Raw genomic sequence first — 53,894 nt, 5'->3', positions numbered from 1 at the left:
CTCGGATGCGTCGCCCTCGGTCCCGTCCGGCTTCGGCGGCAGCACGGCCGTCGTACCGCCGTCCTGCACCGGAGCTGCGGCGGCCGCACCGGCCGCCGTGCCCGCACCGTGCCTCCCGGAGGCCACCGGCTCCAGCAGCGCCCGTGCGCCCGCCACGTCGAGCCGCTTGTCCGGATCCTTCATCAGCAGCCCGAAGATGACCTCTTCGAGCTCACCGGCCTGCTCCGGCGGCGGCACGTCCTCCGTCATCACCGCCGTCAGAGTCGATATGGCCGAGCCCTTGTCGTACGGGGGGTGGCCCTCGACCGACGCGTACAGCAGGGCGCCGAGCGACCACAGGTCTGCGGGCGGCCCCGGCGGCTTCCCGCGGGCCCGCTCGGGAGAGATGTACGAGGGTGCGCCCACGAGCATGCCGGTCGACGTCACCGACGGGTCGCCCTCGACCTTCGCGATGCCGAAGTCGGTGAGGACCACGCGCCCCGTGACGTCCTCCAACAGCACGTTGGACGGCTTCACATCGCGGTGTAGGACGCCTTCACGGTGCGCGGCGCGCAGCACATCGAGCACGGCGAGCCCGACCTCCGCGGCGCGCTGCGGGGTGAGCGGGCCTTCCTTGCGGATGTGGTCGGCGAGCGAACCGCCCTCGACGAGCTCCATCACGATCCACGGACGGTCGTCCTCGTCGACCACGTCGAAGACCGTCACGGCGCTGCCGCTGCGGATGCGCGCGATCGCCTTCGCCTCGCGCAGAGTACGGGTGATGAGCCGCTGCTTCTCGTCCTCCTCGACGCTGGAGGGGAACCGGAGCTCCTTCACGGCGACCGAACGGCCCAGGACCTCGTCCTCGCCCCGCCACACGGTGCCCATGCCACCACGGCCGAGGACTTCCCCGAGCCGATACCGACCTCCTACCAGCCGACCCTCGTGCTCGCTCATGAATCCCCTTGTGTCCCCTCAGCGATGGCCCACCCCAGCCCGGTTCTCATTGTGAACCATCGCGCCGTCACATCGCGTACGGGGGCGCCGCAGCCGGGCACCGCGACGCCGCCCTCGCACACGGCGCCTCACCCATCGTCACGGAACGCGCCGGGCGGACGCACCACGCACGCGCACCGGCGCTCGTGAACCGGGCATCCCACCCGAACCGACCCCTCCCTGCCCGTAATTCGGACTTCACCTCTCCGTCGGGTACCTCACACGGGGTGCCTCACACTGCGTGTCACACGGGCGCGATGTCCGGCGCGCCCAACCGCGCCGCGTCCGCCGTCAGATCGTCCGGCTGGAGCTGCGACTCGCGCTCGGCCTCGACGCGCTTCTCGTAGTACTCCACCTCGCGGTCGATCTGGTCGGCGTCCCAGCCCAGGACCGTGGCCATCAGATCCGCGACCTCGCGCGCGCTGCGCACACCGCGGTCGAACGTCTCGATCGAGATCCGGGTGCGGCGCGTGAGGACGTCGCCGATGTGCCGTGCGCTCTCGTGCGTGCACGCGTAGACGATCTCCGCCTTGAGGTAGTCGTCAGCAGCGGGCAGCGGCTCGCCCAGCTTCGGGTCCTCGGCGACGAGTTCGAGCAACTCCTCCGTCAACGTGCCGTAGCGGTTGAGGAGATGCTCCACCCGCGCCACGTGCAGGCCGGTACGGGCGGCCAGTTGGGCCCGGCTGTTCCACAGCGCGTGGTAGCCCTCGGCGCCGACGAGCGGCACCTCCTCGGTGACGCAGTCCGCGACCCGTCGGTCCAGGCCGTGCACCGCCTCGTCCACCGCGTCCTTCGCCATCACGCGGTATGTCGTGTACTTGCCGCCCGCGACGACGACCATCCCCGGCACCGGATGCGCGACGGTGTGCTCACGCGACAGCTTGCTCGTCGCCTCCGACTCGCCGGCCAGCAGCGGACGCAACCCCGCGTACACGCCCTCCACGTCGTTGCGCGTGAGCGGCACCGCGAGCACCGAGTTGACGTGGTCCAGCAGATAGTCGATGTCGGCGCTCGACGCGGCCGGATGCCGCTTGTCCAGATCCCAGCTGGTGTCGGTCGTGCCGATGATCCAGTGCCGGCCCCACGGGATGACGAACAGCACGCTCTTCTCGGTGCGCAGGATCAGCCCGGTCGTCGAGTTGATCCGGTCCTTCGGCACGACCAGGTGGATGCCCTTCGAGGCCTTCACGTGGAACTGCCCGCGCTCAGCGATCAGCCCCTGTGTGTCGTCCGTCCACACGCCGGTGGAGTTGACGACCTGCCGGGCGCGCACCTCGTACTCGCCGCCCAGCTCCAGGTCCTTCACTCGCGCCCCGACGACGCGCTCGCCCTCACGGAGGAAGCCCACGACCCGCGCCCGGTTCGCGGCGTGCGCCCCGTAGGCGGCGGCGGTGCGGACCACGGTGGCCACATAGCGCGCGTCGTCCATCTGCGCGTCGTAGTACTGCAGCGCGCCGACCAGCGCGTCCTTCCTCAACGCGGGTGCCACGCGCAGGGCGTGACGCCGGGTGAGATGCCGGTGCCTGGGAAGGCCGCGCCCGTGCCCTGACGAGATCGACATGATGTCGTACATGGCCACGCCCGAACCGGCGTAGAGCCGCTCCCACGCCTTGTGCTGCAGTGGGTAGAGGAACGGCACCGGCTTCACCAGGTGCGGCGCGATCCGCTGGAGCAGCAGCCCGCGCTCCTTGAGCGCCTCTCTCACGAGGGCGAAGTCCAGCATCTCCAGATAGCGCAGCCCACCGTGGATCAGCTTGCTGGAGCGGCTGGAGGTGCCGGACGCCCAGTCGTTCGCCTCGACGATTCCGGTGGACAGGCCGCGCGTCGCGGCGTCCAGCGCGGTACCGGCGCCGACGATGCCACCACCGACGACCAGCACGTCGAGTTCGTGCTCGGACATCTGCGCCAGCGCCCTGACACGCTGCTCCGGTCCCAGTGTCGCCGTCCTCACCGCTGCCTCCCGTGGGTCGTGCGTCCGTCGGTGGTGCTTGTGGTGTTCGAAAGAACGTAGGCAGTGTTCCCCTGCCGATGGTCCTCCAATTCCCTGACTTCGTCCGCGTTGCGGGCGCCGCAGAGCGGGTAATCCCAGATATCCGTCATATTGCCGATTAACTTGCTATAGCGCCGCGCAGCACGGGACCGGGCAGTTCGACGCGATCTTCCGGGGCCCTCCCCCGGAACGGCACGCACGGGGCCTCGCCACCCCAGCGAGGGAAGCAAGGGGAAGGATGTCCGCAGCAATGTCCGCAGATCTCGCCGTTCTCGGACTCGGCCATTCGGGTCTTCCGGTCGCACAGGCCGCCGTCGCCGCGGGGATCGAGACCATCGGCTACGACGCGGACGAGGAGACCGTCGCCGGCCTCAACGCGGGCAGGCCGCCCGCCGACGGAACCATCACCGCGGCCGGCCTCCGCCGCATGATCTCCCGCGGCTTCCGCGCCACCACCGATCCCGAGGTACTGAGCCACGTCCGTACGGCCCTGATCTGCGCTCCGACCTCGCTGGGGCCCGACCGCGCACTCAACCTGGACGCGGTGCGCGCCACCGCTCACACTCTCGCCTCTCAGCTGCGCCCCCGCACGACCGTCGTGCTCGAGTCCGCGGTGTACCCGGGCGGTACGGAAGAAATCCTCAAGCCGCTGCTCGAGGAGGGCTCCGGCCTGCGCGCCGGCCGTGACTTCCATCTCGCCTACTCCCCCGCCCGCCTCGACCCGGGCAGCCGGCGCTACGGATACGCCAACACCCCCAAGGTCATCGGCGGTCTGACCCCGGCCTGCACGGAGCGGGCCGCCGCCTTCTACGGGCAGCTGGCCGCCAAGGTCGTACGGGCACGCGGGCCGCGCGAGGCGGAGACGGTGAAGCTGCTGGAGACCAACTTCCGCCAGGTCAACATCGCCCTCGTGAACGAGATGGCGGTCTTCTGCCACGACATCGGCGTCGACCTTTGGGACGTCATCCGCTGCGCCGAGACCAAGCCGTTCGGCTTCCAGGCCTTCCGGCCGGGGCCCGGCGTCGGCGGCCACAGCGTCTCCATCGACCCCAACTACCTTGCGTACCGCAGCCGTTCGCTGGGCTATCCGCTGCGCATGGTGGAACTCGCGCAGGAGGTCAACGGGCGCATGCCGCGGTACGTGTGCCAGCGGGCCGCCGAACTCCTCAACGAGCACGGCAAGTCGGCCCGCGGGGCCCGCGTACTGCTGCTCGGCGTCACCTACAAGCCCGATCTGCCCGACCAGGAGGGCGCCCCCGCACGGGAAGTGGCGCTCAAGCTCAAGCAACTCGGTGCGCAGCTGAGCTTCCACGACCCGTACGTCATGGAGTGGCAGGTCGCGGACCAGCCGGTGCCGCGTGCCGACTCCCTCTACGAGGCCGCCGCCGACGCCGACCTCACAGTGCTGCTCCAGCACCACCGCAGATACGACCTGCAGGGGCTGGCCGCGAAGGCCCAACTGCTCTTCGACACAAGGGGAGCCAGCCCCACGGGCGCCGCCCACCGCCTGTGACGACCGGCGGCCTCCGCCGCCGCACGCGCCGAACCGCCCAACGCGTCAGTGCCCACGGGAGAACGTGAGTCTCACCAGTAGACGCCGACGAGCCGGCGGCATCGCGAGGGAAGGGCGAAGGGGCACGAAAGCCGTGGACGCGAGACGGGCGGGAGGGGCGGGACGCGCAGGGAGCCATGTCCGGACACTCATCGGGGTCTCCCCGGCGAAACGAGGGGAAGTGACTTGTGGCCGACACGGAGCGCACGAACCCGTTCCGTGAAGTCGGCCGCAAATCATGCCGTCCGGACTGACCCCGGAGCGGCACGCCCCCGCCACGACCCACGCACCCGAGGCGAACCCCGTCGGCTGCGCCCCGCGAGGTCTAGCAGGTGACCGTGACCTCGACGCGCTGGAACTCCTTCAGCTCCGAGTAGCCGGTCGTCGCCATCGCACGGCGCAGCGCCCCGAAGAAGTTCATCGAGCCGTCCGGGGTGTGCGAGGGGCCGAGCAGGATCTCCTCCGTCGTACCGACCGCACCCAGGTCCATGCGCTTGCCGCGCGGCACGTCCTCGTGCACGGCTTCCATGCCCCAGTGGTGGCCGCGGCCGGGCGCGTCCGTGGCCCGGGCCAGCGGCGAGCCCACCATGACGGCGTCCGAGCCGCAGGCGACGGCCTTGGGCAGGTCGCCGGACCAGCCGACGCCCCCGTCCGCGATGACGTGGACGTACCGGCCGCCCGACTCGTCGAGGTAGTCGCGGCGCGCGGCGGCGACATCGGCCACGGCGGTCGCCATCGGCACCTGGATGCCCAGCACGTTCCGCGTGGTGTGCGCGGCGCCGCCGCCGAAGCCGACCAGCACACCGGCCGCGCCCGTACGCATCAGATGCAGCGCCGCCGTGTACGTGGCACAACCGCCCACGATGACGGGCACGTCCAACTCGTAGATGAACTGCTTGAGGTTGAGCGGCTCGGCAGCGCCGGAGACGTGCTCCGCGGAGACGGTGGTGCCGCGGATGACGAACAGGTCGACGCCCGCGTCCACAACTGCCTTCGAGAACTGCGCCGTACGCTGCGGCGAGAGCGCGGCGGCCGTCACCACGCCCGCGTCGCGCACCTCCTTGATCCGCTCACCGATCAGGTCCTCCTTGACCGGCTCCGAGTAGATCTCCTGCATGCGGCGGTTCGCCGTGCGCTCGTCCAGCTCCGCGATCTCGGCGAGCAGCGGCTCGGGGTCCTCGTAACGCGTCCAGAGCCCTTCGAGGTTGAGCACACCGAGCCCGCCCAGCTCACCGATGCGGATCGCGGTGGCCGGCGAGACGACGGAGTCCATCGGCGCGGCCATGAAAGGCAGTTCGAAGCGGTAGGCGTCGATCTGCCAGGCGATCGACACTTCTTTGGGGTCGCGCGTGCGGCGACTGGGCACCACAGCGATGTCGTCGAAGGCGTACGCCCGGCGTCCGCGCTTGCCGCGTCCGATCTCGATCTCAGTCACCTGTGGAGCCCTTCTCGCCGTGCTGTGCTGTGCCGCTCCAGTATCACCGACACGCCGCGCCCGGAAGCCCGGTGGGTGGCGGGCGCTCAGCGGCGTGAATAGTTGGGTGCCTCGGTCGTCATCTGCACATCGTGCGGGTGGCTCTCCTTGAGCCCCGCCGAGGTGATGCGCACGAACCGGCCGCGCTCCTTCATCTCCGGAACGCTGCGCCCGCCGACGTAGAACATCGACTGCTTGAGCCCACCGACCAGTTGGTGCACCACGGCGCCCAACGGACCCCGGTAGGGCACCTGTCCCTCGACGCCCTCCGGGATGAGCTTGTCGTCGCCGCCGACGTCCTCCTGGAAGTACCGGTCCTTCGAATACGACTTCTGCTCGCCGCGCGACTGCATCGCGCCCAGCGAGCCCATACCCCGGTAGGACTTGAACTGCTTGCCGTTGATGAACAGCAGCTCACCCGGCGACTCCTCGCAGCCCGCGAGAAGCGAGCCGAGCATCACCGTGTCGGCACCCGCGACCAGGGCCTTGGCGATGTCGCCGCTGTACTGCAGGCCGCCGTCGCCGATGACGGGAACTCCCGCCTCCTGCGCGGCGAGCGACGCCTCGTGGATCGCGGTGACCTGCGGGACCCCGATGCCCGCTACGACGCGCGTCGTACAGATGGAGCCCGGCCCGACACCGACCTTGATGCCGTCGGCGCCGGCGTCGATGAGCGTCTGCGCACCGTCGCGCGTGGCGACGTTGCCGCCGACCACGTCGACCGGCGAATTCGACTTGATCTTGGCGACCATGTCGCCGACGAGCCGCGAGTGACCGTGCGCCGTGTCCACAACGACGAAGTCCACGCCCGCCTCGATGAGGGCCTGCGACCGCTCGTACGCGTCTCCCGCGACGCCCACGGCCGCACCCACGACGAGCCGGCCCTCGGGGTCCTTCGCGGCCAGCGGGTACTGCTCCGCCTTCACGAAGTCCTTGACGGTGATGAGCCCCTTGATCACGCCCGCGTCGTCGACCAGCGGCAGCTTCTCGATCTTGTGACGGCGCAGCAGCTCCATCGCGTCGTTCCGCGAGATCCCGACCTTGCCGGTGACCAGCGGCATCGGCGTCATCAGCTCACGCACGGGCCGGTCACGGTCGGACTCGAAGGCCATGTCGCGGTTGGTGACGATGCCGAGCAGCTTGCCCGCGTCGTCGGTGACGGGCACGCCGCTGATGCGGAAGCGGCCGCACAGCACGTCGGCGTCGCCGAGCGTTGCGTCGGGGCGGATCGTGATCGGGTCGGTGACCATGCCCGACTCGGAGCGCTTGACCCTGTCGACCTGGGCGGCCTGGTCCTCGATCGAGAGATTGCGGTGGAGCACGCCGACGCCGCCCTGACGGGCCATGGCGATGGCCATCCGGGACTCGGTGACCTTGTCCATCGCGGCCGACAGCAGCGGTACGTTCACGCGCACGTTGCGGGAGATCCGCGAGCCGGTGTCGATGTCTCCGGGAGCCATGTCCGACTCTCCGGGCAGCAGCAGCACGTCGTCGAACGTCAGGCCGAGCATGGCGAATTTCGCGGGCACTCCGGCCTCGGTTCCGACTCCGTCGTTCGCTGTCATGACACCTTCCAATGCTTGCCCAGGGTGAAAGTCCATGCTAAACGGCTCGGACCTACTGCTCGGCCAGTGCCCTCAGCCGGCTCAGCGCCCTGTGCTGTGCGACACGCACCGCGCCCGGTGACATCCCGAGCATCTCCCCGGTCTCCTCGGCGGTGAGCCCGACCGCGACGCGCAGCAGCACGAGTTCGCGCAGATGCTGCGGCAGATTCGCGAGCAGCTTCTTGGCCCACGCGGCGTCGCTGCTGAGCAGCGCGCGCTCCTCCGGGCCGAGCGAGTCGTCGGGCTGCTCGGGCATCTCGTCGGAGGGCACCGCCGTCTGACCGGGGCCGCGCATGGCGGCCCGCTGCAGATCGGCGACCTTGTGCTGGGCGATGGCCACGACGAAGGCTTCGAAGGGCTTCCCGGTGTCGCGGTAACGCGGCAGCGCGCAGAGCACCGCGATGCAGACCTCCTGTGCGAGGTCGTCCACGAAGTGCCGTGCGTCGCCCGGCAGTCGGGACAGCCGCCTACGGCAGTACCGCAGGGCCAGGGGATGCACGTGGGCGAGGAGATCGTGCGTCGCCTGCTTGTCGCCTTCCCTGGCGCGTCGTACGAGTGCGCTCACGACCGCGTTGTCGTCAGACCCCTCGTTGCGCATCGGTCCATGGTGCACCTGAGCGCCACGATCCGTCGCACCGCGTCCATGGTTGTGCACCGAAGCGTTATGAGCAGGGGTGCTGACCTTCATCTCCCACGCCCTCCCCTCACGCCTGACCGACCGGTCCCCGAGGAACTCCATACAACAAGCATGCGGCACGCGCGGGATTCCTGGGCCTCATACGCCGCCCCGCCCTTCCCCCCGGGCCGGCCCCGCGCATCGCGCGTGGCGCAACTTCGCAGGCGGGGACGGGCGGGCAATGGGCGAACGTGAGCTATCTATCGGACGAGACCCCAGCGGAATCCGAGGGCGACGGCGTGCGCCCGGTCCGAAGCACCGAGCTTCTTGAACAGACGTCGTGCGTGGGTCTTCACCGTGTCCTCGGAGAGGAACAGTTCGCGGCCGATCTCGGCGTTCGACCTGCCGTGGCTCATGCCCTCCAGCACCTGGATCTCGCGGGCAGTGAGGGTCGGAGCGGCACCCATCTCGGCCGAACGCAGCCTGCGCGGCGCGAGCCTCCACGTCGGGTCCGCGAGCGCCTGCGTGACCGTGGCGCGCAGCTCGGCGCGCGAGGCATCCTTGTGCAGATAGCCGCGAGCGCCGGCGGCCACGGCAAGCGCCACGCCGTCGAGGTCCTCGGCCACCGTCAGCATGATGATGCGGGCGCCGGGGTCGGCCGACAGAAGCCGCCGCACGGTCTCAACACCACCGAGGCCGGGCATGCGGACATCCATGAGGATGAGGTCGGACCGGTCGGCACCCCAGCGGCGGAGGACTTCCTCGCCGTTGGCTGCCGTCGTCACGCGCTCGACGCCGGGCACGGTCGCGACCGCGCGGCGGAGCGCCTCTCGGGCGAGCGGGGAATCGTCACAGACGAGGACGGATGTCATGACCGCCCTCCGCAGCTGATGCGCGTCACCTTGAGCCTCCAGGCTGTTACGAATCGTCACCTGTGCGGTTGACGCCCCTCGGACAACAGTGCCCAAGATCGTTCCGCCAACCGCCTCCGCACACTCAACGACGGTCACCCAAAAGAGTTACGGGTTTCGGCCACCGCCATCAGCACTCTACGTGATCGCGTGTACACAGTTCAGCCGCGTCGCGCTGAAGGGTTTCCCCGAGTGGCGTCTTTTGCCTTTTGCCCTATTTAGCAGACTCAGTTCTACTTATCGCTTTCTTTCGGCTAGGTTCGCAATGAGTCATATTTGTCTATAAATGGATGGAGCGAGAGCGAGCCCCACGTACGCCGACGAGAGGACACGCAATGGCCGACTTCTCCCGCCTGCCGGGCCCCAACGCCGATCTGTGGGACTGGCAGCTGCTCGCCGCCTGCCGCGGGGTCGACAGCTCTCTCTTCTTCCATCCCGAGGGCGAGCGCGGCGCCGCCCGCAGTGCACGTGAGGCGTCCGCCAAGGAGGTCTGCATGCGCTGCCCCGTCCGCTCGGAGTGCGCGGCTCATGCACTGGCCGTACGTGAGCCGTACGGGGTGTGGGGCGGCCTGACCGAGGACGAGCGCGAGGAGTTGATGGGCCGTGCCCGCAGCAGGCTCGTCGCCGTGCCGGACGCCCAGAATTGAGAAGAAACGTTTCTACTTGAGCCCGCACTCCGGGCCTCGGACCTTCCTCGCAGTGGCCACCGTCCCCTCCCGTTCCTCGCCCCGCCGCACAAGTTCACGGCCGGCACGGAAACCGCTCGTCCGCGGAGATTCACCCGCTTAGCCTGACGCTCATGAACTTGCTGTCCGTCAATCTCGCCAGGCCGCTGCACGCTCCCTCGTACACCGACGCACCGGGGAATCTGACGGGCATCGACAAGCGCCCCGTCTCCGGCCCCGTCGAAGTGGCCGCGCCCGGCCCGAAGGGCACCGGCGGCAGCGGCCTCGCGCAGGACACCATCGGCGACATGCGCCACCACGGCGGCGACGATCAGGCCGTGTACGCCTTCGCGCGCGAAGACCTCGACGACTGGGCCCACGAACTCGGCCGGGACCTCGACAACGGGTCGTTCGGCGAGAATCTGACCACCCTGGGGCTGGATGTGAACGGTGCCCGCATAGGCGAGCGCTGGCTCGTCGGGAGCCGGGTCGTGCTGGAGGTCAGCTCGGTGCGCATCCCCTGCCGTACGTTCGCGAGCTGGCTCGACGAACGCGGCTGGGTCAAGCGCTTCACGGACAGGGCGTTGCCCGGTGCCTATCTGCGGGTGGTCGAGCCGGGGCCGGTGAGCGGCGGGGACGGGATCCAGATCGTTCACCGTCCCGACCACGAGGTGACCGTGAGCTTCCTCTTCCGCGCGCTGACGCGGGAGCCGGACCTCCTGCCGCGCGTTCTGTCCGCGGGCGACGCGCTCCACCCGGAGGCCCGCCGCAAAGCCCTGCGGCGCAGGGCCGGTTGACACGCGGATAACGTGCCCCCATGACGACTGCGCTGATCACGGGAGCGACCTCCGGCCTCGGAGCTGCCTTCGCCCGACGGCTCGCACGGGACGGGCACCACCTCGTACTGGTCGCCCGCAACAAGGAACGTCTGTCGCAGGAGGCGACGCACCTCCACGACCTGCACGGCGTCGAAGCGTCCGTCCTCGCCGCGGACCTCTCCACCGACGAGGGGATCTCGGCCGTCGAGGACCGGCTGCGGGACCGGGACCACCCCGTGGATCTGCTGATCAACAACGCGGGCTTCGGCAACAAGGGCACGTTCCTGAACGTCCCCCTCGAGGACGAGCTCACGATGCTCAAGGTCCACTGCGAGGCGGTGCTGCGGCTCACCTCGGCGGGGGTGGAGCGCATGCGGGAACGGGGGCGCGGAGGCGTGGTCAACGTCGCGTCGGTCGCCGCGTTCGTGCCGCGCGGGACGTACGGGGCGAGCAAGGCGTGGGTCGTGCAGTTCTCCCAGGGCGCGGCGAAGGACCTGGCGGGCTCGGGTGTGCGGCTGATGGCGCTGTGCCCGGGGTTCGTGCGGACGGAGTTCCACGAGCGGGCCGGCATGGACGCCGGGAGCGTGCCGGGCTGGATGTGGCTGGAGGCTGATGCCGTGGTCGACGCGGCGATGAAGGACCTGGCCCGCGGCAGGAGCCTCTCCATCCCCGACGTCCGCTACAAGGCGCTCATGGGCGCGGCCCGGCTCCTGCCCAGGGAGCTGCTGTCGAAGGCGTCGACGACGACGGGCCGCAAGTTCGGGCCCCGCTGACTCGCGCGGGCAGGACGGCAGGACGCACGAAGGCCCGGCACCCCGCGACGGGGTACCGGGCTTCTGCGTGTGACCGGGTCAGTGGGCGTGGCCGTGACCGTGGCCCGCCGCTGCCGGCTCTTCCTCTTCCGGCTTCTCGACGACCAGCGTCTCGGTCGTGAGCATCAGCGACGCGATCGACGCCGCGTTCTCCAGCGCGGAGCGCGTGACCTTGACCGGGTCGATGACGCCGGCCTTGATCAGGTCGCCGTAGTCGCCGGTGGCCGCGTTGAAGCCCTGGTTGCGGTCGAGCTCGGAGACCTTCGAGGTGATGACGTAGCCCTCGAGGCCCGCGTTCTCGGCGATCCAGCGCAGCGGCTCCACCACGGCGCGGCGCACGACGGCGACACCGGTGGCCTCGTCGTCCGTCTTGCCGAGCGAGCCCTCCAGGACCTTCGCGGAGTGGACGAGGCTGGCGCCGCCGCCAGCGACGATGCCTTCCTCGACCGCCGCACGGGTCGCGGAGATCGCGTCCTCCAGGCGGTGCTTCTTCTCCTTGAGCTCGACCTCGGTCGCGGCACCGACGCGGATGACGCAGACGCCGCCGGCCAGCTTGGCCAGACGCTCCTGCAGCTTCTCGCGGTCCCAGTCGGAGTCCGTGGCCTCGATCTCGGCCTTGATCTGGCCGACGCGGGCCTGCACGTCCTCGCTCTTGCCGGCACCGTCGACGATCGTCGTGTCGTCCTTGGTGACGGTGACGCGGCGGGCGCTGCCCAGGACGTCCAGCCCGGCCTGGTCGAGCTTGAGGCCGACCTCCTCGGCGATGACGGTGGCGCCGGTGAGCGTCGCCATGTCGCCGAGCATCGCCTTGCGGCGGTCACCGAAGCCGGGCGCCTTGACGGCGACGGCGTTGAAGGTGCCGCGGATCTTGTTCACGACGAGGGTGGAGAGGGCCTCGCCCTCGACGTCCTCGGCGATGATCAGCAGCGGGCGGGAGCCGCCGGCCTGCATGATCTTCTCAAGCAGCGGCAGCAGGTCCTGGATGGACGCGATCTTGCCCTGGTGGATCAGGATGTACGGGTCGTCGAGGACGGCTTCCATACGCTCCTGGTCGGTGACCATGTACGGCGAGAGGTAGCCCTTGTCGAAGGCCATGCCCTCGGTGAAGTCGAGCTCCAGGCCGAAGGTCTGGGACTCCTCGACGGTGATGACGCCGTCCTTGCCGACCTTGTCCATCGCCTCGGCGATCAGCTCACCGACCTGCTTGTCCTGGGCGGACAGACCGGCGACGGAGGCGATGTCCTCCTTGGAGTCGATCGGGCGTGCGTTGGCGATCAGGTCGTCGGAGACGGCCTTGACCGCGGCGTCGATGCCCTTCTTCAGGGCGGCGGGCGAGGCGCCGGCGGCCACGTTGCGCAGGCCCTCGCGGACCAGGGCCTGCGCGAGCACGGTGGCGGTGGTGGTGCCGTCACCAGCGATGTCGTTGGTCTTGGTCGCCACCTCCTTCACCAGCTGGGCGCCGAGGTTCTCGTACGGGTCCTCGACCTCGACCTCACGGGCGATGGTGACGCCGTCGTTGGTGATGGTGGGCGCGCCGAACTTCTTGTCGATGACGACGTTGCGGCCCTTGGGGCCGATGGTCACCTTCACGGTGTCGGCCAGCTTGTCGACGCCGCGCTCGAGGGCGCGGCGCGCGTCCTCGTCGAACTTCAGGATCTTGGCCATGGGAGCTGTTGAGTCCTCTCAGACGAACCGCGCCCCGGCCCCGGTACATCTCGTATGCGATGCGGGAGGGACCGGGGCGCGGATCAGAAATGTCTTCCGGCTGCGGTGACTTACTTCTCGACGATCGCGAGAACGTCGCGAGCCGAGAGGACGAGGTACTCCTCGCCGCTGTACTTCACCTCGGTGCCGCCGTACTTGCTGTACAGAACGATGTCGCCGACGCTCACGTCGAGCGGCAGGCGGTTGCCGTCCTCGAAGCGTCCCGGGCCGACGGCCAGGACAGTGCCCTCCTGGGGCTTCTCCTTGGCGGTGTCCGGAATGACCAGGCCCGAGGCCGTGGTCTCTTCAGCGTCGAGCGGCTGGACCACGATGCGGTCCTCGAGCGGCTTGATGGCAACCTTGCTGGCGGTCGTCACGATCCGACCTCCCCCTTCGGAGATCTCATAACGGGGTCTTATGTCTGGGGTGGCGACCTGGCAGATCCGTCGTCGCGGGTGCCGGATCTTCCTGTCGCTGTGTCTGGCACTCGCCTTGGGAGAGTGCCAGGGCCGACATTATGCTGCGGTTAGCACTCCGTCAACCAGAGTGCCAGTCGCGCCGGTGCCGAACGCCCGCCCCCGGGGCGGACCCGTCACGGCCGAACGGGAGAATGCCGTGGTGGACCGTGAGGCGTTCGCCGCGTTGCTCGGCGATGAAGGACAGGCGCTGCTCGGCTCGTTGGAGCTCTACGAGCCCGACCGCGAGCTGAGCGTGGCGACGCGGCTGCGGCGCACGTACGCGCCGGAACTGGTGTCCGCGGCCCTCGGCCAGGCGCGGCTGCGGCAGCGGGCGGCGGCGAAGTTCGGCGCCGAGGACGCCGCACGCATGTACTTCACGCCCAACGGCCTGGAGCAGTCGACGCGGGCGAACGTCGCCACGCACCGGGCGGAGCGCTTCCTGCGGTCGGGCGTCGAGCGTCCGGCGGATCTGTGCTGCGGGATCGGCGGTGACGCGATCGCCCTGGCGCGCGCCGGTATGCACGTACTGGCCGTGGACCGCGACCCGTTGACGTGCGACGTCGTACGGGCGAACGCCGCGGCGCTCGGGCTCGGCGACCGCATCGAGGTCCGCTGCCAGGACGTCGCGGACGCCGACCTCTCGGGCCGCGACGCCGTGTTCGTGGATCCCGCGCGCCGGGGCGGAAAGGGCCGGATCTTCGACCCCGAGGCGTACTCCCCACCGCTGTCGTGGGCCGTCGAAGTGGCCCGGCGCTTCCGGCACTCGGCGCTGAAGGTGGCGCCGGGCATTCCGCACGAGATGGTTCCCGACGAAGCCGAGGCGGAGTGGATCTCGGACTCCGGGGACGTGAAGGAGGCCGTGCTCTGGTTCGGCATCTCGGACCCGGCGGAAAGTTCCCCCGTACGGGCGACGCTGCTGCCCGGCGGGCATTCACTCTCGTCGCGCGGTCTGCCCGATCCGCCGGTCGGCACCGTGGGCCGCTTCCTGTACGAGCCGGACGGCGCGGTCGTACGCGCGCATCTGGTGGCCGAAGTGGCGGCGGATCTCGGCGGGAGGCTCATCGACCCGACGATCGCCTATGTGACGTGCGACGAGGCACGCGCCACCCCGTACGCGACCGGCTACGGGATCACCGACGTGCTGCCCTTCCAGCTGAAGCGGCTGCGGGCGCTGCTGCGCGAGCGCGGGATCGGGGTGGCCACGATCAAGAAACGCGGCTCGGCCGTGGAACCGGCGGAGCTGCGCAAGAAGCTCAAGCTCGCAGGACCACGCGAATGCACGGTGTTCCTCACCCGGGTCGCGGGCGCACCGACGGTTCTGCTCGGGCAGCCACTCGGATCACCGGCCGCGGCATAGTCCCCGCGGCCGGGTCGCGAGAAGTCGTCGCGGCCCATGGGCCGTTGGCGGACGGCACCTCGAAGTGCGGGATGTCCAGGTGCTCTTGGGCTCGGTGCGCACCTTCAGGTGACCCGGCGGGTGACCGGTTCCGGAGGGCCGTGGGGCCGGCCGTCAGACCTGTTCGAACCGCCAGCGGTGCACGGGACGGGCCGTCAACTGCTCGGGAGGGTCCGGGAGTTCGGGGAGCTTCGCGGACAACTCGGCGGACCACCAGGTGATGACCAGGACGCGGTCCCCGGGTGCCCGGAAGGTCTCCCGGCGCTGCGGGGAGGCGTCCAGCTCCTGGGCACGGGCCCAGGAAAGCAGTTCACCGCCGCGGCCCTCGGGCGCCTTCGCCTCCCACATCAGGGCGACGGTCATGAGTAGAGGTTCTCCCGGCTCAACTCGTGCACGTGGTCGTGGGCGTGCGTGTGTCCCTGGCCCGGCACGTGCGGTTCGGTGACGGGCAGCGAGGAGTCCGCGGGAAGGTCCCAGTCGGAGGCGGCACGGCGGCGCGCGACCATCTCGGCGCCGAGAGCGGCGACCATGGCCCCGTTGTCCGTGCACAGCTTGGGACGGGGCACGCGCAGCTCGATGCCCGCGTCGGCGCAGCGCTCCTCGGCCATGGCGCGCAGCCGCGAGTTGGCCGCGACGCCGCCGCCGATCATCAGATGGGAGACGCCCTCGTCCTTGCAGGCACGGATGGCCTTTCGCGTCAGGACATCGGTGACCGCCTCCTGGAACGACGCGCTCACATCGCGTACGGGGACTTCCTCACCCGCGTTGCGCTTGGCCTCGATCCACCGGGCGACGGCCGTCTTGAGTCCCGAGAAGGAGAAGTCGTAGGGGGCGTCGCGGGGACCCGTCAGACCGCGCGGGAAGGCGATCGCCTCGGGGTTCCCCTCACGGGCGTACCGGTCGATGACAGGGCCGCCCGGGAAGCCGAGGTTGAGCACCCGCGCCACCTTGTCGAAGGCCTCTCCCGCCGCGTCGTCGATGGTCGAGCCGAGGGGGCGCACGTCTGCCGTGATGTCTGGGGCGAGCAGCAGCGAGGAGTGACCGCCGGAGACGAGCAGGGCCATGGTCGGCTCGGGAAGCGCGCCGTGTTCGAGCTGGTCGACGCAGATGTGGGACGCGAGGTGGTTGACCCCGTAGAGCGGCTTGCCCAGCGCGTACGCGTAGGCCTTCGCGGCGCTGACACCGACGAGGAGCGCGCCCGCGAGCCCAGGGCCGGCGGTGACCGCGACGGCGTCGAGGTCGGAGGCCGCGACGCCCGCGTCGCGCAGGGCGCGTTCGATGGTGGGGACCATCGCCTCCAGATGGGCGCGGCTGGCGACCTCGGGCACGACGCCGCCGAAGCGTGCGTGCTCGTCGACGCTGGAGGCGATGGCGTCGGCGAGCAGCGTGTGGCCGCGGACGATGCCGACGCCGGTCTCGTCGCAGGAGGTCTCGATGCCGAGGACGAGGGGTTCGTCAGCCATGAGTCTTCGTTCCTTGGGAGTTCGTCGAGGGGGCGGGGGTCTCCAGGCGCATGACGAGGGCGTCCACGTTGCCGGGCTGGTAGTAGCCGCGACGGAGCCCGATCCGGGTGAAGCCGAAGCGCTCGTAGAGACGTTGTGCGGGTGCGTTGTCCACGCGGACCTCCAGCAGCACCTCGTGGCAGGAGAACCCGGCGGCCGCGGCGAGGAGTTCGCCCAGCAGGCGGGCACCGAGGCCGGTGCCGCGGTGGGAGGGGAGCACTCCGATCGTCTGGATGTCGCCGGTGCCGCCGACGGCGGCGAGGCCGCCGTAGCCGACGAGCGTGCGGCCGGTGCCGATACCCAGGTCGCCCGCGCCCGGGGCACCGGTCGCCGCATGCCCGGCGTCCTGTTCCTCGGCCACGAGATAGCGGCGGGTGGCTGCGGAGCCGCGGGCGTGCGCGAGCTCCGACCAGAACAGGCCGGCCGACCATGCGTCTTCGGGAAAGAGGATCCGTTCGAGTTCCAGCACGCGATCGATGTCCCACCAGCGCATCTCGCGGAGGACCACATCGGCGCTGCCCCCGCTGCGGTGCTCGGCGGCGGTCCGGGTCACTTCGGCGTGACCACCTTGTAGTTGGCGGGAACGCGGGCGTCGGGGCGGCGCAGGTACAGCGGCCGCGGCGGCGGGAACTCCTCGCCCTTGGAGAGCTTCTCAGCAGCGAGGCAGGCGATTGCCGCCGCCGACTGGTCGAGGGGAAGGTCCGTGCGCAGACCTGTGAAGATCTCCTCGTAGAGCCGCGCCCCGGCACCGACGGCGGGCATCGCGGTGACCTCGGAGGGCAGCTCGCCCGGACGGTCCACGGCCGGGTCGCCGATGCGGGTGCGGGCATCGGAGTACCGCGCCCAGTAGACCTCCTTGCGGCGGGCGTCCGTCGCCACGACGAAGGGGACCTCCAGCCCGGAGGCGTACGCGATGCCGTCGAGAGTGCACATTCCGAGCACCGGAACGCCGAGTGCGGCGCCGAAGGACTCGGCAGTCGCCAGCCCGACCCGCAGCCCGGTGTACGGGCCAGGACCCGTACCGACGACGACGCGGTCGACGTCCTGCAGTGGGCGGCCGGCCTCGCGCAGCACCCGGTCGACCGAGGGCAGCAGCAGCTCGCCGTGGCGGCGGGCGTCGGTCTGGTCGGAAGCCGCGAGGAGGCGGTCACCGTCGGTGTCGTACAGCGCGACAGTGACGGCCGGCGTGGCGGTGTCAAGAGCTAGCAGCAGCACGGTAGCCAGCCTACGGCGAACGGGGAGCGGCCGGTCCCGGGGTCCCGTACGGGACGCTTTCGGGTGACTCACCACACGCGAGGCGCCCCGACGGATGTCTCAGCGTTGCCCGCCGGGACCCTGACGCGCCTTCTCCACTCCGCCGAAGGGCATGTCCGAGCCCGTCAGCTGCGCGCGTATCCCGTCCTTCTCCACGGAGATCCCGCGCAGCCGCACATCGCCCGGCACCTCCGGCAGCCGCACCGACAGCGACAGCTTCTCCGCGAGCTTCGGCTCCTCGATCTTCCTCAGGCTCCCGACGAGGCCCGGGTCGATGCCGATCCGCTGCAGGAGGGAGGGGTGCTCGACGAGGACGTCCAGCATGTTGACCTTCATCAGCCTGTCGACGAAGCGCGGAGCACCGGTCGTGCGGCGCAGCTCCGTCTCGCTCTGCCGTACCTGTGCCGCGCGCTGCGGGGTCAGCCCGAACCGTTCGGCGACCGAGCCCACACGGAAGAGTGCCTTCGCCTCCGCCGCGTTTCGCTTGATGCGCTCGGCGACGGGACGGGCGAGCCGCAGGCCGCCGTCCTTGCCCGGCGTGTACGAGAACAGTCCGGGGACCTTCAGCCGCATGCGGTCGACGGTCGTGCCCACCCCGTGGTCACCGGTGCGCCGCAGATGGGCGCGGGCCCCCACCTCGACCCGTTTGCCCGCCACCGGCAGCTCGCCGTGCGCGAGTACGGTGTCGCGGGAGCCGGCGGTGAAGTCCACCTGGGAGGTGCCCAGTTCGCGGTCCAGGTCGTCGAAGTCGAGCAGTACGTCGCCCTTCATCCGGCCCAGCACGGCGCCCTTGATGGAGGACGGGGCGCCGCCCACGATCCGTACGTCGTCGACGGAACCCTTCACCTGCGCGACGGATATCCGCCCGGCGGGCATGTCCGGGACGGCGATGTCGACGTGGTCGAGCCGCTCCTCGGAGAGCTGCGTCAGGAAGGGGAAGCCGCGGATGTGCACCTCCGGTTCCGCATGCAGCTTGAGCGCGCTCTGCACCTTCGCGGCGGCCTGGTTCTCGGCGTAGAGCGCCGCCCAGCGGTCGCCGACGACGAGGAAGGCGAGCAGGACGACGACGGCGACGGTCGTCCTGACCGCCCTGCCCATGAGCGAGCGGCGGCGTCTGCGCACCGCCCGCAGATAGGGCATCCGGTCCTCGGGGCCCTCGTACCCGGAGCGCAGCGAGAATCCGCCGAGGATGCCCTGAGGCTCCGAGAACTGCCGGCCGGGCCTCTCCTCGTACGCGTCACCCACGTCGCCGCGGAAGTCGTCGTACGGGCTGCCGTAGAGGCCGGAGCCGGCCGGGGCCTGTCCGTCGGGACCCGGAGCGGGATCTGCCGCAAGCGCGTCGTACGGGCTGGGTCCGTACGGAGCCCCGGGAGGCGCGTCAGGCGACGCCAGCTGCTCGTAAGGATTCGGTGCCGTCCTTGTCCACGGCGTGGAACTTGTCGGGGATCCGTGCGCGCTCATCGGATCATGCGACCACAGGGCCTTCGCGATCTCCAACTCGCCCCCGTGGAAGCAGATACGGCTCCCGTGCGCCCGGCGCCCAGGTCGGGGGCGTGCCCTCTGCTGCTACCGTCGTCGCTGCGAATGCGGACTGAGAGGTGGCGGCACACGGTGGCACGTGGCAGCAGCGCGGGAGCGGTCGTGGCCGCGCTTACGGCGGCGGCCCTCGCCGTCATCGGCTTCTTCACATATCAGGCGAGCGCCGCTCAGGACCGCGACAAGGCCGGCTCCTCCGACTCCCGCGGCGGTTCCGGGGGCCTGTCGGAGCGCGAGCAGAAGGAGCGGGAGACCAACCTTCCCGCCTTCTCCGGCGCGGGCGAGCGGGTCGTGTACGACCTGGACCGCAACCGGGTCTGGCTGATGGGCCGGAACCAGGAGGTGAAGCGCACCTTCCGCGTGGCGCCCAGCTCAGTCGACCCGAAGCCGGGAACGTACAAGGTCGAATCCCGCGCCCCGCACGTGACCGGCTCGGACGGAGTGCCGGTGGAGAACGTGGTGCGCTTCGCGACCAGCCAGGGCACGACCATAGGGTTCAGCGCGGCGCTCGACGGGTCGCTGCCGGACGCCGACCCTGTGGAGCCGACCGGAGGGATCCGGGAGCGCCGGGCGGACGGTGAGGCCATGTGGCTGTTCGCCACCATCGGCACGAAGGTCGTGGTGGTCCGCTAGCCAGGCGCTCTCACGGGAGCGTCACCGGCGGGGCGCGCGAGCCCTGACCGGACGGACGGCCGCACTGTCTTTGGAGCCTGTGCCGGCTGTCAGGCGGCGTCCTGGCCGGGGTGCGACCTGGGGGACCTGGGGCTCCCCGCCACCGCGGCGGATCCCTCGTCGCCGTCCGACGTCGGCCGCTTCCCGCGCTCCGCCTGCTCGTCCGCGTCCGACGGGGGTGTCGAGACCGCGTCCGCGGCCGCGCAGGACGCGAGCAGCGCACTCATCGAAACGCCTGTCTCCTCCGGAGCCGACGGCAGCGCGCCGGGCTTCCGCGCTCGGTCTTCGGCGGGCATGGGGTCCTCCCGTGGCTCCTGGGCGGGCGGGTCAAGTGAGGCAGACCTAACCCCGCTCTCCCGACCATCTGACCATGCCCGACACCGCGGGTGCAACATCTTGCCGACAACCTGTCGGCACATGCACCCGCACGGTCTGCCTGCCGGAACGTCACCCGAGAACGGACAGATCCACCCCTCGCCAGCGCTCGCCGACACCGGTGACGGTCACGGTCCGCTCGTCGTCCGCCGCGTTCTCGGCGACGGACTCCTCCGCGCCGCTGTTGGCCGTGGCGTCCGTGTGTGCGCCGGTCCTGCGCCCGATCAGCACGTGCAGCCGATCCTCGGAGAGCTCCTCGACCCGTCCCTCGCCCCACTCCACGATCACGACCGATTCGGGCAGCGAGACATCCAGGTCGAGGTCGTCCATCCCCTCCAGGCCGTGCCCGCCCAGCCGGTACGCGTCCACGTGCACGAGCGGCGGCCCGTCGCCGAGCGGAGGATGCACGCGCGCGATGACGAAGGTGGGCGACGTGACGGAGCCTCGCACTCCGAGCGCGGCACCGAGACCGCGCGCGAGCGTCGTCTTGCCCGCGCCCAGCTCGCCCGTGAGCAGTACGAGGTCACCGGGGCCGAGCAGCCCTGCGATGCGCCGCCCCACCTCCTGCATCCGCTCGGGCGTCGGTACGAGGGCGGTGTGCTGGACGGCGAGCGGCTCGGCCGCCGCCGGGGACTGTGGTGCTTCCATGCGTCCGGATGGTACGCGCGGCGGGCGGTGCCCTGTGCCGCGCTTCCTCCGGGATCCCGTGCGCGACGCCGCGCTCAGCTGCCGGTCACGGCGCGGGTGATCAGCTGTGCCAGGGCCTCGTTGACCTCGTGCGGGCGCTCCAGCATCGACAGATGGCCGGTCTTCTCGAGGATCTGCAGCCGGGCCGAGGGCAGCGCCGCCGCGATGGCTTCGCTGTGCGCGTACGGCGTGAGGAGGTCACGCTCCCCCGCGAGGACGAGCGCGGAACACCCGTCGAACGCCGCGAGCGCCTCCGTCTTCTCGTGCGCCTCGAACGCCGGGTAGAACTCCGCGACGACATCGATCGGCACCGACTCGATCAGGCGCTCCGCGAAGCGTGCCACCCCCGGGTCGACGTTCCGCACGTCCCCGAACGAGTAGCGCTTGACCAGCCCCGCGAAGAGGTCCGCGGTCGCCCGCCGGCCGCGCTCGACCAGCGCGCTCTGCGCGACCATCGCCTTGAGCACTCCCGGCACCACCCGCCGGACCGCCTTCACGCCCACGGTCGGGAGCGGTAGTCCGTACGTCACCTCGCCGAGGCCGCCCGCGCTGGTGTCGATCAGGGCGACGCCGGTGACGCGCTCGGCGACGAACTCCGGGTACTGGTCGGCGAGCGCCATCACCGTCATGCCGCCCATCGAGTGGCCGACGAGGACGATCGGCCCCTCCGGGACGGCCTCGTCGAGCACCGCTTTGAGGTCGCGGCCCAGCTTGTCGATCGTCACGGGCTCGCCGGCGGGTGCACGGCCGGAACGGCCGTGGCTGCGCTGGTCCCAGTAGACGGTGCGCACGGCGCCGCGCAGGGCGGCCCGCTGGAAGTGCCAGACGTCCTGGCTGAGGCAGTAGCCATGGGTGAAGACGACGGTCGGCGGTGCGGGCGGAGTCTTCCGTGACGGCCCACCTGCCGCGTCCGCCGGCTCCGAGCGCCGTCTGAGCATTCGCATCAGGCGGCTCCGGTGAGGGGTCGGCGGGCCCCCGGGGCGCACGTCGCCGTTGCCTGCCCCCGCCTCGATGCGCACCGGGTCCACCGTCGGGCCACCGACACCGTCGCCGGCGGCCGCGGCAGCAGCGGTACGGGCGGCCGCGGGCTCCGGGGCGGCCGCCGCGCGCCGGCTGTCCGTACGGGCTCCACGGGAACCGCGACCGGAGCCCGCGTCGAGCTCCGGATCGGAGGCGTCCTCGTACAACTCGGGCTCGTCGGTCTCGAAGTACAGCTCCGTGCCGTCTTCCGCGCGGGCCGTGCCCGGGGTGCCGCGCAGCGAGCCGTACGGACCTGCCGCGTCCAGCGCGAGGCGGGCCGTGCGCCGCACCCCGCGGTTGACCGTCAGGCGCTCCACGGCGACACCCGCCGCCACCAGCCCCAGCGTCGCCCCGGCGAACCCGGCCCGCCGGCCCCACGCCCCCCGGCCGCCGCGCGGGACCGCTTGGGCGCCGCGGCCCGCGGCGTCCGCGATCCCCTCGGCCTCCAACACGGTCGTCATCCCGTTCAACCCCCCGTATTCGCCCGTTCGTTCGTATGGATCCGTGATACCCGGGCACTGATACGCGTAACGATCTCGTAGGAGATGGTGCCCGCGGCCCGCGCCCAGTCCTCCGCGGTCGGTTCCCCGTGGTCCCCGGGGCCGAAGAGCACGACGTCGTCGCCCGCGGAGGCCGCGTCGCCGCCGAGGTCGACGACGAACTGGTCCATCGCCACGCGCCCCGCCACCGTCCGCCACTTGCCCGCGGCCAGCACCGGCGCCGTACCGGAGGCGTGCCGAGGCACCCCGTCCGCGTAGCCCAGCGGCACCAGACCGAGGGTGGTCGGACCGGCGGTGCGGTAGGCGTGCCCGTAGCTGACGCCGTGCCCGGCGGGCACGTCCTTGACCAGCGCGAGCGAGGCGCTCAGCGTCATGGCCGGACGCAGCCCCAGCTCCGCCGCCACTCCGACCTCGGGCGACGGCGAGAGCCCGTAGACCGAGACGCCCGGCCGCACGAGGTCGAAGTGGGACTCCGGAAGGGTCAGCGTCGCGGGCGAGTTGGCGTGGTGCCGCACCTCAGGGTCGAGACCCGCGCGTTCTGCCACCGTCAGCGCCGCGCGGAAGGCGTCGAGCTGTGCGGCGTTGGCCGGGTGCCCCGGCTCGTCCGCACAGGCGAAGTGGGACCAGATGCCGGTGACCTTGACGGCGCCCTCGGCCTCGGCGGCACGTACGGCCGCAACGAGGCCCGGCCAATCGGCGGGCTGGCAGCCGCCGCGCCCCAGGCCGGTGTCGGCCTTGAGCTGGACCCGCGCGGTGCGGCCGCTCCTGCGGGCCGCCGCCACGATCTCCTCCAGCGCCCACAGCGCGCTCGCCGAGACGTCGATGTCCGCCTCGATGGCCTCCTGCCACGGCCCGCCCGGCGTCCACAGCCAGCTCATCAGCCGTCCGGTGTCTCCGGCGGCGCGCAGGGCCAGCGCCTCCTGCGGCGTGGCGGTCCCCAGCCAGGACGCGCCCGCCTCGCGCGCCGCGCGGGCGCACGGCACGGCTCCGTGCCCGTACCCGTCCGCCTTCACCACGGCCATCAGTTCCGCGCGCGGTGCGCAGGCGCGCAGCGTACGGACGTTCGCGCGCACGGCGTCGAGGTCGATCTCGGCGCGGGCGCGGCCGAATCCCGCTGCGGGCGGCGCGGGGAAAGTGGTGAGGCTGGAGCGGTCGTTCACGGTGTCAGTGTCTCAGGTGAACGGGTACGGCCTTTCTCCGTACCGTCCGGGTTCCGCACCGCGCCGCCGTACATGCGCGGGAAAACCGCTTGCGGCTGGCGCACAGGTGCGGCGCGAGAGCTGACCGCGCACGTCTGTCTAGCCGGCCGTCGGCCGGCCGTCCCGCAGCAGGTCGCGCCAGGCGGCCGTCAGCGCATCCGCGACGTCGGACGCACCCGCCGGCCGCGGTGCGAACCGGCCCGCCAGCCCGTGCACATACGCCCCGGCGGAGGCCGCGTCCAGTGCGTCCAGGCCCCCGGCCAGCAGCGAACCGATCAGCCCCGAGAGCACATCGCCCGTGCCCGCGGTCGCCAGCCAGCCGCTGCCCGTCGGGTTGACGCGCACGCCGCCGGGGCCGGCGACGACCGTCGTCGACCCCTTCAGCAGCACCGTCGCGCCAGTGCGCTCCGTCAGCTCCCGTACGGCCGCGAGGCGGCGCGCCTCGACCTCGCCGCGCTCCCAGCCGAGCAGCGCGGCGGCCTCACCGGCGTGCGGTGTCAGTACGGTCGGCGCCGTGCGGGCGCGCAGCGCCGACTCGTCCGCGAGCCGCAGCCCGTCGGCGTCGATGAGCACCGGCACCTCGGCGGACAGCACGTCCTCGAGCCGCTCCCGGTCCTCCCCCAGACCCGATCCGACCGCCCACGCCTGCACGCGGCCCGCCTTGCTCGGCGGGCCCGCGGACACCAGCGTCTCCGGGTGCCGTGCGATCACGGCGTCCCCTGCGGGCCCGACGTAGCGCACGGCTCCCGCGCCGCCGCGCAGCGCCCCCGACACGGCCAGCACGGCCGCCCCCGGGTATCGCGCCGACCCGGCGACGATGCCGACCACACCGCGCCGGTACTTGTCGCTCTGGGCCCCGGGGCGGGGCAGCAGCCCGTTCACGTCCGCGTGCTGCAGGGCCTCCGCCGTCGGCCGCCCCTCGAGGAGCGGCCCGAGCCCGATGTCGACCAGTCGCAGCGCCCCCGCGTACTCCCGCGCGGGATCGAGCAGCAGCCCCGGCTTGTACGCGCCGAAGGTCACCGTCGCGTCGGCCCGTACGGCCACGCCCGTCACCTCGCCCGTGTCAGCGTCGACGCCGCTGGGCAGGTCCACGCTCACGACCGGCGAGCGCACCAGTTCCATCAGCTCGACGGCCGCGGGACGCAGCCCGCCCTTGCCTCCGATCCCGACGATGCCGTCCACGACGAGGTCCGCACGTGCGATGACCGGTTCCACCGGCACGGCGGCGCCCTCGACGACGGCTCCCGGGGCGACCTGCACACGCCCGCCGGCCGCGCGCAAGGCCGCGAGGCCGCCCTCGTGCACCCGCTCCGGCGACAGCAGGACGGCGCTCACCCCGGCTCCGCGCCGGGCGAGCCGCGCTCCGGCGAACAGCGCGTCGCCGCCGTTGTCCCCGCTGCCGACGAGGAGCACCACACGGCTGCCGTACGTCCGTCCCAGCATTCCCGTGCACGCCGCCGCGAGCCCGGCCGCGGCGCGCTGCATCAGCACGCCGTCGGGGAGGCGCTCCATCAGCTCCCGCTCGGCCGCCCGTACGGTCTCCACGCTGTAAGCAGTCCTCATGCCACCAGTCTGACGGCGCACCAGCGGTGCGGACCACACGGGATGACGGGCGCGAACCGGGTTCACTGCCGGGGGCGGTCACGCCGCGGAGGTCACCCCTCGGCGATCACCACGGCGGACGCGATGCCCGCGTCGTGCGACAGCGACAGGTGCCATCCCCGCACGCCCAGCGCCTCGGCGCGTGCCGCCACGGTCCCCCGTACCCTCAGCGACGGCTGGCCGGAGTCGGCCTGGACGACCTCGGCGTCGGTCCAGCTCAGACCGCCCGGCGCACCCAGCGCCTTGGCCAGTGCCTCCTTCGCGGCGAAACGGGCGGCGAGTGACGCCACGCCTCGCCTGCCGCCGCCGGGAAGCCACAACTCCGCGTCCACGAAGAGCCGTTCGGCCAGGGTCGGAGTACGTTCCAGAGCCTCGCCGAACCGGTCGACGGCAGCCACGTCGATGCCGACCCCGACGATCACCTGGTACCCCCGACGGTCTCGTCCTCGTCCAGCTGGCCGCGCACGTCCGGCTCGCCTGCGGCAGCCGTGCGCACGTCGTACGGGAGCGGATCCACGGGCACCCCGTCCAGGTCGGTGATCCACGCGCCGTCGGGCCGCACCGTCACCACCCGGCCGTCCCCGACGTCGACCGCTTCCCCTGTGTGCGGCGCGAACGCCGCGGCGTGGGAGGCCAGGAACGTCTCCCCGTCGCCGATGCCCACCGTGAGCGGCAGCCCGCGGCACCCGCCCGTGATCACCTCGGGCTCGTCGGCGTGGACGGCGACCAGCGCGAAGGTTCCGGTGAGCTGCCGGCAGACCTGGCGCATGGCCTCGGCCGGGTCGCCGCTGGAGGAGTAGTACTCGGCGAGGAGGTGGGCCACGGCCTCGGTGTCCGTCTCCGAGACCAACTCGTGGCCGCGGGCGGCGAGTTCGGCCCGCAGCTGCTCGTGACCCGCGATGTCCCCGTTCTGGACGACGGCGACGCGCCCCGAATCGTCCATGTGCGGGTGCGCGTTGACGTCGGTGGGCGGCCCGAGCGTTGCGCGGCGGATGTGCCCGACCCCCGTCGTGGCGGCGGGCAGCGGACGCACCCTCAGCTCTTCGCGCACGTCGCCGAACGTCCCCGCCTTCTTCGCCGCGGCCAGTCCGCCGTCGACGAGCAGAGCGACCCCGGCCGAGTCGTAGTCGGGACGCTCGAGCCGGCGCAGCCCTTCGAGGAGGACGGCAAGGGCGGAACGCCCTCCGGTGTACGCAACGATTCCGCACATGCGAGCACCCTAGAGCGTGGACGCGGCCGGGCGCCGACGGGCGCTCAGTGGCCCCGTGCGATGCGCTCTATGGCGTCCTCGACCAGCTCCAGGTACTCCGCTTCCTCGCACCGCGGCTTGCTGCCGAGGACGTACATGTCGAGGCTCTCGGTCAGATCCTCGGCCAGGTCCTCGTCCGGCAGGTAGTCCAGTGCCAGATCGCCCTGTATGCGGGCCGCGAAGTCCCGGTCCGGATGCGCCTGGGCCAGGGCTGGTCTTCTTCGTATGCGGTGCTTCAGGCTCATGTGGCCGATGCGGAGGGACATGACGGGAAACGTAGCGGCATAAACCCCCGGACGTACACCGTCTGCACATCCTATTTTCACGGAGGGTTCGTGCCGACCCCTCCGACGTCTCCGCTCCGCCCCCCAATCGCTCCCAGGGGGCAGATCCGCCGGGCAGTACACCGGTTTCCGGCCATGAATACGGCGCAGAATGGTCCCCGTGCCGACGAAGCCCTACGTGGATCTCTCACGTACCGAATGGAGCGCGCTGCGCGAACGGACGCCGCTCCCCCTGAACGCCGACGAGGTGGAGGAGCTGCGCGGCCTCGGTGACGTCGTGGACCTCGACGAGGTGCGCGAGGTCTTCCTGCCGCTCTCCCGGCTGCTCAACCTGTACGTGGCCGCCACGCACGGCCTCCGCTCCGCGGTGAACACCTTCCTCGGCGACGCGGACGCGCACCGCGGCACGCCCTTCGTGATCGGCGTCGCGGGCAGCGTCGCCGTCGGCAAGTCCACGGTCTCCCGGCTGCTGCGCGCGCTGCTCGCCCGGTGGCCCGAGCACCCGCATGTCGAACTCGTCACCACCGACGGATTCCTGCTGCCCACCGCCGAGTTGGAGGAGCGCGGCCTGATGTCGCGCAAGGGCTTCCCCGAGTCCTACGACCGCCGGGCACTCACCCGCTTCGTCGCCGACGTCAAGGCCGGCAAGTCCGAGGTGTCGGCGCCCGTCTACTCGCACCTCATCTACGACCGGGTCCCCGGGGAGCGGCTGACCGTACGGAGGCCCGACATACTCATCGTCGAGGGACTGAACGTGCTGCAGCCCCCGCTGCCCGACCGTGACGGCCGCCCCCGGCTCGCCCTCTCCGACCACTTCGACTTCTCGGTCTACGTCGACGCCCGCACGAGCGACATCGAGGAGTGGTACCTGACCCGCTTCCGCGCGCTGCGGGAGACCGCCTTCCAGAACCCCCGCTCCTACTTCCACCGCTACACGCAGGTGACGGAGGAGGAGGCGCTGGCATACGCGCGCGGGACCTGGCGCACCATCAACGAGGTCAATCTGCGGCAGAACATCGCACCCACGCGCGGGCGGGCGACGCTGCAACTCCACAAGGGCGCGGACCACAAGGTCGAGCGGCTCTCACTGCGGAAGCTCTGAGCGGGCCGGCACCGGGGCGGACCTGACCGACCGCCCCCGGGCGCCGTGCCGTATGAGCCGTATGCGCCCTCGCGGTTACCGTCCACGGAGGAAAGGGCAGCCGGCCGCTCAGGCGCCCTGACGTCTAGCCGAGCGAGCTCTTCACGACGTCGGCCAGGCGGCCCGCGACGGACTCGGCCTGCTCGCTGTCGGCGGCCTCCACCATCACCCGGACGAGCGGTTCGGTGCCGGACGAACGCAGCAGCACCCTGCCGGTCGCGCCCAGCTCGCGCTCGGCGTCCGTGACGGCGGCGGCCAGCTCGCCGGAGGTCTTGACCCGGCTCCTGTCCACGTCACGCACGTTGATCAGCACCTGCGGCAGGCGCTCCATGACGCTCGCCAGCTCGGCGATGGACTTGCCCGTCGCGGCGACGCGTGCGGCGAGCATCAGCCCCGTCAGCGTGCCGTCGCCGGTGGTGGCGTGGTCGAGCGCGATCACGTGCCCTGACTGCTCGCCGCCCAGTGCGTATCCGCCGCGCTTCATCTCCTCCAGCACGTAGCGGTCGCCGACCGCTGTCTGCAGCACCTCGATCCCCTCACGGCCCATCGCGAGCCTGAAGCCGAGGTTGGACATGACCGTGGCCACCACGGTGTCCTTGCGCAGGTGCCCGGAGTCCCGCAGGGCCACGGCGAGCACGGCGAGGATCTGGTCGCCGTCGATCACCTCGCCCTCCGCGTCGACGGCAAGGCAGCGGTCCGCGTCGCCGTCGTGTGCGACGCCCAGGTCGGCGCCGTGCTCCACTACGGCCGCGCGCAGCCCGTCCAGATGGGTCGAGCCGCAGTTCTCGTTGATGTTGAGCCCGTCGGGGTCGGTGCCGATGGTGACCACCTCGGCACCGGCGCGCGCGAACGCCTCCGGGGAGACGCGGGATGCCGCGCCGTTCGCCCCGTCGATGACCACCTTCAGCCCGTCGAGCCGGTTCGGCAGCACGCCGACGAGGTGGGCCACGTAGTTGTCGAAACCCTCGTCGTAGTCGCGGACGCGTCCGACCGCGGCGCCCGTCGGCCGGTCCCAGGGCTGGCCCGTGCCGTGCTCGTGGTACAGGGCCTCGATGCGGTCCTCCAGCTCGTCCGCGAGCTTGTGGCCGCCCTGCGCGAAGAACTTGATGCCGTTGTCGGGCATGGGGTTGTGGCTCGCGGAGAGCATCACGCCGAGGTCCGCGCCGAGGGAACCGGTCAGATAGGCGACGGCCGGGGTGGGCAGCACACCCACGCGCAGCACGTCGACCCCCGCACCCGCGAGGCCCGCGACGACGGCGGCCTCCAGGAACTCCCCGGACGCTCGTGGGTCCCGTCCGACCACGGCCACCGGCCGGTGGCCCTCGAACGAGCCCACTTCAGCGAGCACATGTGCCGCCGAGACCGACAGGCCGAGCGCCAGCTCGGCGGTCAGCCCCTCGTTGGCGACACCGCGCACACCGTCCGTTCCGAAGAGTCGTCCCACTTGTGGTTCCTCCGAGTCGAGTCGAGTCGTACCGGGCCGAGGGCGGCTCCCGACCGGATACGAGCTGTATACGAGCCGCCTATGAGGCGAACACGAACCGGACACCACCCGGTCCGTACGCGAGATCCGAGCCCGGCCCCATCCGTGCAAGGTATCCGCCGCGCCCCGGTCTGCCGCGCTCCCCCGCGTCCGGCACGCTCACGCGCCGCCCGCACTCACCAAAGGTGTCCGTCGCCACGCGTTGTATACCGAGTGCACGCGGGAGCGGGAGGCATGCCGTCCCGGCCGGCACCTGTGCACCGGCCGCGTGACTCGCCCCGCGTCCGTCCTCCTCATAGACGAACGCCCCGGGGGCACGGTTTCGTACCCCCGGGGCGGTTCGCATCGCTGCTGTGAACAGCGCAGCCAGTGCGGCGCGTCAGCGCTTGCTGTACTGCGTGCCCTTACGGGCCTTCTTCAGACCGGCCTTCTTGCGCTCGACGGCACGAGCGTCACGCGTGAGGAAGCCGGCCTTCTTCAGCGGACCGCGGTTGTTGTCCGTGTCCGCCTCGTTCAGCGCACGGGCCACACCGAGGCGCAGCGCGCCTGCCTGGCCCGAGATGCCGCCGCCGTTGATGCGGGCGACGACGTCGTAGCGGTCGTCAAGCTCGAGCACCTTGAAGGGCTCGTTGACTTCCTGCTGGTGCACCTTGTTGGGGAAGTAGCCCTCAAGGGTGCGACCGTTGATCTTCCACTTGCCGCTGCCCGGGATGATACGGACGCGGGCGACGGCGTTCTTGCGGCGCCCGGTGCCGGCGGCCGGCTGCGGGTCGCCGAAGCGGGACGCGAGCGACTCGGAGGTGAACTCCTCCGGCGCCTCGGGGGTCTCGGTCGTGTACTCCTCGACGCCCTCTACGGGGGTCTCAGCAGTGGTCTCGGCCACGGTTCTCCTCAACTTCTCTCTGTATCGGGTTGGTGGCCGGACTTACTGCGCGACCTGGCTGATCTCGAACGGCACGGGCTGCTGGGCGCCGTGCGGGTGCTGGTCACCCGCGTACACCTTCAGCTTCGAGAGCATCTGGCGGCCCAGAGTGTTCTTCGGGAGCATGCCCTTGACGGCCTTCTCCACGGCCTTCTCGGGGTTCTTCTCCAGCAGCTCGTCGTAGCGGACGGACCGCAGACCACCCGGGTAACCGGAGTGGCGGTAGGCCATCTTTTGAGTCCGCTTGTTGCCGGACAGGTGCACCTTGTCGGCGTTGATGATGACGACGAAGTCACCGGTGTCGACGTGAGGCGCGTACACCGGCTTGTGCTTGCCCCGGAGAAGGGTGGCGGCCTGGGTGGCCAGACGGCCCAGGACAACGTCCTGCGCGTCGATGACGTGCCACTGGCGCTTTACATCGCCGGGCTTGGGGCTGTACGTACGCACTGTCGTAGCCTTCGCTTCTTCTAGGTGGGGTATCCCCGGGCCCGCAGGGCCAGGGGACGGCCTCCCAATGCCCCGGAGGGCCACGGGAAGAGTCCTGACAAGGCCACCTGGCAGATCACGACAGCCTTGACCGCACTGCGGTGACGCGAGCCGCCTGTGCTGATCGCTGGTCATCGGCCGGTGGGCCGGGTGTAAGGCCCTCCCACGTGAGAATGAGCAAGCCAATACACACAACGAACCGGCAGCTTACCGGGGCGCACCCGTACGGGTCAAAGCGGGCCGTACACGCGCTGTGATCGGCCCCGACTCCCTTTCTCGGGCTCCGCCAGCCACCTCGCCGCGCTTCCCGTTCCGGCCCAGTGTCGCCGCCCCGCCGGTGCGCCCCACGGCCGCTCAGCGGGCGCGCTCCACCCTCCCCTCGTCCCACACCGCCTCCGGCGTCTCACGTACGACACCGTCCGCGCCGAAGACCAGGAACCGGTCGAAGGACCGCGTGAACCAGCGGTCGTGCGTCACCGCCAGCACCGTGCCCTCGTATGCCTCCAGTCCGGCCTGCAGCGCCTCCGCGGACTCCAGGTCGAGGTTGTCGGTCGGCTCGTCCAGCAGCAGCGCCGTCGTACCCTCCAGTTCCAGCAGCAGGATCTGGAAGCGTGCCTGCTGGCCGCCCGACAGCCGGTCGAAGGTCTGCTCGGCCTGCCCGGTCATCTCGTAGCGGCGCAGCGCGGACATTGCCGCGCCCCTGTCCTTGGCGTGCTCCGTCCACAGGACGTCCAGCAGCGTGCGCCCGACGAGTTCGGGGTGCGCGTGCGTCTGGGCGAAGTGCCCGGGCACGACTCGGGCGCCCAGCTTCCACCTGCCCGTGTGCGCCACCGATTCGCCGTCCGGTCCCCCAGCAAGCAGCCGCAGGAAGTGGGACTTGCCCGACCCGTTCGAGCCCAGCACCGCGACCCTGTCCCCGTAGAAGACCTCCAGGCTGAAGGGCTTCATCAGCCCGGTCAGCTCCAGCTGCTCGCACGTCACTGCGCGCACGCCGGTACGGCTGCCGCGCAGCCGCATCGCGATGCGCTGCTCGCGCGGTGGCTCGGGCGGCGGTCCGGCCTCTTCGAACTTCCGCAGCCGCGTCTTCGCCGCCTGGTAACGGGAGGCCATCTCGCTGCTGCGCGCCGCGTACTGCTGGAGGTCCAGCACCAGCCTCTTCAACTGGGCGCGTTTCTCGTCCCATCGGCGGCGCAGCTCCTCGAAGCGGGCGAACCGCTCCCGGCGTGCCTCGTGGTAGCTGCCGAACCCCCCGCCGTGCACCCATACTTCGGAACCCGCCGGACTCGGTTCCACGCTGACGATCTTCTGCGCGGCACGGGCGAGCAGTTCACGGTCGTGGGAGATGAACACCACAGTCTTGCGTGTCTCCTTGAGGCGCTGCTCCAGCCAGCGCTTGCCGGGGACGTCGAGGTAGTTGTCGGGCTCGTCCAGGAGCAGCACCTCGTCGTTGCCGCGCAGCAGTGCCTCCAGCACCAGGCGCTTCTGCTCGCCGCCGGAGAGAGTGCTCAGCGTGCGCCACCGCGCCTTCTCGTAGGGCGTACCGAGCGCGGCAGTTGTGCACTTGTCCCACAGCGTCTCGGCCTCGTAGCCCTGCACCTCGGCCCAGTCGGCGAGGGCCTGCGCGTACCGCAGTTGCGTGTCCTCGTCGTCCGAGTGCGCCTCCATGACGGCCAGCTCGGCGGCGTCCACCTCGTCGGCGGCGCGGCGGACCGTGGGCGGGGACACGGACACCAGCAGGTCCCGCACGGTCCGTTCACCGTTCGTCCCCGTGTCCGCGCCGATGAACTGCGGCATGATGCCCAGTCCGCCGCTGGACGTCACCGTGCCGCCGTCCGCCCGCAGTTCGCCCGAGATCAGGCGCAGCAGCGTCGTCTTCCCGGCCCCGTTCGGACCCACAAGCGCAACGGCGGCACCGTCTCCGACCCGGAACGAGACATCGGACAGCAACGCCCGCCCGTCGGGGAGGAAGTAGTCGAGATGCGCGACTTCGAGATGGCCCATGGGCTCATACTCGCCCTGGCAATCACCCGCAACCAACCGAATATGATGCGCCCATGAGCTTTGGGCAGGGTGGACCCGGCGAGGGTCCGGGCGGTTCTTCCACTCCCGACTGGGCGGCGCTCGCGGACGAGACGGAACGGGACCGCACGCGCAGGCGCCGCTGGATGATCGCCGGTGCGGGTGCGCTCGCCACGGTCGTCGTGGCCGGCATAGTCGCTGTCGCGGTCATGAACGAGGGGGGTGGCGGCGGCAGTGCTTCCGACAAGCCGTCGGAGACCCTCCCGACCCCCGAGGATCTGCCGTCGAGCACCGCGGGCCAGCCGGACCCGACGTTCAAGGACGAGCCGCCACCGCCGCCCCCGCCCCGGGACTTCATCTCCGACGCCAAGCGCGACAAGGCCGCGCTCACCGTCGGCACGCTCTTCCCGTCCAAGCGCGTGAGCATCAACGGCCGTCCGTACAAGCGTGCTTCGACCGATGAGAGCAAGGGCTGCACCGACGCGGCTCACGCAGGTCTCGGCTCGGTGCTCAGCAAGAACGACTGCGAGAGCCTCTTCCGGGCCACCTACACCCGCGGCGGGCTCGGCGTCACGGTCGGGATCGCGGTCTTCGACGACGCCAGGACCGCGGCCAAGGTGAAGAAGCAGTACAAGCCGAACCTCGTCGCCCTGAAGGGCGGCGGCGTCCCCGACTTCTGCCGCACTGTCACCTGCCGTACGACAGCCAACTCCTTCGGCCGGTACGCCTACTTCACGATCTCGGGACGCACCAACGGCAAGCCCTCCACCGCGGCCGACACCAAGGCGGAAGAGGCGGGCCGCGACGGTTCCACGTACGCCTACGCCCGCATCCTCAAGCGCGGCAAGGAGCAGGCGGCGGCCGCCGTCGGTGCCTCGCCCGAGCAGTAACTGACGGCCGAAGTGGCAGCCCGCGGGCGGCCGTTCAGCAGCAGTCCGCAGCGGCGGCCGCGCCTCCCCCGGCAGCCGCTGGGGGGGTGCCCGGCAGTGAACGCCTGTTGCGGGCCGCGAGGTTGCGCGCCGCCAGCTCCTCGTCCGGTGGATAGCCGACCTCTTCCAGGGTCAGCCCGTGCGGCCGCACGACGTGGACCGCGGAGTCCCGTACCTGCGCGGCCAGCACATCCCCCGGCCACTTCGGGGGCCTGTGCCCGTCACCGACGAAGAGCATCGCGCCCACCAGCGAGCGCACCATGTTGTGGCAGAAGGCGTCTGCCTTGACCGTCGCCTCCAGCACGCCGTCGTCGTGCCGCTCCCAGTGCAGCTGCTGCAGCGTACGGATGGTGGTCGCACCGTCGCGCCGCTTGCAGTACGCGGCGAAGTCGTGTTCGCCGAGCAGATGTCCGGCCGCGGCATTCATGGCGTCGACGTCCAGCGGCCAGTTGTGCCAGAGGATGTGCGAGCGCAGCAGCGGGTCGACGCCGCCGGGATGGTCGCTCACCCGGTACGAGTAGCGCCGCCAGATCGCCGAGAAACGGGCGTTGAAGTGCGGGGGCGCCGCTGCGACCCGCCACACGCGCACATCCATCGGCAGGCGCCCGGCGAGGCGGCGCAGCAACTGCCCGCTGTGCTCGGCCCATACCTCCTCCGGCAGGTCGACGTGTGCGACCTGACCCCGCGCGTGCACACCGGCGTCCGTACGGCCGGCGACGGTCAGATCCACCGGCGTGGCCTCGTCCTGCTGCCCGAGGCGCAGCACCACGCGGATCGCGTCCTCCAGCTCCTGCTGCACGGTCCGCCGGCTCCGCTGACGGGCCCAGCCGGAGAAGTCCTTGCCGTCGTAGCTCAGGTCGAGCCGCACCCTCACCCTGCCGGGCTCCACCGCGTCCGTCCCGTACGTGCCGTCCGTCACGCAGCCGACCCTCCCGTTCCTCTCCCGGTGAAGAACGAACAGGCCCGCTCCCCGGAGGGAACGGGCCTGCTCAGAGCTCCACGAGTGTCAGGCGTCCTTCGACTCCCCGGCCGCGGACTCGCCGCCGTCGGCCTCGGACTTGGCATCGGTCTTGGCCGTTGCCTCGGACCCCTTCTTCGCGGTGGCCTTCTTGGCGGCGGTCTTCTTGGCAGGTGCCTTCTTGGCCGGAGCCTTCTTGGCGGTTGCCTTCTTCTCGCCGTCAGCGGCCTCGTCGTCCTCGGCCTTCTTGGCAGGCGCCTTCTTGGCCGTGGCCTTCTTCTCGCCGTCAGCCGAGTCGTCGCCCTCGGCCTTCTTCGCCGGAGCCTTCTTGGCCGTCCGCTTGGTCGCGGCCTCGGCCTCGCCGACAGCCTGCTGCTGCACGGTGAGGGCCTCCACCAGCTCGATCACTGCCATGGGCGCGTTGTCGCCACGGCGGTTACCGATCTTGGTGATGCGGGTGTAGCCACCCGGCCGGTTCTCGTAGCGGGGACCGATCTCCGTGAAGAGAGTGTGGACCACGCTCTTGTCCGCCACCGTGCGCATGACCTGGCGACGGTTGTGCAGGTCGCCCTTCTTCGCCTTGGTGATCAGACGCTCCGCGACGGGACGCAGCCGACGCGCCCGCGCCTCGGTGGTGGTGATGCGCCCGTACTCGAAAAGGTTCGTGGCGAGGTTCGCCAGCATCGCCTTCTGGTGCGCGGCGCTGCCGCCCATGCGGGCACCCTTGGTGGGCTTCGGCATCGTGCTTCTCCTTCTGTGTTCCTGCACCGGCCGTATCAGGTACCGGTGACAGTTCCGGCCGTATGAGGTACCGGGATGTGGTTCCCCCAGGCCCGCCAGGGCCGAGGGGGAGCCCGGCCGGGCGGATTCCCGGCCGGGGCAACGGGGCCGCAGTGGGACCCCGTGGATCAGAACCGCTCGGCGAGGCTCAGTACTGCTCGGTCTCGACGAAGCCGGCGTCCGTGTCGTCCTCCGCGCCGAAGGCGTCGGCGGCGGCCGTCGGGTCGAATCCGGGCGGGCTGTCCTTCAGGGCGAGGCCCATTCCGGCAAGCTTCGCCTTCACCTCGTCGATCGACTTCGCGCCGAAGTTACGGATGTCGAGCAGGTCCGCCTCGGAACGCGCCACGAGCTCACCCACGGAGTGGATGCCCTCGCGCTTGAGGCAGTTGTAGGAGCGGACCGTGAGCTCCAGCTCCTCGATCGGCAGCGCCAGATCGGCGGCGAGCGCGGCGTCCGTCGGGGACGGACCCATGTCGATGCCCTCGGCGTCGACGTTCAGCTCGCGGGCCAGGCCGAAGAGCTCGACCAGGGTCTTGCCGGCCGATGCCATGGCGTCGCGCGGCCGCATGGCCTGCTTGGTCTCGACGTCGACGATCAGCTTGTCGAAGTCGGTGCGCTGCTCGACACGGGTCGCCTCGACCTTGTACGTGACCTTGAGCACCGGCGAGTAGATGGAGTCGACCGGGATGCGCCCGATCTCCTGGCCCATCTGCTTGTTCTGCACGGCGGAGACGTAGCCGCGGCCGCGCTCGACCGTCAGCTCCATCTCCAGCTTGCCCTTGCCGTTGAGCGTGGCCAGGACCAGGTCGGGGTTGTGCACCTCGACTCCGGCCGGCGGCGCGATGTCCGCCGCGGTGACCAGGCCGGGGCCCTGCTTGCGCAGGTACATCACGACCGGCTCGTCGTGCTCCGAGGAGACGACCAGGGACTTGATGTTGAGGATGAGGTCGGTGACGTCCTCCTTGACGCCCGGCACGGTCGTGAACTCGTGCAGGACACCGTCGATCCGGATGCTGGTGACAGCAGCGCCGGGGATCGAGGAGAGGAGCGTGCGACGCAGGGAGTTACCGAGGGTGTATCCGAAACCCGGCTCCAGCGGCTCGATCACGAACCGTGAGCGGAATTCGTCGACGACCTCTTCGGTCAGGGACGGGCGCTGAGCGATCAGCATGTGGTGATGCCTCCAGTCTTCGGCAACCGCTATTTGATGCCGTACTGACAGGGTACGGGCGGCACGGCACATCCGAGTGCCGTACCACCCACCCCACTTGAACCGCTGCCCCGAACGGAGTTCGGGATCAGCAGCCGGACCGCACTCGAATCACTTGGAGTACAGCTCGACGATCAACTGCTCCTGCACCTGGGTGTCGATCACCTGGCGCTCGGGCAGCGAGTGGACGAGGATCCGCATCTTCGACGGGATGGACTCCAGCCAGGCCGGAACCGTCTTCTCGCCGGCCTCCGCAGCCGCCACCTGGAAAGGCGTCAGGTTACGGGAGGGCTCGCGGACCTCGACGATGTCACTCACGGACACGCGGGCCGACGGGATGTCGGTCTTGCGCCCGTTGACATTGATGTGCCCGTGCCGGACCAGCTGACGGGCGTGGTCGCGGGACTTGGCGAAGCCTGCCCGGTAGACCACGTTGTCCAGACGGGTCTCGAGGATCCGCAGCAGGTTGTCGCCAGTCTTGCCCTGCAGGCGGTTGGCCTCGTTGTAGTACCCGCGGAACTGCTTCTCCAGGACGCCGTAGATACGCGCTGCCTTCTGCTTCTCGCGCTTCTGCAGCAGGTACTCGGAGTCCTTGGTGCGCCCGCGACCGTGCTCACCCGGGGGGTAAGGACGGATCTCGATCGGGCACTTCGCGCTCTCGCACTTAGCTCCCTTGAGGAAGAGCTTCTGCTTCTCCCGACGGCAACGCTTGCAGTCGGCCCCGGTGTAACGCGCCATGTCTCAGTTCTCCTGTTTCAGCTGGTCAGACTCGGCGACGCTTCGGCGGGCGGCAGCCGTTGTGCGGGGTCGGGGTGACGTCCTGGATGGAGCCGACCTCGAGGCCCGTGGCCTGGAGGGAACGGATCGCGGTCTCACGACCGGAGCCGGGGCCCTTCACGAAGACGTCGACCTTGCGCATGCCGTGCTCCTGAGCGCGGCGGGCCGCGTTCTCGGCGGCCATCTGGGCGGCGAACGGCGTCGACTTCCGGGAGCCCTTGAAGCCGACGTGGCCGGCGGAGGCCCAGGAGATCACGTTGCCGGTCGGGTCGGTGATCGAAACGATGGTGTTGTTGAACGTGCTCTTGATGTGCGCGTGCCCGGCGGGGACGTTCTTCTTGTCCTTGCGGCGCACCTTCTTGGCGCCGGCCGTACGGCCCTTCGGAGGCATATGGATTTACTCCTGTGGAGGTCGTCGGTCCTGCAACACGGACCGCTTGCAGCGTGTCCGGTGCGGACTACTTCTTGCCCGGCTTCTTCTTGCCGGCGATCGCGCGACGCGGGCCCTTGCGGGTGCGGGCGTTGGTCTTGGTGCGCTGGCCGTGGACGGGGAGGCCGCGGCGGTGCCGCAGTCCCTCGTAGCAGCCGATCTCGACCTTGCGGCGGATGTCGGCCTGGATCTCACGGCGGAGGTCACCCTCGACCTGGAGGTTGTTGTCCACGTATTCGCGGATCTTGACGAGGTCCTCCTCGGCCAGATCCCGCACGCGGGTGTCGGGGTTGATGCCGGTCTCACCCAGCGTCCGCTGGGCAAGGGTTCGACCGATGCCGAAGACGTAGGTGAGGGCGACCTCGACGCGCTTCTCGCGCGGGAGGTCGACGCCTGCGAGGCGTGCCATTCCTTGGGCTCCTGATTGCTTTGCGGAGGTCTGCCACAGCGCCGTCCCCTGCTGTGTGCCGTACGGATCGTGCCGTACACGCACCTATGAGCAGGGTCCCCGGCCTCCGACCGAGGGTGTCGTCCCCACCGACAAGAATCTCCAGGCGGGGGGTCGGGCGTCTGCGTATGTACTTTTCACTTGCGTCGCGCGAAGAATGCGATCTGTGCGAAGGTTCGCGGTCCTGTTTGCGTCAGCCCTGGCGCTGCTTGTGGCGCAGGTTGTCGCAGATGACCATGACCCGTCCGTGACGGCGGATCACCTTGCACTTGTCGCAGATCTTCTTGACGCTCGGCTTGACCTTCATGGATGAGGTTCTCCGGGTCAGGCCGCCGCCCCACTGACATGGGACAACGGCTCGATCTGTCGAGCTACTTGTAGCGGTAGACGATCCGCCCGCGGGTCAGGTCGTACGGAGAAAGCTCCACCACGACCCGGTCGTCGGGAAGGATACGGATGTAGTGCATCCGCATCTTGCCGCTGATGTGCGCGAGAACCTGGTGCCCGTTCTGAAGCTCCACCTTGAACATCGCATTCGGCAGAGATTCGACGACCGTGCCCTCGATCTCGATGGCCCCTTGTTTTTTGGCCATGCTCTAGCGCTTCACCTTCCGGGATCGGCTACCTGGGGTGACCCCGGGCATAGGAATACCCCGGGACCGACGAGCCAGTCTACGGTACGCGTCCCGCAAAGACGAATTCGGGTAGCCTCCCCGGCTATCAAGATCGTTATGCTCGCGCGGGCCAAGTCGGCGCGAGCACGCCGCCCGCGGGCGGGCGAACACCGGGACCGGGCGCAGTGGACGCGTCAGGCGAGCGGATCGGGAGCGGCGGTGATTCCCAGCTCCGCGAGCTTCGCCTTGCCGCCGTCCGGCGCGGTCAGCACGAGCGGACCCTCCTCGGTGAGGGCCACCGAGTGCTCCCAGTGGCTCGACCAGGTGCCGTCGTTCGTCTTGACCGTCCAGTCGTCCGAGAGCACGTGCGTCTTGGGCGTACCCATCGTCACCATCGGCTCGATGGCCAGGCACAGCCCCGGCACCAGCTTCGGCCCGCGGCCGCGCCGGCGGTCGACGTAGTTCAGCAGGTGGGGATCCATGTGCATCTGGGAGCCGATGCCGTGCCCGCCGTAGTCCTCGACGATGCCGTACGAACCCGAGGCGGGACGCGGCTGGCGCCGGATGTAGCCCTCGATCGACCGGGAGACGTCCACGAGCCGGTTGCCCTTGCGCACGGCGGCGATGCCCGCCCACATGGACTCCTCGGTGACGCGGCTCAGCTCGTGCAGCTCGGCCGAGTGCCCTTCGCCCACGAAGACGGTGATCGCGGCGTCGCCGTGCCAGCCGTCGATGATCGCGCCGGCGTCGATCGAGAGGAGATCGCCGTCCTTCAGGACGGTCTCCCTGTCGGGGATGCCGTGCACGACGATCTCGTTCACGGACGTGCAGATGTTGCCGGGGAAGCCGCCGTATCCCAGGAAATTGGGCTTGGCGCCATGGTCGGCGAGGACCTTCGCGGCGACCTCGTCCAGGTCCTTCGTGCTGGCGCCCGGCAGCGCGGCCGCGCTGCAGGCCGCGTGCATCGCCGCAACGACCAGGCCCGCCTCGCGCATCTTCGCGATCTGCTCCGGGGTCTTGATCTCCACCATGCGGCGGTGCCTTCCTCGACGGGTGCTCAAAGGGATGATCACGGCCGGCACGCACCGGGCCGTGGGTCCTGCGCGGGAGGCTCGGCACCCCCGCTTCACTCAGTGTGCCGTACAGGCCTGCGGCCGCGGACCCTTACCGGGTGCCGCGACCGCATACGAAGCCCGTTCCGAACCGCTCTACGTCAGTCGGCGACCGAGTCCCTCGCGGTCTCGAGAGCCCGCATGGAACGCTCGGTGACCTCGCTGACCTCGCCCAGTGCCGAGATCGTGGTGACGAGGTCCTGACGCTTGTAGTGGTCGATGATCGGCTCGGTCTCGCTGTGATAGACCGCCAGCCGCTTGCGGACGGTCTCCTCACGGTCGTCGTCACGCTGGTACAGCTCGCCGCCGCACACGTCGCACACACCGTCCCGCTTCGGCGGGCTGTACTCCGCGTGGAAGACGTGACTGCTGTCGCTCCGGCAGATGCGGCGGCCCGCGATCCGCTTGACGACTTCCTCCTCGGGGACCTCCAGGTCCAGTACAGCGTCGAGCCGCTGGCCCCTCTCCTCCAGGATCCTGTCCAACGCCTCGGCCTGCGCGATGTTGCGGGGGAAGCCGTCGAGCAGGAAGCCGTTCGCGGCGTCCGGCTCGTCCATCCTGTCCTTCGCCATGCCGATCGTGACCTCGTCGGGCACCAGCTGACCCGCCCGCATGTACTCCTGCGCCTGCTGCCCGAGCGGAGTGCCCTGGCTGATGTTCGCGCGGAAGATGTCACCCGTGGAGATGTGCGGAATCGACAGGTTCTTGGACAGGAGCGCGGCCTGCGTTCCCTTACCCGCGCCCGGCGGTCCGACGAGGACGATACGCATCAGCGGAGGAACCCTTCGTAATTGCGCTGCTGAAGCTGGCTCTCGATCTGCTTCACGGTCTCGAGCCCGACGCCCACGATGATCAGAATGCTCGTCCCGCCGAACGGGAAGTTCTGCTGGGCGCCGAACGCGATCAGCGCGACGGTCGGCACCAGAGCGATCAGCCCCAGGTACATCGCACCCGGCCATGTGATGCGGTTCAGCACATAGCTCAGGTACTCCGCAGTGGGCCGACCTGCCCGGATGCCCGGGATGAAGCCACCATACTTCTTCATGTTGTCGGCGACTTCTTCGGGGTTGAAGGAGATCGCCACGTAGAAGAACGCGAAGAAGACGATCAACACGAAGTACGTGACGATGTAAATCGGGTGGTCACCCTTCACGAAGTGCGCCTGGATCCACTGCGCCCAGCCGGCCTGAGAGCCGCTGAACTGAACGATGAGCGCAGGAATGTAGAGCAGCGAAGACGCGAAGATGACGGGAATCACACCGGCCTGATTGACCTTCAGCGGAATGTAGGTCGAAGTACCGCCGTAACTGCGGCGCCCGATCATCCGCTTCGCGTACTGCACAGGAACGCGGCGCTGCGCCTGCTCCACCAGGACCACCAGCGCCACCATGGCGAGGCCGCTGATGATCACCGCACCGAACTCGATCCAGCCGTCGGCGAGCTTGCCCTGCTTCTTGATGGCCCACAGCGCGCCGGGGAAGCCGGCGGCGATCGAGATGAACATCAGGATCGACATGCCGTTGCCGATGCCGCGGTCGGTGATGAGCTCACCGAGCCACATGATCAGCGCGCTGCCGGCAGTCATGCAGATCACCATCGTGACGGTGGTGAAGATCGACTGGTCCGGGATGATCTGGTCACGGACCTGGCACTGCGGGAAGAGGGTGCCACTGCGGGCGGTGGCCACGAGGCCCGTCGCCTGCAGGATAGAGAGCGCGACCGTGAGATAACGCGTGTACTGCGTGATCTTGGCCTGCCCGGCCTGGCCCTCCTTCTTCAGAGCCTCGAGCCGTGGAATGACCACGACCAGCAGCTGAAGAATGATGCTCGCTGTGATGTACGGCATGATGCCGAGCGCCAAAACGGTCAACTGCAGCAGTGCGCCACCGCTGAACATATTGACCAGCCCGAAGAGGCCCTGACTCCCCTTGGCCTCGTTCATGCACTGGTTGACATTCTCAAAGCTGACACCCGGCACCGGAACGTGCTGCCCCAACCGGAAGAGCACCACGATGCCGAGCGTGAACAACAGCTTCTTTCGCAGGTCGGGCGTCTGGAACGCCCGGGCGAACGCGGTGAGCACGGTGCCTCCTGCGCCCCCCGCGTCTCGCGCGAGAGGTGACGGTCTTGGGGTCGACAGATACGAACAGTGCCCGCCACCTTACCGGCGACGGTGCCCGCCGTGGAACGACGGACCGGGGACGCCCCGTTGGGACGTCCCCGGCCGGTCAGTCAACGAACTCAGCCGAGCTCGGTGACGGTGCCGCCAGCAGCGGTGATCTTCTCCTTGGCGGAGCCGGAGACCTTGTTGACGGTCACCGTCAGAGCCACGGAGATCTCGCCGGTGCCGAGCACCTTGACGAGCTCGTTCTTGCGCACGGCGCCCTTGGCGACCAGATCGGCCACCGTGACCTCGCCCCCCTTGGGGTACAGCTCGGCCAGCTTGTCCAGGTTCACGACCTGGAACTGCTTGTGGGCAGGGTTACGGAAGCCCCTGAGCTTGGGCAGCCGCATGTGCAGCGGCATCTGCCCGCCCTCGAAGCTCTCCGGAACCTGGTAACGGGCCTTAGTGCCCTTGGTGCCACGTCCGGCGGTCTTGCCCTTGGACCCCTCACCACGACCCACGCGGGTCTTGGCGGTCTTGGCGCCCGGGGCCGGCCGGAGGTTGTGGACCTTCAGCGGGTTGCTTTCCGCCATCTCAGTCGACCTCCTCGACCGTGATGAGGTGCCGCACGGTGTGCAGCATGCCGCGCACCTCAGGACGGTCCTCGCGTACGGACACGTCGCGGACCCTCTTCAGACCGAGCGTCCGCAGGGTGTCCCGGTGGTTCTGCTTCGTACCGATGACAGAACGCGTCTGCGTGATCTTCAGGCGAGCCATTACGCACTCACCCCGGCACGTGCCCGCAGCAGAGCGGCGGGCGCCACGTCCTCGAGCGGCAGGCCACGGCGGGCGGCGATCTCCTCGGGGCGCTGAAGGCCCTGCAGAGCCGCACGCGTGGCGTGCACGATGTTGATCGGGTTGGCGGAGCCGAGCGACTTGCTGAGCACGTCGTGGATGCCCGCGCACTCCAGCACGGCACGCACCGGGCCACCGGCGATCACACCGGTACCGGGCGAAGCCGGCTTGAGCAGCACGACACCCGCGGCTTCCTCACCCTGGATCGGGTGGGGGATGGTGCCCTGGATGCGGGGGACCTTGAAGAAGTGCTTCTTGGCCTCCTCCACACCCTTGGCGATGGCGGCCGGCACTTCCTTGGCCTTGCCGTATCCGACACCCACGGTGCCGTCACCGTCGCCCACCACGACGAGCGCGGTGAAGCTGAAGCGACGTCCACCCTTGACTACCTTGGCCACGCGGTTGATCGCGACAACGCGCTCAACGTACGCGGTCTTCTCGGCGGCGGCGCCGCCATCCCGGCCCTTGCGGTCCCGACGCTCGCCGCCACCGGCGCCGCCACCGCGGCGCTGGGGTCCAGCCATTGGAATTACCTCTCTCGTTTACGTCCGCTGCGCAGGAACCGCACTCAGAACTTGAGCCCGGCCTCACGGGCGGCGTCAGCCAGAGCGGCAATCCGCCCTGCGTACTTGTTGCCGCCGCGGTCGAACACGACGGTCTCCACACCCGCGGCCTTCGCACGCTCCGCGACGAGTGCGCCCACCTGCTTGGCCTGAGCGCTCTTGTCGCCGTCACCACTGCGGATCGACGCGTCCAGCGACGACGCCGAGGCCACCGTGTGGCCCGCCAGGTCGTCCACGACCTGGGCGACCATGTGGCGGTTCGAGCGCGTCACCACAAGACGGGGACGGGCGGGGGTGCCCGAGACCTTCTTGCGGATGCGGATGTGACGGCGCTTGGCGGCGGCGCGCTTGTAGGCGTCGCCCTTAGCGATCTTCACGCCGTATGCCATGGCTTACTTACCAGCCTTTCCGACCTTGCGGCGGATGGTCTCGCCCGCGTACTTCACGCCCTTGGCCTTGTACGGGTCCGGGCGGCGGAGCTTGCGGATGTTGGCGGCGACCTCGCCGACCTTCTGCTTGTCGATGCCCTCGACCGAGAACTTGGTCGGCGACTCGACCTTGAACGAGATGCCGTCCGGCGCCTCGACCAGGATCGGGTGGCTGTAGCCCAGCGAGAACTCCAGGTTGGAGCCCTTCGCCTGGACGCGGTAACCCACGCCGCTGATCTCGAGGTCCTTGCTGAATCCGTTGGTCACGCCAGTGATCATGTTCGCCACCAGCGTGCGGGACAGACCGTGCAGGGCCCTGTTCCGGCTCTCGTCGTTGGGACGCGAGACGACCAGCGCGCCGTCCTCGCCCTTCACGATCTCGATGGGCGCGGCAACGGTGTGCGAAAGGGAACCCTTGGGGCCCTTCACGGCGACCGCCTGGCCATCGATGGTGACGTCCACACCGGCGGGAACCTGGATGGGGAGCTTGCCGATACGCGACATTGCTTTTCCTCCGTTCCCTTCCGTTACCAGACGTAGGCGAGGACTTCCCCGCCCACGCCCTTCTTCTGTGCCTGCTGACCGGTGAGCAGCCCGTGGGAGGTGGAGATGATCGCCACTCCCAGGCCACCGAGCACCTTGGGCAGGCCCGTGGACTTCGCGTAGACCCGCAGGCCCGGCTTCGAGATCCGCTTGATGCCGGCGATCGAGCGCTCGCGGTTGGGGCCGAACTTCAGCTCGAGCACGAGGCTCTTGCCGACCTGGGCCTCCTCGGTCTTCCAGCCGGTGATGTAGCCCTCCTGCTGGAGGATCTCCGCGATGTGCGACTTGATCTTGCTGTGCGGCATCGCGACGGAGTCGTGGTACGCCGAGTTCGCGTTACGCAGACGCGTCAGCATGTCCGCGATCGGATCGGTCATTGTCATGTGATGGCCTTCGGCCTCTCTCGCCGGGGTTTCCTGTATGCGCCCTCCTTCTCCCTGTACAGGGACAGGACAGGTGGGGCGCGGGGACCTACGGCGTAGTAAGACGGTCACGGACGGCGGGCGGCCGGCCGCACACCTCGGCGGTGTGCGGTGGACACCCGTCCGGCCTTGATGCTCTTACCGAGAGTCCTGGCTGGCCCGTATTCGCTCGCCCTCCTCGCGAAGGGCGGGCGACGGGTTACCAGGAGCTCTTGGTCACGCCCGGCAGCTCGCCACGGTGCGCCATCTGGCGAAGGCACACGCGGCACAGGCCGAACTTGCGGTAGACGGAGTGCGGCCGGCCGCAGCGCTGGCAGCGCGTGTACGCGCGGACAGCGAACTTCGGCTTACGGCTCGCCTTGGAGATCAGAGCCTTCTTAGCCATGGTCAGTTCTCCTTGAACGGGAAGCCGAGGTGACGGAGAAGGGCGCGCCCTTCGTCGTCGTTGGTCGCCGTGGTGACCACGGTGATGTCCATGCCCCGGACCCGGTCGATCTTGTCCTGGTCGATCTCGTGGAACATGACCTGCTCCGTGAGACCGAAGGTGTAGTTGCCCCGCCCGTCGAACTGCTTCTGCGACAGGCCGCGGAAGTCGCGGATGCGCGGCAGTGCGAGGGACAGCAGGCGGTCCAGGAACTCCCACATCCGGTCGCCGCGCAGCGTCACGTGCGCGCCGATCGGCATGCCCTCACGCAGCTTGAACTGCGCGATGGACTTGCGGGCCTTGGTCACCGCCGGCTTCTGGCCGGTGATCGTGGTGAGGTCCCGGATGGCACCGTCCATCAACTTGGAGTCGCGGGCGGCGTCGCCCACACCCATGTTGACCACGATCTTGGTGAGACCGGGCACCTGCATGACGTTTTCGTACTTGAACTCGTCGTGCAGCTTGGCCTTGATCTCGGAGCGGTAGCGCTGCTTGAGGCGCGGTGCTTCAGTGGTGGCAGTCATCAGATGTCCTCACCGGTCCGCTTGGCAACGCGGATCTTGTTGCCGTCGTCATCGAAGCGGTATCCGACACGGGTGACGACCTTCTTGCCGTCCTTCTCCACCACGAGCTGCACGTTGCTCACGTGGACCGGAGCCTCGGTCGTCACGATCCCGCCCGTCTTCGAACCACGAGCGGTCTGGCCGGCCTTGGTGTGCTTCTTGACCCGGTTGACACCCTCGACCAGGACGCGGTCCTCGCGGGGGTAGGCCACGATGACCTTGCCCTGCTTGCCCTTGTCCTTGCCGGTGATGACCTGGACCAGGTCACCCTTCTTGATCTTCATCGTCACAGCACCTCCGGCGCGAGCGAGATGATCTTCATGAACTTCTTCTCGCGCAGTTCCCGGCCCACGGGGCCGAAGATGCGGGTGCCGCGGGGGTCGCCGTCGTTCTTGAGGATGACCGCGGCGTTCTCGTCGAAGCGGATGTACGAGCCGTCGGGCCGGCGGCGCTCCTTGACGGTGCGCACGATGACGGCCTTGACGATGTCGCCCTTCTTCACGTTCCCGCCCGGGATCGCGTCCTTGACGGTAGCGACGATGACGTCACCGACGCCCGCGTAGCGCCGACCCGAGCCGCCGAGCACACGGATGGTGAGAATTTCCTTCGCACCCGTGTTGTCGGCGACGCGCAGCCGGGACTCCTGCTGGATCACGTCTATCTCCTGATCGTCTGCCGGTTCCCGGCAGGGTCACACCCGCGCGGGGCGTGCCCTGCCGAGCCTGGCGGAACTGTCCTGGGGGTCCCCAGGCTGATTGCCAAGCCAATTCCGTTCCGGAACTGCTTACTTCGCCTTCTCAAGGACCTCGACGACGCGCCAGCGCTTGGTCGCGGACAGCGGCCGCGTCTCCATGAGGAGTACGCGGTCGCCGACCCCGGCGGCGTTCTGCTCGTCGTGCGCCTTGAGCTTGTTGGTACGGCGGATGACCTTGCCGTACAGCGCGTGCTTGACGCGGTCCTCGACGGCGACGACGACGGTCTTGTCCATCTTGTCGCTGACGACCAGACCTTCACGGGTCTTACGGAAACCGCGCTCCTGCTTCGTCTCAGTCACATTCGTCTCGCTCATCAGGCGCTCTCCACCGTCTCGATGCCCAGCTCACGCTCACGCATCAGGGTGTAGATCCGGGCGATGTCCTTGCGGACGGCCTTCAGCCGACCGTGGTTCTCCAACTGCCCGGTCGCCGCCTGGAAGCGGAGGTTGAACAGCTCTTCCTTGGACTCGCGAAGCTTTCCGAGAAGCTCCTCGTCGCCCAGCTCACGCAGCTCGGAGGCCTTCGTCCCGGCCGCCATCACGACTCACCTGCCTCGCGCCGAACGATCCGGCACTTCATCGGAAGCTTGTGGGCGGCGCGGGTGAGCGCCTCCTTGGCAATCTTCTCGTTCGGGTAGGACAGCTCGAACATCACGCGCCCCGGCTTGACGTTCGCGACCCACCACTCCGGAGAACCCTTACCGGAACCCATGCGGGTCTCGGCGGGCTTCTTCGTCAGCGGGCGGTCCGGGTAGATGTTGATCCAGACCTTGCCGCCACGCTTGATGTGACGCGTCATGGAGATACGAGCTGCCTCGATCTGCCTGTTCGTCACGTACGCCGCGGTGACGGCCTGGATGCCGTACTCACCGAACGAGACTTCGGTGCCACCCTTGGCCATGCCCGTGCGCTTCGGGTGGTGCTGCTTACGGTGCTTGACCCTGCGCGGGATAAGCATGGCGTCAGCCCTCCTTCCCGGCAGCGCCGGGCTCTGCTGCCGCAGCGGCGGGAGTCACGCTCTCGGCCTTGGGAGCCTCGGCGGAACCGCTCTGCTGCTGCGGCTTGCGGCCGCGGCCTCCGCGCTCGCCACCACGACGGGGGCGGTCGCTGCCACCACCACCGCGCGACGGGCGGTTGCCCGCACGGGCGGCGGCGTTCTCGGCGCGGACCTCGGCGATGTTCTTGACGTCACCCTTGTAGATCCAGACCTTCACGCCGATGCGGCCGAAGGTGGTCCTGGCCTCGAAGAAGCCGTAGTCGACGTTCGCGCGGAGCGTGTGCAGGGGCACGCGGCCCTCGCGGTAGAACTCCGAGCGGGACATCTCGGCGCCGCCGAGGCGGCCACCGCACTGGATCTTGATGCCCTTCGCGCCGGCCTTCATCGTCGTCTGCATGCTCTTGCGCATCGCACGACGGAAGGAGACGCGGGAGGACAGCTGCTCGGCGACGGCCTGGGCCACCAGCTGCGCATCCGTCTCGGGGTTCTTGACCTCGAGGATGTTGAACTGGATCTGCTTGCCGGTCAGCTTCTCCAGGTTGCCCCGGAGCCTGTCGGCCTCGGCGCCGCGGCGGCCGATGACGATGCCGGGACGTGCGGTGTGCACGTCGACACGTACGCGGTCACGGGTGCGCTCGATCTCCACCTTGGAGATGCCGGCCCGCTCCATGCCCTGCGTGAGCATCTTGCGGATCGCGACATCTTCCTTGATGTAGTCCTTGTAGAGCTTGTCGGCGTACCAGCGCGACTTGAAGTCGGTGGTGATGCCGAGGCGGAACCCGTGCGGGTTTACCTTCTGGCCCATTACCGGGTTCCTTCCTTGCTGCTCACGACCACGGTGATGTGGCTCGTCCGCTTGCGGATCCGGTAGGCGCGGCCCTGGGCGCGCGGACGGAAACGCTTCAGGGTCGGGCCCTCGTCGACGTACGCCTCGGAGATGACGAGGCTGTCGGCGTCGGTGTGGTCATAGTTGTGTGCGGCGTTGGCGATGGCGCTGTCGAGCACCTTACCCACCGGCACGCTCGCGGCCTGCGGTGCGAAGCGCAGGACCGCCTGAGCCTCCGTGGCAGGCAAGCCACGGACAAGGTCCACCACCCGGCGGGCCTTCATGGGCGTGACGCGCACGTAGCGCGCTGAGGCCCTGGCTTCCATGGTTGTCCCTTCGGTGTCAGTCATAGGTCTTCACACCCCGCCATCAGCGACGACGCGACTTGCGGTCGTCTTTGACGTGGCCGCGGAAGGTGCGGGTCGGCGCGAACTCGCCGAGCTTGTGGCCGACCATCGACTCGGTGACGAACACCGGGACGTGCTTGCGGCCGTCGTGCACCGCGATCGTGTGGCCGAGCATGGCCGGGACGATCATCGAGCGGCGGGACCAGGTCTTGATGACGTTCTTGGAGCCTGCCTCGTTCTGTGCGTCCACCTTCTTGGTCAGGTGGTCGTCGACGAAGGGCCCCTTCTTGAGACTGCGCGGCATCTGATCCGCCTCCTAGCGCTTCTTGTTCGTCTTGCGGCGGCGGACGATGTACTTGTTGCTGGCCTTCTTCGGCGAGCGCGTACGCCCCTCCTTCTGGCCCCACGGCGAAACCGGGTGGCGGCCACCGGAGGTACGACCCTCACCACCACCGTGCGGGTGGTCGATCGGGTTCATGACCACACCGCGGACGGTCGGGCGGACGCCCTTCCAGCGCATACGGCCGGCCTTGCCCCAGTTGATGTTCGACTGCTCGGCGTTGCCGACCTCGCCGACGGTGGCGCGGCAGCGGACGTCGACCAGGCGGATCTCGCCGGACGGCATGCGCAGGTGGGCCATGCGGCCCTCCTTCGCCAGCAGCTGCACGGACGCACCGGCGGACCGGGCGAACTTCGCGCCGCCGCCGGGCCGCAGCTCGATGGCGTGGATCGTCGTACCGACCGGGATGTTGCGCAGCGCCAGGTTGTTGCCCGGCTTGATGTCGGCCCCGGGACCGTTCTCCACGCGGCTGCCCTGCGACAGGCCGGCCGGGGCGAGGATGTAGCGCTTCTCGCCGTCGGCGTAGTGCAGCAGCGCGATGCGCGCGGTGCGGTTCGGGTCGTACTCGATGTGCGCGACCTTGGCGGGCACGCCGTCCTTGTCGTGACGACGGAAGTCGATCACTCGGTAGGCGCGCTTGTGGCCACCGCCCTGGTGGCGAGCGGTCACACGACCGGCGTTGTTACGGCCGCCCTTGCTGTGCAGGGGGCGGACCAGTGACTTCTCCGGCGTGGACCGCGTGACCTCGACGAAGTCGGCGACACTGGCGCCACGACGGCCCGGAGTCGTCGGCTTGTACTTGCGGATACCCATTTCTCAGTCCTCGTCCGATATCGGACGGTCCTGTCTCCGTCAGGAGACCGGGCCGCCGAAGATGTCGATGCGGTCGCCCTCGACCAGGGTCACGATGGCGCGCTTGGTGTCGGCGCGCCGGCCGTAACCGGTGCGGGTGCGCTTGCGCTTGCCCTGCCGGTTGAGCGTGTTGACCCCGCTGACCTTGACCGAGAAGACCGTCTCGACGGCCTGCTTGATCTGGGTCTTGTTGGCGCGCGGGTCGACGATGAAGGTGTACTTGTTCTCGTCCAGCAGCGCGTAGCTCTTCTCCGAGACCACGGGCTTGATCAAGATGTCACGGGGGTCCGTGAACGTCTTGCTGGTGGCGGCTGTTGCCTCACTCATCAGGCCTTGCTCCCTTCGGCCTCGGTCGCGTCGGCCTTCTGCGGGCCGGCCACGAAGGTCTCGAAGGCGGCCTTGGTGAAGACCACGTCGTCGGAGACCAGCACGTCGTACGTGTTCAGCTGACCCGGCTCCAGAAGGTGCACCTGGGGCAGGTTGCGAGCCGACAGCCAGGCGTGCTCGTCGCTGCGCTCGGCGATCAGGAGCACGTGCTTGCGCTCGCTGACCTTGCCCAGCAGCGTCTTCGCGGCCTTCGTCGAGACCTCGTTCTCGACGACGCCGGAAACGACGTGCACACGGCCGTGGCGGGCGCGGTCCGAGAGGGCACCGCGCAGAGCGGCGGCCTTCATCTTCTTCGGCGTCCGCTGCGAGTAGTCACGCGGCACGGGACCGTGCACGACGCCACCGCCCGCGAACTGCGGAGCGCGGGTCGAGCCCTGGCGGGCGCGGCCGGTGCCCTTCTGGCGGTACGGCTTCTTGCCACCGCCGCGGACCTCGCCGCGCGTCTTGGTCTTGTGCGTGCCCTGTCGGGCAGCGGCCAGCTGGGCGACGACGACCTGGTGGATCAGCGGAACGCTGACCTTCGCGTCGAAGATCTCCGAGGGGAGCTCGACGGTGCCGTCCTTCTTGCCAGCCGGCGAAAGGATGTCAACGGTAGTCATGGTTTAACCTCAGGCCCCCTTGGCCGCGGTGCGGACCAGGACGAGGCCGCCGTTCGGACCCGGGACCGCGCCCTTGATGAGCAGCAGGCCCTTCTCCGCGTCAACGGCATGGACGGTCAGGTTCTGGGTGGTGACCCGCTCGTTGCCCATGCGGCCGGGCATGCGCGTGCCCTTGAAGACACGGCCGGGCGTGGCGCAGCCGCCGATGGCACCGGGCTTGCGGTGGATGCGGTGCGCACCGTGCGAGGCCTTGCCGCCGCGGAAGCCGTGGCGCTTCATGCCGCCGGCGAAGCCCTTGCCCTTGGACTTGCCCGTCACGTCCACCTTGCCGCCGGCCTCGAAGGTGTCGGCGTTGAGCTCCTGGCCGGGCGTGTACTCACCGGCGTCGGAGGTACGCAGCTCGACGAGGTGACGACGGGGAGTGACGTCCGCCTTGGCGAAGTGGCCCTTGAGGGGCTTGTTCACCTTGCGCGGGTCGATCTCGCCGAAGGCGATCTGAACGGCTTCGTAGCCGTCCTTGTCTGCTGTGCGGACCTGGGTCACGACATTGGGCCCGGCCTTGACGACGGTCACGGGAACGACGCGGTTCTTGTCGTCCCAGACCTGGGTCATGCCGAGCTTCTCGCCCAGGACACCCTTGATCTGCTTAGCCATCTTCCCGCACCCCTCAGAGCTTGATCTCGATGTCGACGCCGGCCGGAAGGTCCAGGCGCATCAGCGAGTCAACGGTCTTGGGCGTCGGGTCGAGGATGTCGATCAGCCGCTTGTGGGTGCGCATCTCGAAGTGCTCCCGCGCGTCCTTGTACTTGTGCGGCGACTTGATGACGCAGTACACGTTCTTCTCTGTGGGCAGCGGCACCGGGCCTGCGACCGACGCTCCAGTGCGGGTCACCGTCTCGACGATCTTCTTCGCCGAGTTGTCGATGACCTCGTGGTCGTAGGCCTTGAGCCGGATGCGGATCTTCTGTCCCGCCATGGCTACTTCGTAGTCCTGTCTCTCGTAAACGCTCTGGAACCCATGGGTGCCGTCCTCCTCGACTTTCCGACCCACGCGGTCGGGCGTGTCGCATCCCTTCCCGCAATGAACCGCGGAGGTTTCTCTCGAGAGAAAGGATTGGGGGTACGGACCCACCGGGCGCCTGGCTGGAAGCCCCTCCTGCACTTCCCGGAAGATTCCCGTACTTCCGCCTCTGACGAGAGGCGACGAATACTCTGGGACTCGCTTCCAGTCCTCCCGGCGGGAGGCGCACAGCATCGGCACTCAACCGAGCAACCTGGACAGTGTGCCATATGGCGTTTGGCGCACGCCAATCGGGATGATTGCCTGCCGCTTCGGGCTCGGGGCGCTCATCTGCCCGGCAGGCTGCCCGCCCGGGGACATCCTCAATCGTGCGCTGAATTCAGCACTTCGAGTGCCCGGTCGATGTGCTCGCACGTGTTGAAGAGGTGGGGCGAGAACCGGATGTTGCCCTCACGCACCGCGACGTGCACATTCGCGGCCGTCAGCGCCGCGGCAGCACCCTCCGCCGAGCCCCGGCTCCTGGCGAGCACCACGAGGTTGGACCGCTCCCCCGGCGCGTGCGGGCCGACGACCTCGTAGAGATCGCGGTCCACGCCGTCCAGAAGCCGCTGCACCAGTCGCTGCCCTTGGGCGTGGATGCCCTGCACGCCGAGCCCGCCGAGCAGCTCGACGGAGCTCGTCCAGGCCGCGGTGTCGAGGAAGTCGGCCGGGCAGAAGACGTCCAGGGCGCGGACGCCCACGTCCTCGATCGTGTACGTACGCATGTGCTCCAGCCCGCGTCCGCGCTGCTGGGCGAGCCAGTACACCCTGCGGGGGTCGAGCAGCTCGGTCAGGGCGGGATCGAGCCACGCGAAGCCGGTGCCGTACGGGCCGCACATCCACTTGTAGCCGCACGAGACGAGCGCGTCGACGGGGGTGCCTGCGACGTCGATCGGCCGGGCACCGACCGCCTGCGAACCGTTCACCACGAGCAGCGTTCCCGCCGCGTGGCAGATCTCGCCCAGCGCACGCAGATCGGCGGCGGCACCGGTGAAGGAGTCGACCCAGGTGACCGCCATGACGCGGGTCCGCGCCGTGAGGGCCTGCCGCGCCTGCTCGGGATCGAGCCTCCCGTTCGGGCCGCGTCGTACGAACCGGACGCTCACTCCGCGCTGCCGCTGCGCCAGCCAGGGCAGCACGGTGGCCGGATAGTCCCCCTCGACGCAGAGCACCTCGTCCCCGTCCCGCCACGGGAGTCCGTACGCGACGAGGTTCAGCCCGTGGGACGTGCTGTCACCCAGAACGATCTCGTCGGGACGTCCTCCGACGAACTCCGCGAGCAGCGCCCGCAGCTTCTCCGGGCGCTCGGTGAACGCTGCGTCGGGGATGAGATGCGGGGTCGCCTTCTCCCGTGCCGCCTCGGCTGCCGCGTGCACGGCGGCTTCCGGCATCGGACCCTGGTGCGCGGTGTTGAGCCAGACATGACCGCCCTGGTCGCTGAAGTGCCGTGCGTAGTCGGGCTGTTGAGCGGCCAGGCCGGTCTCGTCGGGTGCAACTGCCGTAGCCGGGTCGTCCACCACCACGCCCTCCTCAACCGTCGGCGGCGACGGAGACGACGCAGTCCTCGCCCCGGCACACGGCGTGCTCGCAGAGCCGGCAGATCCGGCGGGCCGATGTCCGGTCGCCGGGAAGGTGCGGGAGGACGGCCCGAAGAGCGCGCTCCAGG

General features: G+C 69.8%; 65 protein-coding genes and 2 pseudogenes (2 of these 67 cut by a window edge). 8 read left to right on the top strand and 59 right to left on the bottom strand.

Features of this window, described 5'->3' with window-relative positions; translation table 11 throughout:
* Both I004_RS0100615 and I004_RS0100610 read right to left on the bottom strand, forming a co-directional pair.
* Positions 1–936, bottom strand: partial view of a serine/threonine-protein kinase gene (locus I004_RS0100615; RefSeq protein WP_028433911.1) — the 5' end (the start) only. It extends 1,149 nt beyond the left edge of the window; 936 of the gene's 2,085 nt are visible here — the first part of the coding sequence; its start codon is at positions 934–936; its stop codon lies off the left edge, out of view.
* A 283-nt stretch (positions 937–1,219) separates the two neighbouring features.
* Positions 1,220–2,926, bottom strand: a complete 1,707-nt coding sequence (locus I004_RS0100610) for a glycerol-3-phosphate dehydrogenase/oxidase (protein ID WP_028433910.1) — start codon at positions 2,924–2,926, stop codon at positions 1,220–1,222.
* Positions 2,927–3,215: 289 nt separating this feature from the next.
* Here I004_RS0100610 and I004_RS0100605 point away from each other — a divergent pair, with 289 nt between their 5' ends.
* Entirely contained in the window at positions 3,216–4,478 is a 1,263-nt protein-coding gene (locus tag I004_RS0100605) for a nucleotide sugar dehydrogenase (RefSeq protein ID WP_028433909.1), read from the top strand.
* Between the two features lie 364 nt (positions 4,479–4,842).
* Here I004_RS0100605 and I004_RS0100600 read toward each other — a convergent pair whose 3' ends face one another.
* From I004_RS0100600 to I004_RS0100585, 4 genes are all read right to left on the bottom strand, one after another.
* Entirely contained in the window at positions 4,843–5,952 is a 1,110-nt protein-coding gene (locus I004_RS0100600; RefSeq protein ID WP_028433908.1) for a GuaB3 family IMP dehydrogenase-related protein, read from the bottom strand.
* Between the two features lie 86 nt (positions 5,953–6,038).
* The gene (gene guaB, locus I004_RS0100595) at positions 6,039–7,556 is read right to left on the bottom strand and encodes an IMP dehydrogenase (RefSeq protein WP_028433907.1); all 1,518 of its coding nucleotides are present in this window, start codon (positions 7,554–7,556) and stop codon (positions 6,039–6,041) included.
* Between the two features lie 52 nt (positions 7,557–7,608).
* Entirely contained in the window at positions 7,609–8,193 is a 585-nt protein-coding gene (gene shbA, locus I004_RS0100590; RefSeq protein WP_028433906.1) for an RNA polymerase sigma factor ShbA, read from the bottom strand.
* A gap of 278 nt (positions 8,194–8,471) precedes the next feature.
* Positions 8,472–9,083 (bottom strand): response regulator transcription factor, encoded by a 612-nt coding sequence (locus tag I004_RS0100585; protein ID WP_003948568.1) that lies wholly within the window; start codon positions 9,081–9,083, stop codon positions 8,472–8,474.
* Between the two features lie 374 nt (positions 9,084–9,457).
* Here I004_RS0100585 and I004_RS0100580 point away from each other — a divergent pair, with 374 nt between their 5' ends.
* From I004_RS0100580 to I004_RS0100570, 3 genes are all read left to right on the top strand, one after another.
* Positions 9,458–9,769, top strand: coding sequence for a WhiB family transcriptional regulator (locus I004_RS0100580; protein WP_028433905.1), 312 nt, complete (start codon positions 9,458–9,460; stop codon positions 9,767–9,769).
* 152 nt (positions 9,770–9,921) lie between these two features.
* A complete protein-coding gene (locus I004_RS0100575) occupies positions 9,922–10,584 on the top strand; it encodes an MOSC domain-containing protein (protein WP_028433904.1) in 663 nt (220 codons plus the stop codon).
* Positions 10,585–10,604: 20 nt separating this feature from the next.
* On the top strand, positions 10,605–11,378 hold the full coding sequence (locus tag I004_RS0100570) for an SDR family NAD(P)-dependent oxidoreductase (protein ID WP_028433903.1): 774 nt from the start codon (positions 10,605–10,607) through the stop codon (positions 11,376–11,378).
* Between the two features lie 78 nt (positions 11,379–11,456).
* Here I004_RS0100570 and groL read toward each other — a convergent pair whose 3' ends face one another.
* Together groL and groES are read right to left on the bottom strand one after the other, a co-directional pair.
* Positions 11,457–13,082, bottom strand: a complete 1,626-nt coding sequence (groL, locus tag I004_RS0100565) for a chaperonin GroEL (RefSeq protein WP_028433902.1) — start codon at positions 13,080–13,082, stop codon at positions 11,457–11,459.
* A gap of 110 nt (positions 13,083–13,192) precedes the next feature.
* Entirely contained in the window at positions 13,193–13,501 is a 309-nt protein-coding gene (gene groES, locus I004_RS0100560) for a co-chaperone GroES (protein ID WP_028433901.1), read from the bottom strand.
* Between the two features lie 238 nt (positions 13,502–13,739).
* On the opposite strand from groES, the gene I004_RS0100555 reads away from it, so the two are divergent.
* On the top strand, positions 13,740–14,936 hold the full coding sequence (locus tag I004_RS0100555; RefSeq protein ID WP_028433900.1) for a class I SAM-dependent methyltransferase: 1,197 nt from the start codon (positions 13,740–13,742) through the stop codon (positions 14,934–14,936).
* 153 nt (positions 14,937–15,089) lie between these two features.
* Here the strand turns inward: I004_RS0100555 and I004_RS0100550 are convergent, their stop codons facing one another.
* The 5 genes from I004_RS0100550 to I004_RS31290 all read right to left on the bottom strand — a co-directional run bounded on the left by I004_RS0100550 (position 15,090) and on the right by I004_RS31290 (position 19,192).
* On the bottom strand, positions 15,090–15,338 hold the full coding sequence (locus I004_RS0100550) for a hypothetical protein (RefSeq protein ID WP_028433899.1): 249 nt from the start codon (positions 15,336–15,338) through the stop codon (positions 15,090–15,092).
* On the bottom strand, positions 15,335–16,438 hold the full coding sequence (tsaD, locus tag I004_RS0100545) for a tRNA (adenosine(37)-N6)-threonylcarbamoyltransferase complex transferase subunit TsaD (RefSeq protein ID WP_028433898.1): 1,104 nt from the start codon (positions 16,436–16,438) through the stop codon (positions 15,335–15,337). The genes I004_RS0100550 and tsaD overlap by 4 nt, the downstream gene beginning before the upstream one ends.
* Entirely contained in the window at positions 16,431–16,970 is a 540-nt protein-coding gene (gene rimI, locus I004_RS0100540; RefSeq protein ID WP_078510776.1) for a ribosomal protein S18-alanine N-acetyltransferase, read from the bottom strand. The genes tsaD and rimI overlap by 8 nt, the downstream gene beginning before the upstream one ends.
* Before the next feature lie 56 nt (positions 16,971–17,026).
* Positions 17,027–17,692, bottom strand: a complete 666-nt coding sequence (gene tsaB, locus I004_RS0100535) for a tRNA (adenosine(37)-N6)-threonylcarbamoyltransferase complex dimerization subunit type 1 TsaB (protein ID WP_028433896.1) — start codon at positions 17,690–17,692, stop codon at positions 17,027–17,029.
* Between the two features lie 99 nt (positions 17,693–17,791).
* Positions 17,792–19,192: an LmeA family phospholipid-binding protein gene (locus I004_RS31290; protein ID WP_078510775.1), complete on the bottom strand. Its 1,401-nt coding sequence runs from the start codon at positions 19,190–19,192 to the stop codon at positions 17,792–17,794.
* A gap of 150 nt (positions 19,193–19,342) precedes the next feature.
* Between I004_RS31290 and I004_RS0100525 the strand changes: the two genes are divergently transcribed.
* Positions 19,343–19,900, top strand: a complete 558-nt coding sequence (locus I004_RS0100525; RefSeq protein ID WP_028433895.1) for a L,D-transpeptidase — start codon at positions 19,343–19,345, stop codon at positions 19,898–19,900.
* Between the two features lie 89 nt (positions 19,901–19,989).
* Here I004_RS0100525 and I004_RS31285 read toward each other — a convergent pair whose 3' ends face one another.
* The 8 genes and pseudogenes from I004_RS31285 to I004_RS0100485 form a co-directional block, all read right to left on the bottom strand.
* A complete protein-coding gene (locus I004_RS31285) occupies positions 19,990–20,235 on the bottom strand; it encodes a hypothetical protein (protein WP_037974512.1) in 246 nt (81 codons plus the stop codon).
* 151 nt (positions 20,236–20,386) lie between these two features.
* Positions 20,387–20,962 carry a tRNA (adenosine(37)-N6)-threonylcarbamoyltransferase complex ATPase subunit type 1 TsaE gene (gene tsaE / locus I004_RS0100515; RefSeq protein WP_028433894.1) on the bottom strand — a complete coding sequence of 192 codons (576 nt, stop codon included), beginning with the start codon at positions 20,960–20,962 and terminating at the stop codon, positions 20,387–20,389.
* Positions 20,963–21,036: 74 nt separating this feature from the next.
* Entirely contained in the window at positions 21,037–22,482 is a 1,446-nt protein-coding gene (locus tag I004_RS0100510) for an alpha/beta fold hydrolase (protein WP_028433893.1), read from the bottom strand.
* Between the two features lie 5 nt (positions 22,483–22,487).
* On the bottom strand, positions 22,488–23,681 hold the full coding sequence (gene alr, locus I004_RS0100505; protein WP_051344550.1) for an alanine racemase: 1,194 nt from the start codon (positions 23,679–23,681) through the stop codon (positions 22,488–22,490).
* A gap of 138 nt (positions 23,682–23,819) precedes the next feature.
* Complete coding sequence (locus tag I004_RS0100500; protein WP_028433891.1) at positions 23,820–25,283, bottom strand: bifunctional ADP-dependent NAD(P)H-hydrate dehydratase/NAD(P)H-hydrate epimerase; 1,464 nt, start codon at positions 25,281–25,283, stop codon at positions 23,820–23,822.
* 92 nt (positions 25,284–25,375) lie between these two features.
* Complete coding sequence (locus tag I004_RS0100495; RefSeq protein WP_028433890.1) at positions 25,376–25,744, bottom strand: holo-ACP synthase; 369 nt, start codon at positions 25,742–25,744, stop codon at positions 25,376–25,378.
* A gap of 71 nt (positions 25,745–25,815) precedes the next feature.
* Positions 25,816–26,532, bottom strand: a pseudogene (locus tag I004_RS31280) (glutamine--fructose-6-phosphate aminotransferase); the annotation flags it as partial.
* Between the two features lie 44 nt (positions 26,533–26,576).
* On the bottom strand, positions 26,577–26,837 hold the full coding sequence (locus I004_RS0100485) for a hypothetical protein (protein ID WP_028433889.1): 261 nt from the start codon (positions 26,835–26,837) through the stop codon (positions 26,577–26,579).
* A 178-nt stretch (positions 26,838–27,015) separates the two neighbouring features.
* On the opposite strand from I004_RS0100485, the gene coaA reads away from it, so the two are divergent.
* Entirely contained in the window at positions 27,016–27,957 is a 942-nt protein-coding gene (gene coaA / locus I004_RS0100480; RefSeq protein ID WP_028433888.1) for a type I pantothenate kinase, read from the top strand.
* A 124-nt stretch (positions 27,958–28,081) separates the two neighbouring features.
* Here coaA and glmM read toward each other — a convergent pair whose 3' ends face one another.
* The 4 genes from glmM to I004_RS0100460 form a co-directional block, all read right to left on the bottom strand.
* Positions 28,082–29,440 (bottom strand): phosphoglucosamine mutase, encoded by a 1,359-nt coding sequence (gene glmM, locus I004_RS0100475; protein ID WP_028433887.1) that lies wholly within the window; start codon positions 29,438–29,440, stop codon positions 28,082–28,084.
* Positions 29,441–29,858: 418 nt separating this feature from the next.
* The gene (gene rpsI, locus I004_RS0100470) at positions 29,859–30,362 is read right to left on the bottom strand and encodes a 30S ribosomal protein S9 (protein WP_028433886.1); all 504 of its coding nucleotides are present in this window, start codon (positions 30,360–30,362) and stop codon (positions 29,859–29,861) included.
* A gap of 42 nt (positions 30,363–30,404) precedes the next feature.
* The gene (gene rplM, locus I004_RS0100465; protein ID WP_028433885.1) at positions 30,405–30,848 is read right to left on the bottom strand and encodes a 50S ribosomal protein L13; all 444 of its coding nucleotides are present in this window, start codon (positions 30,846–30,848) and stop codon (positions 30,405–30,407) included.
* Positions 30,849–31,241: 393 nt separating this feature from the next.
* Positions 31,242–32,888, bottom strand: a complete 1,647-nt coding sequence (locus I004_RS0100460) for an ATP-binding cassette domain-containing protein (RefSeq protein ID WP_028433884.1) — start codon at positions 32,886–32,888, stop codon at positions 31,242–31,244.
* Positions 32,889–32,941: 53 nt separating this feature from the next.
* Here I004_RS0100460 and I004_RS0100455 point away from each other — a divergent pair, with 53 nt between their 5' ends.
* A complete protein-coding gene (locus tag I004_RS0100455) occupies positions 32,942–33,796 on the top strand; it encodes a hypothetical protein (RefSeq protein WP_028433883.1) in 855 nt (284 codons plus the stop codon).
* A gap of 34 nt (positions 33,797–33,830) precedes the next feature.
* On the opposite strand, the gene truA is transcribed toward I004_RS0100455, so the two are convergent.
* From truA to I004_RS37310, 34 genes and pseudogenes are all read right to left on the bottom strand, one after another.
* A complete protein-coding gene (truA, locus tag I004_RS0100450; RefSeq protein ID WP_028433882.1) occupies positions 33,831–34,724 on the bottom strand; it encodes a tRNA pseudouridine(38-40) synthase TruA in 894 nt (297 codons plus the stop codon).
* A gap of 395 nt (positions 34,725–35,119) precedes the next feature.
* Positions 35,120–35,534, bottom strand: a pseudogene (gene rplQ / locus I004_RS39740) (50S ribosomal protein L17); the annotation flags it as partial.
* Positions 35,535–35,721: 187 nt separating this feature from the next.
* Positions 35,722–36,744 carry a DNA-directed RNA polymerase subunit alpha gene (locus I004_RS0100440; protein WP_028433881.1) on the bottom strand — a complete coding sequence of 341 codons (1,023 nt, stop codon included), beginning with the start codon at positions 36,742–36,744 and terminating at the stop codon, positions 35,722–35,724.
* A 150-nt stretch (positions 36,745–36,894) separates the two neighbouring features.
* On the bottom strand, positions 36,895–37,521 hold the full coding sequence (gene rpsD, locus I004_RS0100435) for a 30S ribosomal protein S4 (protein ID WP_028433880.1): 627 nt from the start codon (positions 37,519–37,521) through the stop codon (positions 36,895–36,897).
* 25 nt (positions 37,522–37,546) lie between these two features.
* Entirely contained in the window at positions 37,547–37,951 is a 405-nt protein-coding gene (rpsK, locus tag I004_RS0100430) for a 30S ribosomal protein S11 (RefSeq protein ID WP_028433270.1), read from the bottom strand.
* A 67-nt stretch (positions 37,952–38,018) separates the two neighbouring features.
* Entirely contained in the window at positions 38,019–38,399 is a 381-nt protein-coding gene (gene rpsM / locus I004_RS0100425) for a 30S ribosomal protein S13 (RefSeq protein WP_028433879.1), read from the bottom strand.
* Between the two features lie 232 nt (positions 38,400–38,631).
* Positions 38,632–38,745 carry a 50S ribosomal protein L36 gene (rpmJ, locus tag I004_RS0100420; protein WP_003956441.1) on the bottom strand — a complete coding sequence of 38 codons (114 nt, stop codon included), beginning with the start codon at positions 38,743–38,745 and terminating at the stop codon, positions 38,632–38,634.
* 64 nt (positions 38,746–38,809) lie between these two features.
* On the bottom strand, positions 38,810–39,031 hold the full coding sequence (gene infA / locus I004_RS0100415) for a translation initiation factor IF-1 (RefSeq protein WP_003948620.1): 222 nt from the start codon (positions 39,029–39,031) through the stop codon (positions 38,810–38,812).
* A 215-nt stretch (positions 39,032–39,246) separates the two neighbouring features.
* Positions 39,247–40,083 carry a type I methionyl aminopeptidase gene (gene map, locus I004_RS0100410; RefSeq protein ID WP_028433878.1) on the bottom strand — a complete coding sequence of 279 codons (837 nt, stop codon included), beginning with the start codon at positions 40,081–40,083 and terminating at the stop codon, positions 39,247–39,249.
* Positions 40,084–40,265: 182 nt separating this feature from the next.
* Positions 40,266–40,934, bottom strand: coding sequence for an adenylate kinase (locus I004_RS0100405; protein WP_028433877.1), 669 nt, complete (start codon positions 40,932–40,934; stop codon positions 40,266–40,268).
* Entirely contained in the window at positions 40,934–42,247 is a 1,314-nt protein-coding gene (gene secY / locus I004_RS0100400) for a preprotein translocase subunit SecY (protein ID WP_028433876.1), read from the bottom strand. The genes I004_RS0100405 and secY overlap by 1 nt, the downstream gene beginning before the upstream one ends.
* Before the next feature lie 158 nt (positions 42,248–42,405).
* On the bottom strand, positions 42,406–42,861 hold the full coding sequence (gene rplO, locus I004_RS0100395; protein WP_028433875.1) for a 50S ribosomal protein L15: 456 nt from the start codon (positions 42,859–42,861) through the stop codon (positions 42,406–42,408).
* Position 42,862: 1 nt separating this feature from the next.
* Positions 42,863–43,045, bottom strand: a complete 183-nt coding sequence (rpmD, locus tag I004_RS0100390) for a 50S ribosomal protein L30 (RefSeq protein WP_028433874.1) — start codon at positions 43,043–43,045, stop codon at positions 42,863–42,865.
* A complete protein-coding gene (gene rpsE / locus I004_RS0100385; protein ID WP_028433263.1) occupies positions 43,045–43,647 on the bottom strand; it encodes a 30S ribosomal protein S5 in 603 nt (200 codons plus the stop codon). Before rpsE ends, rpmD begins: the two co-directional genes overlap by 1 nt.
* Positions 43,648–43,691: 44 nt before the next feature.
* The gene (gene rplR / locus I004_RS0100380) at positions 43,692–44,075 is read right to left on the bottom strand and encodes a 50S ribosomal protein L18 (RefSeq protein WP_028433873.1); all 384 of its coding nucleotides are present in this window, start codon (positions 44,073–44,075) and stop codon (positions 43,692–43,694) included.
* Between the two features lie 3 nt (positions 44,076–44,078).
* Complete coding sequence (gene rplF / locus I004_RS0100375; protein ID WP_028433872.1) at positions 44,079–44,618, bottom strand: 50S ribosomal protein L6; 540 nt, start codon at positions 44,616–44,618, stop codon at positions 44,079–44,081.
* A 23-nt stretch (positions 44,619–44,641) separates the two neighbouring features.
* Positions 44,642–45,040, bottom strand: coding sequence for a 30S ribosomal protein S8 (rpsH, locus tag I004_RS0100370; RefSeq protein WP_028433871.1), 399 nt, complete (start codon positions 45,038–45,040; stop codon positions 44,642–44,644).
* A gap of 238 nt (positions 45,041–45,278) precedes the next feature.
* The gene (locus I004_RS0100365; protein ID WP_028433259.1) at positions 45,279–45,464 is read right to left on the bottom strand and encodes a type Z 30S ribosomal protein S14; all 186 of its coding nucleotides are present in this window, start codon (positions 45,462–45,464) and stop codon (positions 45,279–45,281) included.
* A gap of 2 nt (positions 45,465–45,466) precedes the next feature.
* Complete coding sequence (gene rplE / locus I004_RS0100360; RefSeq protein ID WP_028433870.1) at positions 45,467–46,027, bottom strand: 50S ribosomal protein L5; 561 nt, start codon at positions 46,025–46,027, stop codon at positions 45,467–45,469.
* On the bottom strand, positions 46,027–46,350 hold the full coding sequence (rplX, locus tag I004_RS0100355; RefSeq protein WP_028433869.1) for a 50S ribosomal protein L24: 324 nt from the start codon (positions 46,348–46,350) through the stop codon (positions 46,027–46,029). The genes rplE and rplX overlap by 1 nt, the downstream gene beginning before the upstream one ends.
* Before the next feature lie 2 nt (positions 46,351–46,352).
* Positions 46,353–46,721, bottom strand: coding sequence for a 50S ribosomal protein L14 (gene rplN / locus I004_RS0100350; protein WP_027738919.1), 369 nt, complete (start codon positions 46,719–46,721; stop codon positions 46,353–46,355).
* Between the two features lie 129 nt (positions 46,722–46,850).
* Positions 46,851–47,135, bottom strand: a complete 285-nt coding sequence (gene rpsQ, locus I004_RS0100345; protein WP_028433868.1) for a 30S ribosomal protein S17 — start codon at positions 47,133–47,135, stop codon at positions 46,851–46,853.
* Complete coding sequence (gene rpmC / locus I004_RS0100340) at positions 47,135–47,359, bottom strand: 50S ribosomal protein L29 (RefSeq protein WP_028433254.1); 225 nt, start codon at positions 47,357–47,359, stop codon at positions 47,135–47,137. Before rpmC ends, rpsQ begins: the two co-directional genes overlap by 1 nt.
* Positions 47,359–47,778 carry a 50S ribosomal protein L16 gene (gene rplP, locus I004_RS0100335; protein WP_028433867.1) on the bottom strand — a complete coding sequence of 140 codons (420 nt, stop codon included), beginning with the start codon at positions 47,776–47,778 and terminating at the stop codon, positions 47,359–47,361. Before rplP ends, rpmC begins: the two co-directional genes overlap by 1 nt.
* A 4-nt stretch (positions 47,779–47,782) precedes the next feature.
* On the bottom strand, positions 47,783–48,622 hold the full coding sequence (rpsC, locus tag I004_RS0100330) for a 30S ribosomal protein S3 (protein WP_028433866.1): 840 nt from the start codon (positions 48,620–48,622) through the stop codon (positions 47,783–47,785).
* Positions 48,622–48,969 (bottom strand): 50S ribosomal protein L22, encoded by a 348-nt coding sequence (gene rplV / locus I004_RS0100325; RefSeq protein WP_028433865.1) that lies wholly within the window; start codon positions 48,967–48,969, stop codon positions 48,622–48,624. The genes rpsC and rplV overlap by 1 nt, the downstream gene beginning before the upstream one ends.
* A 43-nt stretch (positions 48,970–49,012) precedes the next feature.
* Positions 49,013–49,294, bottom strand: a complete 282-nt coding sequence (rpsS, locus tag I004_RS0100320) for a 30S ribosomal protein S19 (protein ID WP_028433864.1) — start codon at positions 49,292–49,294, stop codon at positions 49,013–49,015.
* Between the two features lie 12 nt (positions 49,295–49,306).
* The gene (gene rplB, locus I004_RS0100315) at positions 49,307–50,143 is read right to left on the bottom strand and encodes a 50S ribosomal protein L2 (RefSeq protein ID WP_028433863.1); all 837 of its coding nucleotides are present in this window, start codon (positions 50,141–50,143) and stop codon (positions 49,307–49,309) included.
* Positions 50,144–50,182: 39 nt separating this feature from the next.
* Entirely contained in the window at positions 50,183–50,509 is a 327-nt protein-coding gene (gene rplW / locus I004_RS0100310; protein ID WP_028433862.1) for a 50S ribosomal protein L23, read from the bottom strand.
* The gene (gene rplD / locus I004_RS0100305) at positions 50,509–51,168 is read right to left on the bottom strand and encodes a 50S ribosomal protein L4 (RefSeq protein WP_028433861.1); all 660 of its coding nucleotides are present in this window, start codon (positions 51,166–51,168) and stop codon (positions 50,509–50,511) included. The genes rplW and rplD overlap by 1 nt, the downstream gene beginning before the upstream one ends.
* Positions 51,169–51,177: 9 nt before the next feature.
* On the bottom strand, positions 51,178–51,822 hold the full coding sequence (gene rplC / locus I004_RS0100300) for a 50S ribosomal protein L3 (RefSeq protein ID WP_028433860.1): 645 nt from the start codon (positions 51,820–51,822) through the stop codon (positions 51,178–51,180).
* Positions 51,823–51,835: 13 nt separating this feature from the next.
* Complete coding sequence (rpsJ, locus tag I004_RS0100295) at positions 51,836–52,144, bottom strand: 30S ribosomal protein S10 (protein WP_016909683.1); 309 nt, start codon at positions 52,142–52,144, stop codon at positions 51,836–51,838.
* Positions 52,145–52,551: 407 nt separating this feature from the next.
* Positions 52,552–53,745, bottom strand: coding sequence for an aminotransferase class V-fold PLP-dependent enzyme (locus tag I004_RS31270; RefSeq protein ID WP_158676970.1), 1,194 nt, complete (start codon positions 53,743–53,745; stop codon positions 52,552–52,554).
* Between the two features lie 13 nt (positions 53,746–53,758).
* On the bottom strand, positions 53,759–53,894 hold the final stretch of the coding sequence (locus I004_RS37310) for a MarR family winged helix-turn-helix transcriptional regulator (RefSeq protein WP_051344548.1). The gene runs 380 nt beyond the window's last position; 136 of the gene's 516 nt are visible here — the last part of the coding sequence; its start codon lies off the right edge, out of view — the gene reads right to left on this strand; its stop codon occupies positions 53,759–53,761.

It is taken from the genome of Streptomyces sp. TAA486 (assembly GCF_000426165.1).
This window is presented reverse-complemented; position numbering and strand designations above follow the sequence as displayed.

What these genes read in the sequence shown, in the direction of transcription:
- I004_RS0100500 (WP_028433891.1), bottom strand. Translation starts at nt 25,283, where the DNA reads ATGAGGACTGCTTACAGCGTGGAGACCGTACGGGCGGCCGAGCGGGAG.
- tsaD (WP_028433898.1), bottom strand. Translation starts at nt 16,438, where the DNA reads ATGGCTGACGAACCCCTCGTCCTCGGCATCGAGACCTCCTGCGACGAG.
- rpsH (WP_028433871.1), bottom strand. Translation starts at nt 45,040, where the DNA reads ATGACAATGACCGATCCGATCGCGGACATGCTGACGCGTCTGCGTAAC.
- I004_RS0100510 (WP_028433893.1), bottom strand. Translation starts at nt 22,482, where the DNA reads ATGACGACCGTGTTGGAGGCCGAGGGGATCGCGGACGCCGCGGGCCGC.
- rplP (WP_028433867.1), bottom strand. Translation starts at nt 47,778, where the DNA reads ATGCTTATCCCGCGCAGGGTCAAGCACCGTAAGCAGCACCACCCGAAG.
- guaB (WP_028433907.1), bottom strand. Translation starts at nt 7,556, where the DNA reads ATGACAGCGAACGACGGAGTCGGAACCGAGGCCGGAGTGCCCGCGAAA.
- rplW (WP_028433862.1), bottom strand. Translation starts at nt 50,509, where the DNA reads ATGAGTGAGGCAACAGCCGCCACCAGCAAGACGTTCACGGACCCCCGT.
- rpsM (WP_028433879.1), bottom strand. Translation starts at nt 38,399, where the DNA reads ATGGCACGCCTCGCAGGCGTCGACCTCCCGCGCGAGAAGCGCGTCGAG.
- I004_RS0100440 (WP_028433881.1), bottom strand. Translation starts at nt 36,744, where the DNA reads ATGCTGATCGCTCAGCGCCCGTCCCTGACCGAAGAGGTCGTCGACGAA.
- groL (WP_028433902.1), bottom strand. Translation starts at nt 13,082, where the DNA reads ATGGCCAAGATCCTGAAGTTCGACGAGGACGCGCGCCGCGCCCTCGAG.
- tsaE (WP_028433894.1), bottom strand. Translation starts at nt 20,962, where the DNA reads ATGGAAGCACCACAGTCCCCGGCGGCGGCCGAGCCGCTCGCCGTCCAG.
- I004_RS0100365 (WP_028433259.1), bottom strand. Translation starts at nt 45,464, where the DNA reads ATGGCTAAGAAGGCTCTGATCTCCAAGGCGAGCCGTAAGCCGAAGTTC.
- rplD (WP_028433861.1), bottom strand. Translation starts at nt 51,168, where the DNA reads ATGACTACCGTTGACATCCTTTCGCCGGCTGGCAAGAAGGACGGCACC.
- rpsJ (WP_016909683.1), bottom strand. Translation starts at nt 52,144, where the DNA reads ATGGCGGGACAGAAGATCCGCATCCGGCTCAAGGCCTACGACCACGAG.
- rpsQ (WP_028433868.1), bottom strand. Translation starts at nt 47,135, where the DNA reads ATGAGCGAGACGAATGTGACTGAGACGAAGCAGGAGCGCGGTTTCCGT.
- rpsD (WP_028433880.1), bottom strand. Translation starts at nt 37,521, where the DNA reads ATGGCGCGTTACACCGGGGCCGACTGCAAGCGTTGCCGTCGGGAGAAG.
- rimI (WP_078510776.1), bottom strand. Translation starts at nt 16,970, where the DNA reads ATGCGCTGGTGGGACATCGATCGCGTGCTGGAACTCGAACGGATCCTC.
- rpmC (WP_028433254.1), bottom strand. Translation starts at nt 47,359, where the DNA reads ATGGCGGCCGGGACGAAGGCCTCCGAGCTGCGTGAGCTGGGCGACGAG.
- I004_RS0100550 (WP_028433899.1), bottom strand. Translation starts at nt 15,338, where the DNA reads ATGACCGTCGCCCTGATGTGGGAGGCGAAGGCGCCCGAGGGCCGCGGC.
- shbA (WP_028433906.1), bottom strand. Translation starts at nt 8,193, where the DNA reads ATGCGCAACGAGGGGTCTGACGACAACGCGGTCGTGAGCGCACTCGTA.
- rpmJ (WP_003956441.1), bottom strand. Translation starts at nt 38,745, where the DNA reads ATGAAGGTCAAGCCGAGCGTCAAGAAGATCTGCGACAAGTGCAAGGTG.
- I004_RS0100575 (WP_028433904.1), top strand. Translation starts at nt 9,922, where the DNA reads ATGAACTTGCTGTCCGTCAATCTCGCCAGGCCGCTGCACGCTCCCTCG.
- rpsS (WP_028433864.1), bottom strand. Translation starts at nt 49,294, where the DNA reads ATGCCGCGCAGTCTCAAGAAGGGGCCCTTCGTCGACGACCACCTGACC.
- I004_RS31290 (WP_078510775.1), bottom strand. Translation starts at nt 19,192, where the DNA reads ATGAGCGCGCACGGATCCCCGACAAGTTCCACGCCGTGGACAAGGACG.
- map (WP_028433878.1), bottom strand. Translation starts at nt 40,083, where the DNA reads ATGGTGGAGATCAAGACCCCGGAGCAGATCGCGAAGATGCGCGAGGCG.
- I004_RS0100585 (WP_003948568.1), bottom strand. Translation starts at nt 9,083, where the DNA reads ATGACATCCGTCCTCGTCTGTGACGATTCCCCGCTCGCCCGAGAGGCG.
- I004_RS0100460 (WP_028433884.1), bottom strand. Translation starts at nt 32,888, where the DNA reads ATGGGCCATCTCGAAGTCGCGCATCTCGACTACTTCCTCCCCGACGGG.
- rpsE (WP_028433263.1), bottom strand. Translation starts at nt 43,647, where the DNA reads ATGGCTGGACCCCAGCGCCGCGGTGGCGGCGCCGGTGGCGGCGAGCGT.
- rplX (WP_028433869.1), bottom strand. Translation starts at nt 46,350, where the DNA reads ATGAAGATCAAGAAGGGTGACCTGGTCCAGGTCATCACCGGCAAGGAC.
- I004_RS0100570 (WP_028433903.1), top strand. Translation starts at nt 10,605, where the DNA reads ATGACGACTGCGCTGATCACGGGAGCGACCTCCGGCCTCGGAGCTGCC.
- rplV (WP_028433865.1), bottom strand. Translation starts at nt 48,969, where the DNA reads ATGGAAGCCAGGGCCTCAGCGCGCTACGTGCGCGTCACGCCCATGAAG.
- I004_RS31285 (WP_037974512.1), bottom strand. Translation starts at nt 20,235, where the DNA reads ATGCCCGCCGAAGACCGAGCGCGGAAGCCCGGCGCGCTGCCGTCGGCT.
- rplR (WP_028433873.1), bottom strand. Translation starts at nt 44,075, where the DNA reads ATGGCATACGGCGTGAAGATCGCTAAGGGCGACGCCTACAAGCGCGCC.
- rpsC (WP_028433866.1), bottom strand. Translation starts at nt 48,622, where the DNA reads ATGGGCCAGAAGGTAAACCCGCACGGGTTCCGCCTCGGCATCACCACC.
- rplB (WP_028433863.1), bottom strand. Translation starts at nt 50,143, where the DNA reads ATGGGTATCCGCAAGTACAAGCCGACGACTCCGGGCCGTCGTGGCGCC.
- rplC (WP_028433860.1), bottom strand. Translation starts at nt 51,822, where the DNA reads ATGGCTAAGCAGATCAAGGGTGTCCTGGGCGAGAAGCTCGGCATGACC.
- rplF (WP_028433872.1), bottom strand. Translation starts at nt 44,618, where the DNA reads ATGTCGCGTATCGGCAAGCTCCCCATCCAGGTTCCCGCCGGTGTGGAC.
- rplO (WP_028433875.1), bottom strand. Translation starts at nt 42,861, where the DNA reads ATGGCGGAAAGCAACCCGCTGAAGGTCCACAACCTCCGGCCGGCCCCG.
- I004_RS0100405 (WP_028433877.1), bottom strand. Translation starts at nt 40,934, where the DNA reads ATGCGTATCGTCCTCGTCGGACCGCCGGGCGCGGGTAAGGGAACGCAG.
- I004_RS0100455 (WP_028433883.1), top strand. Translation starts at nt 32,942, where the DNA reads ATGAGCTTTGGGCAGGGTGGACCCGGCGAGGGTCCGGGCGGTTCTTCC.
- I004_RS0100605 (WP_028433909.1), top strand. Translation starts at nt 3,216, where the DNA reads ATGTCCGCAGATCTCGCCGTTCTCGGACTCGGCCATTCGGGTCTTCCG.
- infA (WP_003948620.1), bottom strand. Translation starts at nt 39,031, where the DNA reads ATGGCCAAAAAACAAGGGGCCATCGAGATCGAGGGCACGGTCGTCGAA.
- I004_RS0100580 (WP_028433905.1), top strand. Translation starts at nt 9,458, where the DNA reads ATGGCCGACTTCTCCCGCCTGCCGGGCCCCAACGCCGATCTGTGGGAC.
- I004_RS0100485 (WP_028433889.1), bottom strand. Translation starts at nt 26,837, where the DNA reads ATGTCCCTCCGCATCGGCCACATGAGCCTGAAGCACCGCATACGAAGA.
- rpmD (WP_028433874.1), bottom strand. Translation starts at nt 43,045, where the DNA reads ATGGCTCGCCTGAAGATCACGCAGACGCGTTCTGTCATCGGTACGAAG.
- rpsK (WP_028433270.1), bottom strand. Translation starts at nt 37,951, where the DNA reads ATGCCTCCGAAGGGCCGTACGGCCGGCGCCAAGAAGGTGCGCCGCAAG.
- rplE (WP_028433870.1), bottom strand. Translation starts at nt 46,027, where the DNA reads ATGACTGCCACCACTGAAGCACCGCGCCTCAAGCAGCGCTACCGCTCC.